The sequence below is a fragment of the Nonomuraea rosea genome, assembly GCF_039539705.1.
GTDB lineage: Bacteria > Actinomycetota > Actinomycetes > Streptosporangiales > Streptosporangiaceae > Nonomuraea > Nonomuraea rosea.
Map to the genome: position 1 here is coordinate 114,218 of NZ_BAABDQ010000028.1, position 56,746 is coordinate 170,963.

The following is a 56,746-nucleotide window of genomic DNA, read 5'->3' on the forward strand; positions in this document are numbered from 1 at the left end:
CATGTGCCTGCTCTGGGGGGTCTCAGCGGCTTCGTCGCGCGGACGAGTGGTCGCAGGCAAGTTCGAGGCCCAATTTGAGCACAAACCTCATACTTCAGCCAACGTCTCACCAGTTTTCAACCGTTCCAAGTCACACATTGTTCACGTCGCAAGCCTCCGAACACAGAGCGCAACCAAGATATCAATACGGACATTGGACCACTAACTACCAGATATCACTATATTTACATCTATGGAGGTGGACAGTCATATTTAGCAGATAAACTGCATATACGAGGCATAGTGCTGCCGATCCGATCTCCCCTCCGGTACGCTTCACGCCCGGCATCTCGTGCCGATCTCCAGAAGCTTCCCCCTGGTAGGAGAACCCCCCCATGACACGCAAACTGCGCTGTCACGCCATTGTTCTCGGCGTCACAGTCGCCCTCGCCCTTGCCGGCTGCGGCGGAGGCTCTGAGTCTCCGACGTCCTCAGCCAACAGCAACGGCTTGGAGAAAACCACCATCAAGGTAGGGGCTCTCCCCATTCCCGACCCTGTATCGGTCTATATCGCCAACGCCAAGGGCTTCTTCAAGGAGGAGGGCCTGACGGTGGTACCGACCACCATCACCGGTGGCGCGGTGGCCGTGCCCATGGTCGAGAGCGGTCAGCTCGACATCTCGCAGACCAACTACGTCTCGACCTTCGCCGCCGTCAGCGCCGGCAAGAAGATCAAGCTGGTCGCGGACATGTATCAGGCGGGTCCGAACACCTTCAACATCATGGTCCCCGGGAACTCCCCGATTAAGACGGTGGCCGAGCTGAAGGGCAAGACCGTTCTGGTCAACAACCTCAACAACGTCGCCACCCTGGCGGTGACCACCCAGCTCAAGGTGGCCGGTCTGACGGCCGACGACGTCAAGTTCATCGAGAAGCCGTTCCCGGAAATGGGCAACGCCGTCAAGAGCGGCCAGGCCGACGCCGCCTGGATCACCGAGCCGTTCATCACCGCCAACCAGAGTGCGAACGGCTTCCGCAAGCTGGCCGACACGATGACCGGCCAGATGGAGGACTTCCCGATCGCCGGCTGGATGGCCAGCGAGGAGTGGGTCCAGAAGTACCCGAAGACGCTGGCCGCCTTCCAGCGCGCGATCGCCAAGGCGCAGCAGCTCGCCTCGACCGACCGCAAGGAGATCGAGGCCATGCTGCCGACGTACACGAAGATCGACGCCAAGACGGCGTCGGTGATCACCCTGGGCACCTACCCGAGCGCCCTGAACGAGAACCGCCTCCAGAAGGTCGCCGACCTCATGCTCGAGTACGGCTACCTCAAGAGCCCGATCGACGTGAAGTCCGTCCTCGCGGTGCCCGCAAGCGGATGACCGGTGCACGACTGCTCCGCGGCGCCATCGGCGCCGCGGGGTTCCTCATAGCCGGAGAGCTGGTCATCCGGTTCGTCATCAGCGACGACCTGGACTTCCCAGCACCCTCGACCATCCTGTACGAAGCCGTGGGCCTGCTGGGCGATGCCGAGTTCCTGACCGGGGTCGGCACCACGCTCACCAACTGGGCGTTCGGCCTGCTGATCGCGATCGCGGTGGCGGTGCCCGCCGGGGTGCTGCTCGGCGCGCTGACCCCGGTGGAGCGCGCCATCAGGCCCGTGCTGGAGTTCATGCGCCCCATCCCCTCCGTGGCCATCATCCCGCTGGCGATCCTGCTGATCCCGGTGGATGAGCTGATGAAGGTCTCGGTCATCGTGTACGCCTCGATCTGGCCGATTCTCATCAACACCCTGTACGGCATGCGGGACGTGGACCCGCTGGCCAAGGAGTCCCTGCGCAGCTTCGGCTTCGGCGGACTGGCCGTACTGACCAGGGTGAGCCTGCCCAGCGCGGCCCCGTTCGTCGCGACGGGGATCAGGATCGCGGCCGGCATCGCGCTCGTCCTGGCCGTCAGCGCCGAGCTGCTGGCCGGCGGGGTCGCCGGCATCGGCGTCTACGTGACCATGGCGGGCAGCGGCAACAGGACGGACCTCATCATGGCGGCGACGTTCTGGGCCGGCATCATCGGCGTGCTCGCGAACCTCCTCCTGATGGCCGGTGAGCGCCGGCTGTTCCACTGGCACCGCATGCGGACGGGAGCCAACGAGTCATGAAAGCCCTCTCCAGGCTCTGGGTGATCCCGGCCGTGCTGGTCGTCTGGGAGATCGCCGGCCGGTTCCTCGAGGACACCGACTTCCCGCCGCCCACGACGATCGTCGCCCGTATGTGGGAGCTGTGGTTCTCCGGGCCGATCAGCCGCGTGTTCCTCACCGACGACGCCATCGAGAACCTCCTGCCCAGCCTGGGCCGCATGTTCTCCGGCTGGATCCTGGCCTCCGTGATCGGCGTCCTGCTCGGCGTGCTGCTGGGCCGCTCGCGCTCCGCGGCCGACTACGTGAACCCGCTGATCGAGTTCGGCCGGGCCGTCCCGCCGCCGCTGCTGGTGCCGCTGTTCGTGGTGTTGTTCCAGGTGGAGCTGACGACGCAGCTCGCCACGATCGTGTTCGGCGTGATCTGGCCGGTGCTGCTCAACTCGATCGACGGCGCCAGGGCGGTGGACCGCACCTACACCGAGACCGCCACGGTCTTCAACCTGAGCAGGATGCAGCGCCTGCGGGTGGTCGTCCTGCCCGCCGCCTCACCCAAGATCTTCGCCGGGCTGCGGCTGAGCCTGTCGCTGGCGCTGATCCTCATGGTGATCACCGAGCTCATCGGCGGCTCCAACGGCATCGGCTACCAGTTGCTGCAGGCCCAGCGCAGCTTCGACGGCGCGGGCGTCTGGGCGGCGATCGCGCTGCTCGGCGTGCTCGGCTACGTCGTCAACTCCCTCTTCGTGCTGGCAGAACGCCGCGTGCTCGTCTGGCACCGGCAGGCCACCCGCAACACGTAGACCTCCGGAAGGACATATGCCGCACTCCGATGACCTCCTCTGGGGGGCCGTAGGCGACATCTCCCGTTTCGCCGCGCTGCTGACCATGGCGGAGCTCGGCCTGGCCGACCACCTCACCCAGGGACCGCTCGGCTCGGCCGAACTGGCCGGGCGCTGCGGGGCGCACGCCCCTTCGCTGCGCCGGGTCCTGCGCGAACTCGCCGGTCTCGGGGTGATCCGCTCGGCCGGGCCCGACGCGTACGAGCTGACCGAGCGCGGCGCCCCGCTGCGCTCGGACGTCACCGACTCCGTCCGCTCCTCGATCCGCATGCTGGGCGAGGAGGGCTTCTGGTACGCCATGGGCATGCTGCCCGCCACCGTCCGCGACGGCAGCTCGGCGTTCGTGAAGCGCCACGGCCACGTGTACGACTACCTCGCGAACAAGCCGGCGTCGAGCAGGTTGTTCGACGACTACATGACCGCGAGGGCCATCCCCTTCACCGAAGGCCTGGCCAACCGCTACGACTTCCCCGAGAACGTGACCATGGTGGACGTGGGCGGCGGCAAGGGCCACATCCTCGCCACGGTCCTGCACGCCAACCCGACCATGCGCGGCATCCTGGTCGACCTGGAGCACGTGACCGGCCGGGCCGCGCAGACGCTGGCCGCCGAGGGCCTGGCCGACAGGTCCGAGGTGGTCACCGGCGACTTCTTCGACGCCGTCCCCTCGGGCGGGGACGTCTATCTGCTGGCCAGCGTGCTGCACAACTGGGACGACGAGGAAGCGCTCAGGATCCTGCGCAACATCCGCCAGGCCATGAACCCCGGCGGGCGCGTCCTGCTGCTGGAGGTGGCGCTGCCCGACGACGAGGCACCGCACCTCGGCAAGGACATCGACATGCGCATGCTGGCCATCTTCAACGGCGGCACCGAGCGCACCCGCAAGGAGTTCGCGACGCTGTTCGCCCAGGCGGAGCTGGCTCTCAGCGATATCGTCGAGCTCGGCTCCGGCGCGAGTCTCATCGAGGCGCGGCCCCGCTGAGCACTCCCCCGGCCGCCACCTGATCGACGGGGACCGAGACCGAAAGGCAGCGACATGAAGCCGGCCAGGATCGTAGTCGCGGGTATGGCGATCGCCCTCACGTTGAGCGCGTGCGGCAGCGGAGGAGACACGGGGACGGGCGGCGGCCCGACGTCCTCCGGCGGCCTGGAGAAGACGCATCTCCTGGTCGGCGTGGTGCCGGTGCCGTCGTCGGCGCCGCTGTTCATCGCGGAGAAGCGCGGCTTCTTCAAGGAGGAGGGCCTGACGGTCAAGACGGAGATCATCCAGGCTCCGCAGGCCGTCATGCCGAAGATCCTCAACGGCAGCATGGACGCGTTCCTGACGAGCTACGTGTCGCTGATGGCGATCAACGACTCGGGCGCGGCCAAGCTCAAGCTCTTCCAGCACAGTCAAGAGGCCGCCCCCGGCGTCGCCGGCGTCGTGGTGGCCAAGGGCTCGCCGGTCAAGGCCCCGGCCGACCTCAAGGGCAAGACGATCGCGGTCAACGTGCTGAAGGCGCTCGGCCAGACGCTGACCAACGCTCACCTCCAGGAGGCCGGGCTCAAGCCGGAGGACGTCAAATACGTCCCCGTGCAGTTCGCCGACCAGCTCACCGCCCTGTCCTCGGGCAAGGTGGACGCGGCCTGGCTGGTCGAGCCGTTCCTCACCGCGGCCAAGAAGAGCGGTGCCACCCAGATCATCGACACCACGGACGGCGTGACGGCCGGGGTGCCGATCGACGGGTGGGGCGTCTCCGAGCAGTGGCTGACCGCGAACCCGAAGACGGCCGCCGCGCTCCACCGGGCGCTGGCCAAGGCCCAGCAGATAGCCAGCGCCGATCGCACCGCGATCGACGAGGTGGTGCCGACGTACACGCAGATCCCCGCGGACGCGGCGGCGGCGATGACGCTCGGCACGTTCTCGATGCGGCCGGACCAGGCCGGCGTGCAGAAACTGGCCGACCTGCTGCAGGGCTACGGCTACATCAAGACGAAGGTGGACGTGGCCCAGCTCTTCGCCCCGCTGAGCGGATGATCGCTCGCGGTCTGCTCGGCGCGCTGGGGGTCGCGGGATTCCTCGTCGCCGCCGAGCTGGCGGGGCGGGGCGGGCTGGTGCCGGACGTGCTGCCGTACATGTCGGATGTGCTGGTCGCGGCGGCGGGGCTGCCGCTGGAGGCCCAGTTCAGGGCCGACGTGCTGGCCACGCTGGCGGCCTGCCTGAGCGGGCTGGCGATCGCGATCGCGGTCGCCGTGCCCACCGGGCTGGTGTTCGGGACGGTGCCCTTCATGGAACGCTCGGCGCGGCCGCTGGTGGAGTTCCTGCGGCCGATCCCGTCCGTGGCGCTGATCCCGCTGGCCATGTTCCTGTTCCCGGCAGGTCAGGACGCCAAGACGGCGCTGATCGTCTACACCTGCTCCTGGCCGCTGCTGATCAACACGATGTACGGCCTGAGCGACGTCGATCCGCTGGCCAAGGACACGCTGCGGAGCTTCGGCTTCGGCCCGCTGGCCGTGGTGCTGCGGGTCAGCCTGCCGAGTGCGGCGCCGTTCATCGCGACCGGCGTGCGGATCGCCGTCTCCGTCACCCTGATCGTGGCCGTGAGCGTGGAGCTGCTGGCGCCCGGCGGCGGCGGGATCGGCGCGTTCCTGTCGCTGGCCGGCAACGCGAACCGGATCGATCGGATGCTGGCGGCGACCGTGTGGGCCGGGGTGATAGGTCTGGCCGCCAACCTGCTGTTCACGGCCGGGGAGCGGCGGCTGTTCCGCTGGCACCTGGCGCGTGCCGGTGAGACGACGTGAGCACGAGCGCGACGCACGCTCAGGAGGCGGCATGACCACGGAGGCGGTGAGCGCGGGCGCGACGGCCGCCGTGAGGGTGCGGCGCTCGTTCGGGCGGCGGCTGGTGTGGTACTGGCTGCTGCCCGTGGCCGTGCTGGCCTGGGAGCTGGCCACGCGCTCGGCGCAGGCCGCGTACTTCCCGCCGCCGTCGCGGATCGCGGTCCGGCTGCACGAGATGTGGTTCTCGGGGCCGCCGTCGCGGGCGTTCCTGACCGACGAGGCGGTGGCCGACCTGCTGCCCAGCCTGGCCAGGCTGTTCGCCGGGTGGGCGATGGCCAGCGCCGCCGGGGTGCTGGCCGGGGTCGCGCTCGGCCGCTCGCGCGGGCTGTCGGCGCTGGTCGAGCCGCTGCTGCACTTCGGCCGCTCGGTGCCGCCCTCGACGCTGCTGCCGGTGTTCCTGGTGCTGTTCGAGATCGGCACCCCGATGGAGCTGGCCTCGATCGTGTACGGCGTCATCTGGCCCGTACTGATCAACTCCATGGACGGCGCCCGCCACGTCGACCGGCAGTACATCGAGACCGGCACCGTCTACCGGCTCAGCGGGTGGCAGCGGCTCACCAGGATCATCCTGCCCGCCGCCGCCCCGAAGATCTTCGCCGGGCTGCGGCTGAGCGTGTCGCTGGCACTGATCATGATGGTCATCTCGGAGCTGGTCGGCAGCAGCGAAGGCATCGGGCACCGCATGCTGGAGGCGCAGAGCCAGTTCGACATCCCGGCCATGTGGGCGGCGATCGTGCTGCTCGGGCTGCTCGGCATCGCGCTCAACGCCGCCTTCCTCGGCGTCGAGCGCGCCGTGCTGTCCTGGCACCGAGGCGCCAGGAACGACGGCTGACTCAGCCCACCCGCCGCTCGTCGATCAGCGTCCGGCGTACGCACTCGCCGCCCTTGACCCACTGCCAGACCCTGCTGCGCGACGTGCCGTCCTGGCTCAGCACGATCATCTCGAACAGCCGCAGGTCCGCTCCCTCATCCTTGTACCGCCAGGACAGGTAGATGGTGCTGTCGTCCAGCTCCCAGAACTCGCCCTGGATCCGCTCGGTGTCGAACCCGCACCGCCCGCCGCCGAGATACTCCCCGGGGAACTCGTGCACCTCGGTGCGCCCGTCGTCCCAGGTGTAGCGGTTGGTCTGGTGGTAGACGGCGTCGCCGGCGATCGCGCACGTCATGCTGACGCGGTGCCGGTCGAGCAGGGTCCCGTCGCGATCGAGGTGCAGGTATTCGCCCTCCCACTCGCCCTCGTGGCGAGCCAGCAACGGCATGTCCGCGCGAAGTCCCATCCCCGCTACTCCTTCGTCGTGTGCCACCAGGGATCGGCGGCCTCGGATCGGTTGACCAGGAAGGCCCGGCGGCGCAGGAACCTGGCGATGGACGCGTCCCCCATGCGCGAGCCGCCGAGCCCGGACAGGCGGAAGGAGTGCTTCTCGCCTTCGTGCACGAGCGCGGTCAGCGCGGCGTCGTTGACGCTGATCGCCCCGGCCCGCAGCCGGCCCGCCACGGCCATGGCCCGCTCCTCGGAGTCGGCGAAGACCGCGGCGGACAGGCCGTAACGCGAGTCGTTCGCCAGGGCGACCGCCTCATCAGGTCCGTCCACGGCCATGACGGGCAGCACCGGGCCGAACGTCTCCTCCGTCATGACCAGCATGGAGTGATCGACGCCGGACAGCACCGTCGGACGGCACCAGTGGCCGCCGCCGTGCCGCTCGATCCTGCCTCCCGTGTGCACGGTCGCGCCCCTGGCCACGGCGTCGGCGAGGTGCGCGGCGATCACCTCCGCCCCGCCCGGCCGGATGATGGGCCCGATCGGGCCGCCCTCGCAGGTCAGGCCCACCTGCTCGGCCTTGCCCGCGAGCAGCGCCAGGAACTCGTCCTGCGCCGCGCGGGCCACGTAGACGCGTTCGATGGACTGGCACGACTGCCCGGCGTTCGCGGTGCCGCCCCACAGGATCGCCGCGGCGGCCCGGTCGAGGTCGGCTCCCGCCAGCACGATCGCCGGATCCTTGCCGCCCAGCTCCAGGAACGCCGGCACGAACGCGCGCGCCGCCGCCCGCGCCACCACCTGGCCCGTCGCCACGCTGCCGGTGAAGACCACGGCGTCCACCAGGTCGACCAGCGCCGCGCCGGTACGCCCGTCGCCCTCCACGACCTGGAGCGGCAGCCCGTCGGGGACCAGCCGCATGAGCGGCTCGACGAACCTCGGCGTCACCTCGCTCGGCTTGACCAGCACCGCGCATCCGGCGGCCAGCGCCGGCACCGCGTCGATGAGGCCGAGCAGCAGCGGGAAGTTGTACGGGCTGATCACCCCCACCAGCTCGTACGGCACCGCGTCGCCGCCCACGAAGACGCCGGGCAGGGAGGCGGGGTGCTCGGCAGGGGGTGCGAGGAGTGCGGGGGCGCGGCGTACCCATCGGTCGATGAGGCCGGCCACGATGCGCCGCTCCAGCACCGACTCCCCCACCCTGCCGGTGTCGGCCACCAGCGCGGCGAGCAGGTCGTCGTCATCGGCCAGCGCGGCGCCGAACCGGGAGAGCACCGGGCCGCGCTCGGCGCCCGCCCAGGCGGGAGCGGCCGCCCGCAGCCCGGCCGCGGCGGCGGCCAGCCGTTCGGGCGGGATGGGAGAGAGCGGCCTGTCGGTCTGCCCGGTGATCGGGTTCCGCACGTTCATGGGACACGGCCACGGGACATGGTGCTCCTGTGATGCTCGGCGGGACCGTGGCCATTGTGATCAGGTGAGTGGCGGCGCTGTCAACGCACTCGGGGTCACGGGCTAGCCGCCCCAGCCGGGCACGGCCATCCGGGTCGTGAGCGCGTGTTCGACCAGGTTGATCAGGGCGCTCTTGACGGAGTCCTTGGAGCGCGCGTCCAGACGTACGAGCGGGATGTGCGGTGCCAGGGTGAGCGCGTCGCGCACCTCGGAGTCACTGTGCGGGTATTCGCCGTCCCATCCGTTGACGCCCACCACGAACGGGAGCTGCGCCTCCTCGAAATAGTCGATCGCCGGAAAGCTGTCGGCAAGACGGCGCGTGTCCACCAGCACGACCGCGCCGATGGCGCCACGCACCAGGTCGTCCCACATGAACCAGAACCGGTGCTGCCCGGGGGTGCCGAACAGGTACAGGATCAGGTCACGGTCGAGGGACACCCGGCCGAAGTCCATGGCGACGGTCGTGGTCGACTTCAACGGCGTCATGCCCAGATCGTCGATCCCCGCGGAGGCGTCGGTCATCACTGCCTCCGTGGTCAACGGCATGATCTCCGACACCGCGCCGACGAACGTCGTCTTGCCCACCCCGAAACCTCCAGCCACCACGATCTTCGTCGAGGTGAGGCCGGGGCTAGAGCCTGCGAAGTCCACTGAGCACCCTTTCGAGCAGATTTACGTCCGGCCTTCCGGCGTCCAGTTGTGGTTGGTGCACGCGAACCAGACCTTCGGCGGCCATGTCAGCGATCAGCACCCGTACGACGCCGAGCGGGATCCGCAGCAGAGCCGACACCTCTGCGACGGACCGGACCTGCCGGCACAGTTGACTGATCGCCTGGTACTCCGGCGTGATATGCGAGAACTCCCGCTGCTCGGCCGTAGCCGAGGACACCAGGGCCTCCATCGCCAGCTTGACCCGCGGCGCCGTCCGTCCACCTGTCACCGCGTACGGGCGGACGGGGGAAGCGGGGTCGGGATTCAGCTGCGACTGGGACTGGGGCTGAGACGGAGGTGCCCAACCGCCGCTGTTCCATCTAGGGTCTGTCACCTACATCACCTGGTCTGGCTGGCGCGCAGCTCCGCGCGCACAGCCGGGGTCAGCACCTGTCCGGCGCGATCGACCATCAGCGTCATCTGGTACGCCACCAGCCCCATGTCACAGTCGGGGGCCGCCAGCACCGCCAGACACGAGCCGTCGCTGATCGACATGATCAGCATCAGCCCACGCTGCATCTCCACGATCGTCTGATTGACCGCGCCGCCCTCGAACACCCTGGCCGCGCCCTGCGTCAAACTCACCAGACCCGACGCGATCGCAGCCAGCTGATCAGCCCGATCAAGCGGAAAACCCGACGAAGCCGCCAGCGGCAGACCGTCGGACGAGACGACCACCGCGTGCGCGACCCCTGGGACCGTGCCGACGAAGTCAGTGATCAGCCAGTCGACGCCGCGTGCCGTGTGGCTCAGGTCTTTCATGCGCCCTCCTCCCTGTCGTTGTTCCTCGGGCTGGAGGGAAACGCCTTGCCCTCGGTGATGTCATCACGGGCTGCCCGGAAGCCCTGCTGGAAGCTCGATAGCCGATTGCGGATCCGGTCCGGTGACACCGCCGGCATCGGGGTCACGCCCTTCGGCGAGGACGACGTGTCCGCGGAACCGGGCACCAGGTTGGCCTTGGGCACCCGCTTGGGCAGGCCGGCCGCCGTCGAACCGCCGCGGGCCGGCTCCACCACGGCCTCTGCCGCGCTCCAGCCTTCGTCCGCCTTGGAGGAGCCCCAGCTCGCGCCGTTCTCGTCGCGCCCGAACCAGGCGGACTCGACCGCGGCGAAGATCGGCAGGTACTCGTCTCCCGCCGAGGCGGGCGCGGCGGACGGAAGAGCTCCCGGAGCTCCATGGTCGGTCTCGGGGAAGCCGAGGCCCGGCCGCTGCTGCGGCGGCATCGCGTCGTGACCCCAGTTGCCCGGTTGCTCGGGCGTGGGGCGCTTGGGCAGGCCGCGGTCGCCGTTCCAGGCGGGTCCGCGTGGCGGGACCCAGACGTCGGCGCTGTCCGGGCTGCCGCCGGTGCGCGGCTCCGCCGGCCTGCCGTTGCCGTCGCGCGGGTCTGCGGGCCAGCCGTTGTTGTCGCGTGGATCGGCGGGCCAGCCGTTGTTGTCGGAGGGACCCCACTGGGGCAGGGACGGCCAGTTGCCGCCGCCCTCCGGATTGGAGGGGAAGGACGGGTGGGACGGGCCCATCTGATAGGTGGGCTGCGGCCAGTCGCCGGCCGGTGACCCCTGCTGGGGCCAGTCCGCGGACTGTTGCGCCGGCATGGACTGCGGCATGGACTGTGGCGGGGGCTGTGGCGGGGCCGTCGGCGGAGCAGGCCAGTCGGTGGCCGGCGGCGCGCCGTGCGGTCCCGAGTACGGCTCGTCCCTGGGACCGGCGCCGGCCCCCGCGAAGGCGGGCGGCTGCGTGCCGGACTGGGGCGAGGATCCCGAGGAAGGTCCGGAGAAGGCGGGAGTGCCGGAGAAGGACGGCTGGCCGGGGAAGGTCGGGGCCTGCGAGCCGAGCATGTTCTCCGGGATGAGCACCATGGCGGTCAGGCCGCCGGAGGCGTGCGGGCGTAACTGCACCCGGATGCCGTGCCGGTGGGCCAGCCTGGCGACCACGAACAGGCCCATGCGGCGCGACACCGACACGTCCACGGAGGGCGCGTCCGTCAGCCGCTCGTTGGCCTGCACCAGCTCTTCCTGGGTCATGCCGATGCCGGAGTCGGTGATCGACAGCATCACGCCGCCGCCGTCGATCCGGCTGCCCGACACCGTCACCCTGGTCTCGCGCGGCGAGAACGACAGCGCGTTCTCCACCACTTCCGCGAGCAGGTGGATGACGTCGTTGACGGCCTGGCCGGCCACCGAGACTCCGTCGGGCACCTGGAGCACCACGCGCTCGTAGTTCTCGACCTCCGACAGCGAGGCCCGCGCGACGTCCACCAGCTTGACCGGCTGGCTCCACCGCCGCGGCGGATCCTGACCCGCCAGCACCAGCAGGTTCTCACTGTTACGCCGCATACGCGTCGCCAGATGGTCCAGCTTGAACAGGTTCCCGAGCCGCTGCTCGTCCTGCTCACCCTGCTCCAACCCATCGATCAACGTGATCTGCCGCTCCACCAGCGTCTGACTACGCCGCGACAGGTTCACGAACATCGCATTCACATTGCTCCGCAGCCGCGACTCCTCACCCGCCAGCCGCACAGCCTCAAGGTGCACCTCGTCGAACGCGCGCGCGACCTCGCCGATCTCGTCGTGCGTGTCCACGCCGATCGGGATCACCGGGCCGACCGTTCCGTCTCCGCTCTCGCGGAGCTGCCGCACGGTCTCCGGCAGGCGGTTGCCCGCGATGTCGAGCGCCTCGCCGCGCAGCTTGCGCAGCGGCCTGATGAGCGAGCGGGCGATGAGCGAGATGACCGCGAGCACCACCAGCAGCAGGAGCAGGATGAGGCCGCCGGAGATCAGCGCCGAGCGGTTGGCGCCCTCCTCCAGGGCCCTGGCGCGCAGGATGACGGAGGAGGACAGGTCCTTCTCCACGCTCCTGAGCGCGTCGATCTTGCCGGTGCTGACGTCGAACCACGTGGCCACGTCCCTGTCGGGCCGCAGTCCGATGCTCAGCTCCTTGGCCTCGGCGGCCTGCGCCATGGCCCGCAGCCGGAACAGGTCGGTCTGGTCGACGTCCCTGCCCACGACGGTGTTGCGATAGAGCTCGAGCTGGTCGAGGTTGGCCAGAGTGCCGAACAGCGTCTCCTCGCTCTCCTCACGCGACTTGGCGTCCGTGAGCGCGTCGAGCTCGCCGCTGTCGAAGCCCTTCTTGTCCAGCGCGCTGGCCAGGATGCCGCGCTGCTTGGACGCCTGTTCCTTGGCGCGCGCGATCGCGGCCATGGAGCTGGCACTGTGCGAGACCTGGTCGTCCACCGCGACCTGGCCGACCTGGTCATGGAACTGCAGCAGGGTCGCGATGATCTGCGAGTACTTCTGGATCATGGGCAGGGGCTGGATCTTCCCGTTGACCGCCGTCTCACGCAGCGTCGGGATCTCCTCCAGGCGCCGCAGCACCGGTCGTATGGCTTCTGGATGCGTGTCGGTGAGTGCCAGCGCCCGTTGCTTGGACTCGTCGATGAGGCCGTTCACCCCGCTGTAGGTGGTGCGGAGCTGGGCCTCGCGGCTGTCGGGCCGGCCCTGGGCGATGTAGAGGGCGGTTTCGTCGCGTTCGAAGGACAGCTCGTGCGTGACCGCCCCGAGCTGTTCGCTCAGCTCGGCGACCTCACGAAGGGTCTGGTACGTGTTGGCGTCGCTGAGCGAGGTGACCACGTTCAGCCCGCCCAGCCCCACGGCAACGGCCGTGGGAACCACGATCAGCGCGACAAGACGCGATCGCACGTGCCAGTTGCCGAGCCCGAACCTGTTGGAGGTAGGTTTCGACAGCCGACGCTTCTGATGCCCGTGCGGCTCGCGGTCAGCGGAAGCTTCAGCGCTCTGCGTTCTCACTTGCCTTCGCAACCTCTCGCCCCGGAGGGGAATTCTCGGTGACCATGCAGGTAAATGCACGTGGGGCAATATGTACATCGAGATAAGCGCCATTTGAGCACAGGGGTCGGCGAGGGCCAACCACTACTAGTGCCCCGATGAGGTGTTTATCCCGGATTGTCCAAAAAATTCGACAGAATCGGTAGATGGCGTCCTATCAGGTGAAACAGGAATAGCGGATCGTTCCACGAGCCGCTTCCGGACTCGCAGAAAAGATCGAATGGCCAGTATCATCAGTAACTGAAGTCTCGCCGCTACCTCCTTTCCCAAAACGGACAAACATCGGGATTCTTGCAGGTCCTTAAATTTTCACGATATAGCGGCACCTAGACATTGCAACCACAAGTGTGAGCTTCGCGATAAAGACCGGCCATTTGGTGCTACGGTCAAGCCCTGTTGTGCGTCAGGCACACAGCCCCCGGGAGCAGAAGCCACCCGGTTCCCCCCTGGCTCCATCTGAAGGGAGTCCCTGACATGAGGCTTGGCCGTCCCGCCAGGGCCGCCATCATCGGGTTCGCTCTCACACTCGGCGCCGTGGCGTGCAGCAGCGGCGGAACTACGACCGCCAGCGCCCCGCCGTCCGCATCCGCGAGCGGTGGCCTGGAGAAGACAAAGCTCAAGATCGCAACCCTGCCGGCCATCGACAGTGCCGCCCTCTACGTGGCCATCGATCAGAAGCTCTTCGAGCAGGAGGGCCTGGAGGTCACGCCACAGGTCGTCCAGGCCGCTCCCGAGGCCATCCCCATGCTGCTGAACGGCGAGATCGACGCCATGTTCGGCAACTACGTGTCCATGTTCGCGGCGCACGACAAGCAGGCACTGAAGCTGCGCATCCTGGCCGAGGGCTCTCGCGCGGCCCCCGACTCGCTCAGCATCATGGCTCTGCCCGGCTCCCCCATCAAGACGGCCAAGGACCTCGAAGGCAAGACGATCAACGTGAACGTCCTGCACAACTTCCAGGAGCTGGCACTGACCCAGGTGCTCAAGGCCAACAACGTCGATCCGGGCACGATCAAATACGTCCCGGTGACGTTCCAGAACATCATGTCCTCCTGGAAGGGCGGCCAGATCGACGCCGCCTACCTGGGCGAGCCGATGGTCACGGCGGCCACCTCGGCGATGGGCGCGCGCAAGATCCTCGACCCGGCGTCGGGACCCGCGGCGGAGTTCCCGATCTCCGGCTACGTCAGCACACAAGAGTGGTACGACAAGAACCCGAAGGTCTCCGCGGCCTTCCAGCGGGCCATCCACAACGCGGCCAAGCTGATGGAGAACAACCGTGAAGTGGTGGCCAAGGTGCTGCCGACCTTCACGCAGATCGACGCGGCGACGGCGGCGACCGTCACGTTCCCGTTCTTCTCCAGCAACGACAATCCGGTCCGCCTCCAGCGGGTGGCCGACTGGATGCTGGAGGCCAAGTGGCTCATGAAGGCGATCGACGTCAAGTCGCTGATGTCGCCCACCACCTCCGGGTGAGCGCTCAGAGCCTGGCGCCCGTCCGCCCGGCGACCAGCGCCACGCGCTGGTCACGCCGGGCGGCGGGGGCCCTCGCCTTCGCCTCGCTGATCGAGCTGCTCAGCCGCACCGGCCTGGTCGATCCCGAGATCCTGCCGCCCGCCACGGAGATCGTGGGGCGCGCGATCACCCTGATGTCCGACCCCCTCTTCCACGCGCACGCCCTGACGAGCCTGCTGGCCTGGGCCATCGGGCTCGGGCTCGCGACCGTGCTCGCGGTGCCGCTCGGGCTGCTGCTCGGCAGCGTGCCGATCATCGACGCCGCCACCCGCTCGGTGGTGGAGTTCCTGCGGCCGATCCCGTCGGTGGCGCTCATCCCCCTGGTGGCGCTGGTGATCGGGACGGGCCTGCAACTGCGGGTCACGCTGGTGGTCTACGCCTCGCTGTGGCCCATCCTCTACAACACGATGTACGGTCTGCGCGGCGTCGACCCCGTGGCCAAGGAGACCCTGCGGTCCTACGGCTTCGGCCGGCTCTCCGTGCTGCTGCGCGTGTCCCTGCCGTCGTCGGCGCCGTTCATCACGACCGGGTTCCGGCTGGCCGCCGGGGTCGCGCTCATCCTGACCGTCAGCACCGAGATCGTGGCCGGGCGGGGCGAGGGCATCGGCGTGTTCATCTTCTTCGCCGGCATCGCCGTGCCCGCGCGGATGACCGACATTCTGGCCGGGGTGTTCTGGGTGGGCCTGTTCGGGGTCCTGGTGAACGCGCTCCTGGTCGCCGGCGAGCGCCGGGCGTTCCGCTGGCACCACGCGCGGTTGGGAGAGCAGGGATGAAGACCTCGGCTCGCATCACCACGAGAGATGCCACAAGGGCTGCCACGGGGACACCGGGCAAGCACCGTCCGGCCCCCGTCCGGCGCCGGAGGGGCCGCCTGCGCGCGGCGGCGTTCCGGTGGCTGGTGCTGGTCGTGCTCGTCGCCGTCTGGGAGGCGGCGACGAGGGTGGCGGGCAGCACGTTCTTCCCGCCGCCCAGCACGATCGTGACGCGGATGCACGCGATGTGGTTCTCCGGCCCGCCCGGCAGGCTGTTCCTGACCGACCTGGCCGTGGACAACATCCTGCCGAGCCTGGGCAGGATGGCCGCCGGGTTCGCCGGTGGCGCGCTGGCCGGGGTGGCGCTCGGGCTGGCGCTGGGGCTGTCGTCCAGGACGTACGACTATCTCGACGGGGTGCTGCAGTTCCTGCGGGCGATCCCGCCGCCCGCGCTGGTGACGGTCTTCCTGGTGGTGTTCGGGTTCGGGCTGCGGATGCAGCTGGCGTTCATCATGTTCAGCATCGTGTGGCCGGTGCTGCTCAACACCGCCGACGGCGCCCGTTCCGTCGAGCCGCTGCACCTGCAGACGTGCCAGGTGTTCCGGCTGTCGAGAGCCGAGCGGCTGATCCGGGTGGTCCTCCCGTCGGCGCTGCCCAAGATGTTCGCGGGGCTGCGGCTGGCGCTGTCGCTCTCCCTGATCGTCATGGTGTTCGCCGAGCTCCTGCCCGGCACCACGAACGGCATCGGGTTCCAGCTCACCGACGCCTACTCGACGTTCGACCTGCCCGCCATGTGGGCCGCGATCGTGCTGCTCGGGGTGCTGGGCTACCTGCTCAACGAGGTGTTCCTGATCGTCGAGCGCCGCGTGCTGGCCTGGCACCACGCCGCCACGCAGACGGCCGGCTAGCGTCCCCGTCGACCTCGCGGGGCCGATGATCTTCTCATCCGATGGGGGCGTCGTGCGGACGATGATCGTGGGTGGCGGCATCGGCGGGCTCACCACGGCGTTGAGCCTGCACGCGGCCGGGCTGGAGTGCGTCGTGGTGGAGGCGGCCGGCCCGCTGCGGCCGCTCGGCGTGGGCATCAACCTGCAGCCGCACGCCGTGCGCGAGCTGAGCGAGCTGGGGCTGGACGACGTGCTCGCGGAGCTCGGGGTGGAGACGAGCTTCATGACGATCGCCGACCGGCACGGCAACGTCATCCTGGCGTTGCCCCGCGGGCGCGCGGCCGGCTACCGGTGGCCGCAGTACAGCATCCACCGGGGCGAGCTGCAGATGGCGCTGCTCGCGGCGGTCGAGGAGCGGGCCGGGCCGGTGCGCACAGGGGTCAGGTTCGAGGGGTTCGAGCAGGACGGCGACGGGGTGAGCGTCACCCTGCGGCAGGGCGGGCGGGTGCTGCGGGAGCGGGTGGACGTGCTGGTCGGCGCGGACGGGCTGCAGTCCGCCGTACGCGCCCGGCTGCACGATCCGGCCGGCGATCCGCTGTTGTGGGACGGGATCAGGATGTGGCGCGGGGTCGCGCGGGGCGAGCCGATCCTGGACGGGGCGACGGTGCTGGCCGGCGGGTCGAACGCGACCAGCAAATTCGTGACTTATCACATTTCGGTCCGTGAACCCCGGCTGATCAATTGGGTGGCCGAAGTGAAGGTGGCCGAGCCGGGAGCCGTTCCGGAGGCCGATTGGTCCCGCGCGGGCAGCCTGGACGACGTGGCCGTGCATTTCGCGGACTGGAAATACCCGCTCGCCGACATCCCGGCGCTGCTGACCGCCACCGAACGAATCCTGGAATATCCGATGGTGGATCGGAATCCGCTGCCGCACTGGGGCGAGGGGCGGGTGACCCTGCTCGGGGACGCGGCGCACCCCATGTATCCCGTCGGGTCCAACGGCGGCTCCCAGGCCGTCCTCGATGCCCGGGTACTGGCCAGATGCCTGGCCACGGACGGGGATCCGGCTCGGGCGCTGGCGGCGTACGAGGAGGAGCGGCGGCCACCCACGTCGGCGCTGGTGCTGGCGCACCGGGCGCTGCCGATCGAGCAGACGATCAGGCTGGTGACCGAGCGGGCGCCCGGCGGGTTCTGCGACATCGCGGACGTGCTGACCGAGCAGGAGCTGGCCGGCATGGCGGCCGCGCAGCGCCGCATCTCGGACGCGGACGTGCGCGCACTGAACACGCGGGAGTCGTGGAGTGTCCGCTGAGCGCGGGTATACCCGTCAGAGCAATGACAGTGGCGAAGTCCCGAGAGTAAGATCGCGCCCTGAAGAGGTTTACCTGACTGACATGTCCCGCTTTTCCCACTCCGATAGAGTGATTTCCGGCTTTGACCTTGTCGCCGTGTTGTCCGCGGTCTCGCCCCCTAGGAATTCCATGCTCGAGATAGACAACCTCTCCCACGTTTACGGTGGCGGCAGCCCGAACGCGCACCACGCCATCGAAGGCCTCAACCTGAGCGTCGCCGAGGGCGAGCTGCTGTGCATCGTCGGGCCCTCGGGCTGCGGGAAGTCGACCCTGCTCCGGTCGATCGCCGGTCTCATCACGCCGACGGGCGGGCAGGTCAGGGTCGAGGGCGAGCTCGTCCGCCAGACGCCGGACAACCTGGCCGTGGTGTTCCAGGACTACAGCCGTTCGCTGTTCCCGTGGATGTCGGTGGCCGACAACGTGGCGCTGCCGCTGCGCCGCAAGAGCATGGACAAGCGCCAGCGCCGCGAGGCCGCCCAGGAGGCGCTGGATTCGGTGGGCCTGTCGGGGGCGGGGCGCAAATACCCGTTCCAGCTCTCGGGCGGCATGCAGCAGCGGGTGGCGATCGCGCGGGCGCTGGCCTACCGGCCGACGCTGATGCTGATGGACGAGCCGTTCGGCTCGGTGGACGCGCAGACCCGGGAGGACCTGGAGGACCTGGTGCTCAAGGTCCGCGGACACCACCAGATGACGATCGTGCTCATCACGCACGACATCGACGAGAGCGTCTACGTGGGCGACCGCGTGGTGGTGCTGTCGAAGGCGCCCGCGCACGTGGTGGGCGACCTCAAGGTGAGTCTGCCCGGCCCGCGTGACCAGATCACGACCCGCGAGCACCCCGACTTCGTCCACCTCCGCGCCGAGGTGGGCCGCCTGGTCCGCGGTCACGCGACCGTATAGGTCGTTCCCGGCTTTCCGCTGGACGCCGCCGGCATTCTCGGCGGCGTCCAGTCGCGTTATGGGGTCAGGCGTTCGCGTAGCGGGTGGCCAGGCTGTGCAGGAGGTCGCGTAGCTCCGGCGGGTCCAGGACGGTGAAGGGCACGCCGAGAGTGCCCAGGAACGCGGCCACGTTGTGCAGCGTCTCGCCGCCCGTCTCCAGCACCCCGTCGTCGTGCAGAAGGCCCACGGTCGGCGGCAGGATCTCGGAAAGCCGCTCCATCGGGGCGTGCAGGTGCACGCGCGCCTGATACGGCCAGGCCGTCGAGCCGACGCCGCGCACGACGTGGGTGGCCGCGTCGCTCGGAGGCTCACGCGGGGTGAAGCGGGGGCCGTTCGGGATGCGGAGGCGGATGCGGTCGGCGCGGAACGTACGCCAGTCGGCCCGGCCGGTGTCCCAGGCCAGCAGGTACCAGCGGCGGCCGGTGTAGACCAGCCGATGCGGCTCGGCGGCCCGCGTGGCCTCGGTGCCGTCGTGCCCCCGGTAGTCGAAACGCAGCTGCTCGTGGTCCCTGATGGCGGCCGAGATGGCGGTGAGCGTCTCGGCCGCGACCGTGGGGCCGCGCCCCGCGACCGACACGGTGGCCGCGTCCATGGCGTCGATGCGGTGCCGCAGCCGTGACGGCAGCATTTGCTGGAGCTTGGTGAGGGCGCGCAGCGAGGTCTCCTCGATGCCGGACACCGTGCCGGCCGCGGCCGCGTGCAGGCTGACCGCCACGGCCACCGCCTCCTCGTCGTCCAGGATCAGCGGGGGCAGCGCCGCGCCCGCGCCGAGCCGGTAGCCGCCGGCCGTGCCGGTGGTGGAGTGGATCTGGTAGCCGAGGATGCGCAGCCGCTCGACGTCGTTGCGGACGGTCCTGGTGGTCACGTCGAGCCGCCGGGCCAGCTCGCCGCCCGGCCAGTCGGGACGCGACTGCAGGAGGGACAGCAGGCGCAGGAGCCGGACCGAGGTTTCTAACATATTCCGCATTCTGCCCGACGTTGAGGAACCGTACGTTCCTCAACAGCTCATAACGTACGGGAAAGAACGCAAACGAAGGAGCAGACATGCTGCGAGGACCCGCCACCATCAACATCTGGGCCGACGACGTGGCCGCGGCCGGGAAATGGTACGCCGAGCTGCTCGGCGTCGAGCCGTACTTCGAGCGTCCCGGTGACGGGCAGCCGGCCGCCTACCTGGAGTTCAGGATCGGGGACCACCAGGCCGAGCTGGGCCTGATCGACCGGAGCTACGCCCCGCCCGGCACGGCCACGACTCCGGGGGGCGCGGTGGTCCACTGGCACGTCGACGACGTCCAGGCCGCTCTCGACCGGCTGCTGTCGCTGGGCGCCACGCCGCACATGCCGCTCACCGAGCGCGGGCCTGGGTTCGTCACCGCCTCGGTGATCGACCCGTTCGGCAACGTGCTGGGCGTCATGTACAACGTGCACTACCTGGAGATGCTGGACCGATGATGCACTTCGCGGACGCCGCCGCATGGGAGTCGTGGCTGGCCGGGCACCACGAGGACGAGGACGACGCGTGGCTGATGATCGCCAAGAAGGGCTCCCCCGTCACCACGCTCACCATCGTCGAGGCGCTGGAGGTGGCGCTGTGCCACGGCTGGATCGACAGCCGGCGCAGGTCCCTGGACGAGCACTGCTACCTGCAGCGGTACTCGCGCCGGCGCAAGGGCAGCCCGTGGTCGCGGAAGAACGTCGAGCGGGTGGAGGCGCTGACCGCCGCCGGGCGGATGCGGCCGTCCGGCCTGGCGGAGGTCGCCGCGGCCCAGGGCGACGGACGGTGGGCGGCGGCCTACGCGGCCCAGCGTGACGCGACCGTCCCGCCCGACCTGGCCGCCGCCCTGGCGGCCAGGCCGCCGGCGGCGGCCCGCTTCGCGTCGCTCGACAAGACGGGGCGCTACCTGCTGATCCTGCCGCTGCTGAAGGCGCGGACCCCGGCCGGGCGCGCGGCCCGCCTGGAGAAAACGGTCTCCGGCCTCCTGAGCCCGTCGTCCTAGCCGCGCACAGACCTCATCGCTCAATGGCGGGCGGGCTTCCCGTCGCGGGCCTGGGTAAAGGGGTTGCGGAGGCCGGGAGGATGGACGGATGGACAGACAACGGCTCAGCGCCATCGCCCACGGCGACCACCCGATCGCGGCGCCCATCACGCCGGCCAACCTTGACCGGCTGCTGCTCAGGGCAGCCCTGCCCGAAGGCGCGCGGATCCTCGATCTGGGCTGTGGCGAGGGCGAGTGGTCGCTGCGTGCGCTGGAGCTCGTCCCGTCCTCCGTGGCGGACGGCGTGGACTACTCCGAGCACGCCGTGTCGTCGGCGGAGCGCGCCGCCGCCGCGCGCGGCCTGTCCGACCGGCTGTCGCCGCACCTCATGCCGGCCGCGGACTTCGCCGCCGCCGAGCCGTACGACCTGGTCCTCTGCGTGGGCTCGACGCACGCGTTCGGCGGGTTGAAGGAGACGATGGAGACCGTCGCCAGGTTCGTCAAACCCGGCGGGCTGGCCTTGATCGGGGAGGGCTTCTGGGCCCGGCCGCCGAGCCCCGAGCTGGCCGAGGCGATCGGGACCTACCCCGACCTGGCCGGTACGGTGGCCCAGGCGGAGTCCGGCGGCTGGCTGACCGTCTACGCCCACGTGAGCGATCTGGCCGAGTGGGACGAGTACGAATGGTCCTGGACCGGCACCCTGGCCCGCTGGGCCGCCGCGAACCCGGGCCCCGACGGCGAGCAGGCCCTGGCCGCCATGCGGGAGCATCGGGACATCTGGCTCAACGGTTACCGCGACGTGCTCGGCTTCGTCACCCTGCTGCTCCGGCGCATGTGACGGGCCACGTCAGAAGCGTCGGTCCGCGGCACGTGTAACGGGCCACGTCAGAAGCCGCCGGTCAGCGGCACGCGTGACGGGGCCGCGTCAGAAGAAGCCACCGGTCAGCGGCATGGCATGCCGCTGACCGACGTCACGAAATCCCGTTGATCAGCTTCACGATCGGACGCTGGTCAACGTCGTGAAGCTGATCAACGTCACGGGCTGCCGTTGATCAGGGCCAGGGCCAGGGTGGGGCTGAAGGTACCGGCCGGGGTCGTGCCGCCGATGCCGCAGGCGCCGTCGGAGTCGCCCGGCACCTTGACCCAGAGCAGGAACTCGGCGCCACTCGCCGGCCGCGTGGGGGCGGTCCCGAGCTTGCGTTTCGGCGGGTTGCACCAGTTGTCCTCAGGCGTCGAGTCGACGTAGGGGCCGTTGCCGTTCCTGCTGGTGTCGATCACGTACTTCTTGGCGCCCACCGTGCCGGACAGGTGAGAGTTGACCGCGACCGCGTACGTCTCGCTGTCGGCCGTGGTGATGTAGTTGGAGACGTTCAGCGAGAACCCGCGCGTGGTGGCGATGCCCGACTTGACCAGCAGCGGCGCCATGTCGGCCGCCTTGATCCAGGTGGCGTTGCCGGCGTCGAGGTAGACCCAGGCGTTCGGGGCCTGGTCGCGCAGCACCTGCGTGGCGTCCGCCAGGATCCGGTACTGCTCCTCCGGGTCCTTGCCGATCTTGACCAGGCACCCGGCCGCGGCGACCGCGTCGGGCTCCAGCACGACGATCGCGTGCCGGCTGCCGATCGCCTTGGCGAACTCGGTGATCCAGTTGTGGTACGCGGCGGCGTCCGCCGCCCCGCCGTTCGACTGGGTGGCGCAGGCGTCCCGGTTCGGGATGTTGTAGGCCACCAGCATCGGCAGCCGGTCCGCGGCCTGCGCGGCTCCGACGTAGCGGTCCACGGCCAGCGTGAGGTCGCCGAACCAGCCGCCGAACCACTCGAAGATCGGCTTGTTCGCGATGCCGGCCCTGATGGCGTCCGCGGTCGTGCCGGAGTTCTGGTCGGCCCACCTGGCCGGGTTCGACTGGTTGTAGACGAACAGCGCCGTCGGGCGGGTCGTCTGCGTCTCCATCAGCGAGACGTTGTCGAAGCGCACCACCGGGGTGCCGCCGGACCCGCCGAGCTGGAAGGTGACCTCGGCGGCCGTGCTCGTGGTGGCCGTGGCCGCCACGAACGGGATGCTGTACCGCCTGCTTCCCGTGGTCAGCTGCACGTCGGCGGACAGCGACTGGTTGCTGCTCGGCGTGGCGGTGTACTGGACGGTGGTGCGGGCCCGGTAGGCGAGCGTGGAGTAGGCGTCGAACGAGAGCGTGTAGCTCTTGCCGGGGTTCAGGGCGGCCGTGGTGGGGGCGGCCACCATGGCGTCCCACGGGTTGGCCACGACGGCCTTGACGTCCACCCGCATGCGCTCGGCCTCGGCCGTGACCGTGGTCTGGCCGATGGCGGCCCATGGGCTGGTGGAGGTGGTGAAAGCGCCGTTCTGGATGAGCTGGGCGGCAGCCGATGCGGGCTGCGGAAGGACGAGGACGGCCGTGAGGACGGCGGATAAAGCTGCGGTTCTGCGGAATCGCACGTGATCACCTTTCGGCGGGGTCGCCGTTGATCATTACTGACGGTGATTCCCGCGGTCAAGGGATCCGGCACAGGTCGTCCATGCGAGTTCGCCCGGCGTTCACGCCGGCGGCTCACCACCCCCCAGGCCGGGCGAGGGTGGGAGCCGCCGTCGGCCCGGTTACACGGGCGTATGCATGTGGCGGGTCAAAGCGTGTTCCACCAGCGTGATCAGGGTGGATTTGACCGAGTCGCGCGCCCGGGCGTCCAGCCGCACGATCGGGGTGTGCCCGCCGATCGACAGCGCCTCGCGGAGCTCGTCCTCCGCGTGGGCGAACTGGCCGTCCCAGCCGTTGATGCCGATCACGAACGGCAGCTTCGCCTCTTCGAAATAGTCGATGGCGGGGAAGCTGTCGGCCAGCCGGCGGGTGTCCACCAGCACGACCGCGCCGATGGCCCCGCGTACGAGGTCGTCCCACATGAACCAGAACCGGTGCTGCCCGGGCGTCCCGAACAGGTACAGGATCAGGTCACGGTCGAGCGAGACGCGGCCGAAGTCCATGGCGACGGTCGTGGTCGTCTTGTTGGGAGTGAGGGAGACGTCGTCGACGTGCGCGGAGGCGTCCGTCATCACCGCTTCCGTGGTGAGCGGCAGGATCTCCGAGACCGCTCCTACGAATGTCGTCTTCCCCACGCCGAAGCCTCCGGCCACGACGATCTTCGTCGAGGTTAGGCCGGGGCTAGAGCCTGCGAAGTCCACTGAGCACCCTTTCGAGCAAGTTGAGGTCCGGCTTTCCCGCGTCCAGCGCAGGCTGGTGCACGCGGATCAGGCCCTCCGACGCCATGTCGGCGATCAGCACCCGGACCACACCAAGAGGCTGGCGTAAAAGGGCGGAGATCTCAGCAACCGACCTGACGTTCCGGGTCAGCTGGATGATCGCCTGATACTCCGGACTTAGTAGGGAAATGTCTTGGTATTCCGACGTCACGGAGGACACCAAAGCCTCCATGGCGAACTTCATCCGAGGCGCGGTACGCCCCCCGGTCACGGCATAGGGCCGTACCAGGGAGCTCGGCTTCTGCGGACGGGGAGCCGCCGGATGCGGCGGAGTGCTATCACCAGCCCAACCCTGACCTGACACCATGTTCTCCTGTCACCCCCCGGGCTAGCGAGGGCGGGTCGCTTGCAGCTCAGCGCGTACGGCCGGAGTCAACACCTGACCTGCCCGCTCGACCAGCAGGGTCATCTGGTAGGCCACCAGACCCATGTCGCAGTCGGGGGCCGCCAGGACCGCCAAACAGGACCCGTCGCTGATCGACATGATCATCAGGAGCCCACGCTGCATCTCGATAACGGTCTGCGAAACCATACCGCCTTCGAAAACCCGCGCGGCGCCCTGGGTCAAGCTGATCACACCCGAGGCCACCGCGGCGAGCTGGTCGGCCCTGTCCTTGGGAAAACCCTCGGAGAAGGCCAGTGGCAACCCGTCAGACGACACCACTACCGTGTGAGCGACGCCTGGCACGTTGTTCACGAAGTCCGTGATCAGCCAGCTGATACCGCGCGCTCCCTGGCTCATCTCTCTCATTTGTCCTCCTCATTTTCGTCTCCGCGGGTGAACGCCCGGCCTTGCCTGACACCCTGCTGGAAGCTGGAGAGCCGGCTGCGCAACCGCTCAGGTGAGATCTGCGGCGCCGGTGACGATAGGGCCTGGGGCTCGGCGAGGCTCGCCGTGCCAGGGACCAGGTTGGCCTTGGGAACGCGACGCGGCAAGCCCGATTGCGTCGTGCCGCCCTGGGCCGGCTGCGCGGCGGCCTGCGCGGCCTGGAAGCCGGAGTCCGCGGGCGAGGACCAGGTCGCCCCGGCGCCCGACGCGCCCGGCCTGCGCTGCGGCAGGCCCGAGCTGCTGGTCGTCCCCGCGGCGGGCGTCCCGTGTGCGGCGGCCGGAGGCAGCCCGGCTGGGGGCTGCTCGGCGGGCACGGCCGGGTGCACGGCGGTGATCTCCGGTGCGGCCTCGGGCTCGTACGGCTCGTAAGCCGGCCTGATCTGCTCGGGGTCCGGCCGCCGGAACCAGTCGGAGCCGACCGACGAGAAGATCGGCAGGAACTCCTCGCCCGGCTCCTCCATGGGCGAGCTGCGCACCACGGGCAGCGGGCCGGTCATGTCCTGCGAGGAGTAGTCGCCCGGGCCGAACGGGCCGTAGGTGGTCTGCCCGTTCTGCTCGAACTGGTCGGCGGGCTTGAGCTCCTCGTTGAACGGCGACTGGTACTGCTCGCCGAACTGGGCCCTGGGCCGCTCCTCCGCGTCGAACAGCGACCTGCGCGGCGCCGGGTCCGCGAAGGACGTCCACCGCGGCTCCTCCTCCTGCTGCTGCGGCGGTGGCGGCTCCGTCGCGAACGACGGCCAGCGCGGCTCGCCCTCCTGGAGCGGCGGCGGCTGCTCGGCGAACGACGGCCACCGGTTGTCCGCGAACGGCGACGGCGCGGGCTCGGCCGGCTGCTCCTCGGCGAACGAGGGCCACCGGTTCTCGGCGAAGGGCTGCTGCGGCACGGCCGGCGGCTCGCCCGCGAAGGACGGCCAGCGCGAATCGTCCTGCGCGCCCTGCGGCTGCTGCTCGGCGTACGGCCGCTCGCCATAGGGCTGCTCGTTGTACGGCTGCTCACCGAACGGCCGCTCGCCATGGGGCTGCTCGTTGTACGGCTGCTCACCGAACGGCTGCTGGGCCGCGGGCTGCTCGCCGAACGCGGGCGCCTGCTCGCCGAAGGCCGGCCAGTTGCCGGTCCCCGGCGCGGGCAGCGACCCCGGCCACTGCGTGTCCACCACCCGGTCGGGCGTGTCCATGGGAGGCACCGACGGGTAGGTGCCCGAGCCGTTCTGCGACGGCTGCGTGAACATGCTCGGGTCGAACGTGGTGAACGCCTCGTACTGGCCGCCCTGCTGGGTGCCGGGACCGCCGCTGATCAGCATGTCGGGCATCATGACCAGCGCGCTCAGCCCGCCGGTCTCCCGCATGCTGAGCTGCACCCGGATGCCGTGCCGCAGCGCCAGCCGGCCGACCACGAACAGGCCCATGCGCCGCGAGACCGACACGTCGACCACGGGCGGGTTGGCCAGGCGCCAGTTGGCCTCCGACAGCTCCTCCTGGCTCATCCCGATGCCCAGGTCGTTGATCGACACGAGCACGCCGCCCTCGACGGGGGTGCTGGCGACCTGGACCTTGCTCTCCCTGGGCGAGAAGGAGATGGAGTTCTCGATCAGCTCGGCGAGCAGGTGGACGGCGTCGGTGACGGCCGGGCCGACGATCAGCGTGCCCGACGGGATCTGGATCTGGACCCGCTCGTAGTTCTCGACCTCGGACAGCGAGGCGCGGGCGACGTCGACCAGCGGCACCGGCTCGCTCCACTTGCGCGCGGCCTCCTGGCCGGCGAGGACGAGGAGGTTCTCGCTGTTGCGGCGCATGCGGGTGGCGAGGTGGTCGAGCCTGAACAGGTTCGAGAGCCGCTGCTCGTCCTCTTCACCCTGCTCCAGGCCCTCGATGAGCTGCAGCTGCCGCTCGACCAGGGTCTGGCTGCGACGGGAGAGGTTGACGAACATCGAGTTGACGTTCGCGCGCAGCTTGGCCTCGTCGCCGGCCAGGCGGATCGCCTCGCGGTGGACCTCGTCGAACGCCCGCGCCACTTCACCGATCTCGTCGCGGGTGTTGACGCCGACCGACGGCACCTCGGGCACCTGAGCGCCTTCGCCGGACTCGCGCAGCACGCGGACGGTCTCGGGCAGCCGGCTCGTGGCCACCTGGAGCGCTTCGGCGCGCAGCCGGCGCAGCGGGCGGACCAGCGATCCGGCCACGCGGGTGGTGATGATCAGGACGAGCAGCAGCAGGACGAGGATCAGCGCGCCGGAGATGATGGCGGTGCGCTGCTCGGTGTCGCTCAGGTCCCGGGTGGTGGCCACGATCTTGGTGGCCAGGCTGTCCTCGACCTTGCGCATCGCGCTGCCGGTCGCGGTGGTGCTGTCGAACCAGAGGCTGAGGTCCCGGTGGGTGGTGACGTCGAGGTCCTTGATCCGGTTGAACTCGCGGACCTGGGCGAGCGCGCGCTGCCGCATGGCGTCGGCGCGGTCGACCTGCAGGCCCTTGACCCCGTCCTGGTACGCCTTCAGGTCCTTGGCGTCGGCCTCCAGCTCGAAGGAGGCCAGCTCGGCCTGCTGCTTGTCCCAGGAGCCCAGGAAGTTGGCCCAGTCGTCGCTGTCGAGCTTGCGCTGCACCAGCACCATGATGAGGATGATCTGCTGACGCGAGACCTCCTCCTTCATCCGCTGGAGCGATCCGAGCGCGGCCACGTCACCCTGGAGCGCGTCGTCGCTGACGCCGTCGCCCAGGTCGCCCTGGATGGCGGAGAAGACGTCGATCATCGTGGTGTACGTGCTGATGGCCGCGCGCGGCGGCACGCTCCCGACCATGGAGTCGCGCAGGCTGTCGAGGCCGTCGAGCCAGCGGCGCATGTTCTCGACGCCCTCGCGGACTCGGGTGGAGTACGCGGCGTCGATGCTCGCGGCGGAGGTGAGCACCTGCTTCTTGGCCGAGTCGGTCGCCTGGCGCTGCGTCTTGAGCTGGACGAAGCGCTGGCTCTTGGTGCGGTCGGCGACGTACCACGCGGTGAGCGTGCGTTCCTTGCCGAGCTCGTGGTCGAGGGCGCCGATGCGCTGGACCAGCTCGGCGACCTGGGTCAACCGGCGGTACTCGGCGCTGGTGCCGATGGCGTTGGCCAGCTGCACGCCGGCGAGCAGCACACCCACGACGGTGGGGATGAGGATCAGCGCGACCAGCCTGGAGCGCACACGCCAGTTGCCCAGCCGGAACCGTCCGCCTGTGTACTCCCCTGACCTCGTGTGCCGGGGGTCTTTCGTCCTCACTGAGTCTCGCAACCTCTCGCCGGTACGTGCTCGAAAGAAATCAGACACGCGTGTGGCGCATGGGATTCTGTCCGGCTGGGTAATTGGAACACAACCCGTACCAGATCGGCCAACCGAACATATCCCATCACATGCACCCAAAGGGTCACTTCACGGTGCATTTCGCCGTACACGTTTTCAGGCGGGCCGGAACGAATCCCGTTCGGCCGGTGCCGCGTGCTTCACCATCAGGTGCCGCGTCACCGAGTACTCCTGCACCGCCTCCTGGCTCATGTCCTTGCCGAAGCCGCTGCCCTTCACCCCGCCGTGCGGCGCCTCACTGGCGATGGGCAGATGGTCGTTGACCCAGGTCACGCCCACATCGAGCCGATGTGAGACGCGCATGGCCCTGGAGACGTCACGCGACCACACAGACGAGGCGAGACCGTAGCGGGTGTCGTTGGCGAGCCTGACCGCCTCGTCCTCGCCGTCGAACGGCAGGACCACGAGGACGGGCCCGAAAAGTTCACCTTGGACGATCTCACTCTCCTGTGCGACGTCGCTCACAAGGGTAGGCGGATAGAAGTAGCCAGGTCCGTCAATCGGCACACCTCCGTGCAGAACCCGCCCATTCGCCCTGGAGACGAACCCGTGCACCCGGTCCCGGTGCGCGGCGGAGATCAGCGGGCCGATGTCCGTCGCGGGGTCCCAGGGATCGCCGACGGTGATGTTGGCAAGAGTTGCCCGGATCGCCTCGACCGCTTCCGCGTACACCTCGCGGGCGACGTACACGCGGGTGGCGGCGGTGCAGTCCTGGCCGGTGTTGTACGTGGCGCCCATCGCCACCCCGTGGGCCATCTCCGCCAGGTCGGCGTCCTCGAAGACCAGCGCCGGCGCCTTGCCGCCGAGCTCCAGATGGACGCGCTTGAGCGTGGCGGCGGCGCCGGTCATCACGGCCCGGCCGGTCTCGGTCGAGCCCGTGACGCTGACCATGTCCACGCCGGGGTCGGTGACCAGGGCCTGGCCGACGGCCGCGTCGCCCGTGACGGCCTGTACGAGCCCTTCGGGCGCGCCCGCCTTGGCGAACAGCTCGGCCAGCCGCAGCGTCGTGCGCGGCGTCTGCGGCGCCGGCTTGATCACCACCGCGTTGCCCGCCGCCACCGCCGGTCCGACCTTCCAGACGGCCATGACGAACGGGAAGTTCCACGGCGCGATCGACCCCACCACCCCGACGGGACGGCGCAGCATGACCGAGGTGTAGCCGGGGCTGAACACCCCGGCGCCCGACCCTTCGAGCGAGCGGGCGGCGCCGGCGAAGAAGCGCAGGTTGTCCGCGGCGAACGGCAGCTCGCCGTCCCTGAACACCGCCGCCGGCTTGCCCGTCTCCTCGACCTCGAGCCTGGTCAGCTCGTCGGCGTCGGCCTCCACCAGGTCGGCCAGCCGCAGCAGCAGCCGGGCCCGCTCGGCCGGAGTGGTCTGCGACCACTCCTGGAACGCGCCACGGGCCGCCTGTACGGCCGACGCCACACCCTCCACCGGCGTATCCGGAATTTCGGCACACGGGAGCCCGGTGGCGGGGTTGATCAGTTCACGCATCGGATTACTTCATCTCTCAGGGGGTTGTGCTACTTGCCGAGCTGCTCGATCAGGTCGGCGGCCTTGCGCAGGCCGTCGCGACGCCGGATCTCCTCGCCCGCGGCGGCGAGCCTCGCGCGCATCTCGTGGTCACCGAGCAGCCGCGTGACCGCTCCCGTCAGTTCCTCGTCCGTGAAGGTATAGGTCGAAAGCCTGACACCATAACCCAATTCGCTGACCCTCTGGGCGTTGTCGTACTGGTCCCAGAAGAGCGGCAGCAGGATCATCGGCTTGCCGAAGTGCAGCGCCTCGGTGGTCGTGTTGTTGCCGCCATGGGTGATGACCACGTCACACAGAGGAATGATCTTAGTCTGCGGAAGGAACTCCGCGCCCCACATGTTGTCCGCCAGCTTGATCTCCTCGTGCAGCGGGCCCTTGGAGACGATGTACTGGTGCGGCGTCGTGGCCAGCACGTCGATCACCCGCTGCATCAGCTCCACGTCGGAGGAGCCGAGCGAGCCGAGCGAGAAGTAGATCAGCGCGCCCTCGTTGCCCTTGAAGGGCAGCGTGAAGTCCTCGTCCGTCTCACGGACCGAGGAGTCGAGCCGGTGCCAGTTCGCGCCGAGCGGGCGGGCGCCGGTGTAGTCGAGGAGCTCGGGGAAGACGTAGAGGTTCAGGTCGCCCTCGTGGATGAAGTCGAGGTCGGGCAGCGGCTCGGTGCCCTGCTCGACGCTCCACTCGTTGAAGGCGGTCCAGAGCTCGCGGTGGGTGCGGTCGTACTCGGCGCGGAAGGCCTCCCACTCGGAGCGGTCGTCGGCGGGCAGGCCGGAGAAGACCGGCGCGACGCCCTCGCCGCGCACCTCAAGCGGGTTGCAGGAGACGATCCGGACGAACTTCTTGCCCGCCGTCAGCAGCGCCGGGAACGTGATCACGTTGTCCTCGACGATCACGTCCGGGTTCACCCGCTCGATGATGGCCTTGAGCTGGGGCTCGCAGTATTTCGCGCCGTCGATCAGCTCGGCCCAGATCGGCTTGGTGACGGTCTCGAGCTGCTCACGGGTGCTCTTGCGGTATTCAGGCGCGGTCTCGCGGATGAAGTCCTTCCAGAACTGGCCCGGGTCCTGCTCCTCGGCCTCGGCGTTCTCGGGCGGAGGCGCCAGGTCGACCAGGTCCTCCTCGAAGCCGAGTGCTTCGAGCTTGCCCTTCCACGAGGCCTCGGCGGCGAAGACGACGCGGTGGCCGCGCTGACGCAGGATGTCGCCGACGCCGATGCAGTTGTTGGTCGGGCCGTAGGCGCTTTCAGGCATGAACAGGATGGTGAGAGACATCGAGACTCCGGGGAAGCTCATCAAATTGAAGAGGAATTCAAAAAGTTGTCTAGCGGGATGGTCAAGTTACGGGCACTATGGTCACGGCTAACTGAATGGCATGCCAATGAGTGAAGGTCGTGAGGGTGGCGCAGCGTAAAAGCCGTAGTGACCGGCGCATCGATTTGATCGAGGCCGCACGCAGGGCCATCATCCGCTACGGCATAGACGGTGTACAGCTCTCGCACGTCGCGGAGGAGGCCGGGCTGACCTCCGGCGCCGTCCTCTACCACTACCCCGACCTCGCCGAGCTGCTGGTCGAAGCCCAGCACGCGGGCATGGAGCGCTTCTACGAGCAGCGGATGCGCCGGCTCGCCACGATCACCGGCCCGGCCGAGAAGCTGGTCGTCACGATCAGGTCGGGCCTGCCCACCGGGCCGCTCGATCCCGACGTGCGCCTGCTCAACGAGCTGGGCGGGGCCGCCGGCCGCAACAGGGTCTATGGCGTGTTGCTCACCTCGCTCTATGACCGTCAGGTGTCGATGTACCAGTCGATCCTGGACACGGGGGCCGCGCTGGGGGTGTTCGCGCTGACGGCCGACTCGGTGACGGTCGCGCGCAACCTGGTGGCCCTGGAGGACGCGTACGGCTACCGCATCACGGCCAGGCACCCGCTGATCGGCCCCGAGGAGGCGGCCGAGCTGATCCTGTCCTACGCCCGCACGGTCACGGGCAACGACCTGGACTTCTGACCGGCCGCGGCCGGCCCTCACCGGTCGACCGCCATGATGACCGCGTCCTCGGCGTTCCAGCGCACCTTGACCTTGGCGCCGGGCTGCACGGCGCTCGCTCCCTGCACGGCGGCGAGCACCGGCTTGACGTGTCCCGGCACCTCCACGGAGATGTGTGACACACCACCGTAAAAGCTGACGTCCAGGACGCTGCCCTTCAGCCCTCTGGTGGCGCTCTCGTCGGCCAGCTCGATCCGTTCGGGCCGAACCGCCAGCAGCGCCTCCGCGCCCGCCTCCAGCTCCGTGAGGGGCCTGCCGGGCAGCATGCCGAAGTCGCCGCTCTTGAGCGCCTCCATGCCGCTGGCCGTGCCCCCGAAGAGGTTGTTGGCGCCGACGAAGTCGGCCACGAACGGCGACTTCGGCCGCTCGTAGAGCGCGACGGGCTCGTCCACCTGGCGCACCTCGCCGCTGTCGAAGACCGCGATGCGATCGGCCAGCGACATGGCCTCCTCCTGGTCGTGGGTGACGACCACGAACGTGATGCCGACGTCGTGCTGCAGCCGCTTGAGCTCCAGCTGCATGTCCGCGCGGACCTTCTTGTCCAGCGCCGACAGCGGCTCGTCGAGCAGCAGCAGGCGCGGCCGCTTGACGATGGAGCGAGCCAGCGCCACCCGCTGCCGCTGCCCGCCGGACAGCTGCGCGGGCTTGCGCGAGGCGTGCGCCGACAGGCCCACGGTCTCCAGCACCTCGCCGACGCGCTGCTTGATCTCCTGGCGGGGCAGCCGCTCCCGCTCCAGCCCGTAGGCCACGTTCTTGGCCACGGTCATGTGCGGGAACAGCGCGTACGACTGGAACATGAGGCTGATCGGCCGCCGGTTCGGCGACATGGCCAGCAGGTCGTCCCCGTCGAGGGTCACCCGGCCCGCGTCCGGCCGCTCGAACCCGGCGATGATGCGCAGCAGCGTGGTCTTGCCGCAGCCGGAGGGCCCCAGCAGGGCGAAGAACTCGCCCTGCCGGATCTCCAGCGAGACGCTGTCGAGCGCGGTGACGTCCCCGAACCTGCGGGTGATCCCGTCAATCTTGAGCACGCGATTCCCCGATCTTGGTCAGGCGCTGCCCGGCGATCACCGCCGTGAAGCTCACGAGGAGCAGGATCGCGGCCAGTGCGTTGATCTCCGGGGTCACCCCGAAACGAATCATTGAATAGATGACGATCGGCAGCGTCTGGTCGGAGTTGCCGATCGTGAAGAAGGCGATCACGAACTCGTCCAGCGAGAGCGTGAAGGCCAGCAGCGCGCCCGCGACGATGCCGGGCGCGAGCTGCGGCAGCGTGATCTTCATGAACGTCGTCACCGGCCCGGCGCCCAGGTCGCGGGAGGCCTCCTCCAGCGAGGTGTCGGCGTTGGCCAGCCGGGTGCGCACCACGGCCGCGACGAACGCCATCGCGAACACCCCGTGCGCGAGCACCGCCGAGTACAGCCCGAGCGTGAGCTGGATCATGCCGTAGAAGACCAGCAGCCCGATCCCGAGCACCAGGTCGGGCAGCACGGCGGGCATCAGCGCGAGGGCGTCGAGCGTCTTGGACCTGCTGTGCCTGGCCAGCCCGACGGCCAGCAGCGTGCCGAGCACGGTGGCGATCACCGTGGCGCCGGTGGCCACGATCAGCGTGTTGACCAGGCCGTCCCTGACCCGCTCGTTGGCGGCCAGCTCGCCGTACCACTTGAGGCTGAAGCCCTCGTAGGTGTACGCCGAGTCGCCGGAGTTGAACGACATGACGACGAGCACCACGATGGGCAGATAGAGGAAGACGTACGTGGCCCAGAAGGGGACGTACAGCAGCTTGGACCTACGCACGGCGGGCCGCCCATGCCTGCGCGATCAGCAGCACGATCAGCACCGCGACCAGGGCCAGCGTCAGCGTGGAGCCGAACGGCCAGTCGCGCGCCGCCAGGAACTGGTTGCGGATCAGGTTGCCCACCATGAGTGACTTGCTGCCGCCCAGCAGCTCGGGGATCACGAAGTTGCCGAAGCTCGGCACGAACACGAACAGGCATCCGGTCAGCACGCCCGGCACGGTGAGCGGCAGCGTCACCTTGCGGAAGGTGGTCAGCGCCGCGGCCCCCAGGTTGGCCGAAGCCTCCCTGAGCTGCGGATCGAGCTTCTCGATCGTCGCGTAGAGCGGCAGCACCATCAGCGGCAGGTACGAGTACAGCAGCCCCGTGACGATCGCGCCCTCGTTGTAGAGCAGCTCGAACGGCCCCAGCCCGAACACCTTCAGCCCGCTGTTGATCAGCCCTGGCCCGCTGAGCAGGATGATCCACGCGTAGACCCGGATGATGAAGTTCGTCCAGAACGGCAGCACGATCGCCACCAGCGCCATCGTCTTCCACTTACGCGGGAGCTGGGCGATCAGGTAGGCGGTCGGATAGCCGATCAGCAGCGCGATCAGCGTGGTCAGCGCCGCGATCTTCAGCGAGTTGCCGACCACGCCCAGGTAGAGCGGGTCGAACAAGCGCGCGAAGTTGCTCGTGGTGAACTCGTAGACGATCCCGCCGAAGCGCCCGCGCTGGAAGACGGTGTAGCTCAGCACCAGCGCCAGCGGCACCAGCATGAGCACGACCAGGTACGTCAGCCCGGGTGACAGGAAAACGAACGCGCCCAGCCGGCGTCCCCGAGAACGGGACACCGGCCGGGCCTTGACCTCAGACTTCACTACAACGACAACTACTTCGCCTGGATGTCTTGCGACAGGGTGGTGTACTTGGTGGACGCCTGGCCCAGGTCGATGATCGACTCACCGTTGAGCAGCTCGGCGGGCTTGATGCCCAGCAGCGAGCCCTTGGGGATCTCCACCTTCTCCATGGCGGCCTTGTTGGGCACCTTGTAGTTGATGTTCGCGGCGGCCCAGCTGTGGATCTCGGGGTCGAGGATGTAGTTGATCAGGGCGTGCGCGGCCTCCTTGTTCTTGGAGGACTTCATGATCACCATGGTGTCCACCCAGAGGTCGCTGCCCTCCTTCGGCACCACGAACGCGATGTTGCCCTTGGGGTCGGTGGTCGGGCACCAGCCGTCCCACGCCTCGACCATCACGGCCTCGCCGGAGGTCAGCTTCTCGCCGAACGTCGTGTCGTCGTAGGTGAGCAGGTGGGGCTTCTGCGCGACCAGGAGCTCCTTGACCTTCGCGATCTCCTCGTCCTTGTCGGTGTTGACCGAGTAGCCGAGCGCCTTGATCGCGGGCAGGGCCAGCCAGCGCTCGGTGGTCATCATGGTGACCTTCTTCTCGGCCCACGCCGGGGGCTTCAAGAGATCGTTCCAACTCGTCGGCTTGGCCTTCACCAGATCGGTGCGGTAGCAGATGCCGGTGGTGCCCCACGTGTAGGGCACGGAGTACTTGTTGCCCTTGTCGTAGGAAAGCTGGGTGGCCTCGGGGTAGAGGTTGGCCAGGTTGGGGATCAGCTCAGGGTGGATCGGCTCCAGCAGACCCTGCTCGTTGAGCGCCTGGGCGTACTGGCCCGACACGAACGCCACGTCGATGCCGCTGTCACCCGAGGCGGTGAGCTTGGCCATCGCCACTTCGTTCGTCTCGTGCAGCGCGATCTTCAGGTCCTTGACCTTGAGCTTCGCCTTGACCTTCTCAGGAAGCTCTTTGGGCGTATAGCCGTCCCACACCGTCACCTGGAGCGTCTGCTGGGAGAGGTCCGCGTTGGGCTTGAGCTGGTCGGCCGACGCCGCGGTCGTGCCTTGTGAGCTGGACGACGACTCACCGCCGCACGCCGCGACGGCAAGCGCGAGACCGACCACCGCCGCGGCGGCCGGAAGACGACGGGTGAACCGGGTACGGGACACGGCCGCTACTCCTTCTGAAATTTGGTGTAAGAGGGGTCGCGCGACCTTACCGGACACAGCAGACCAGAGCAGGAGTGTTGCAGCAGAAATCAACATGAGCAAGACTTTTGCGGACATTGCTACCAGGAAGTTTGGTCCAGCTGTTGAATTGGGATTCAATAAGTCGTCGGCTGATCTCTCTCGGTGAGAAGCCCCTCACGGCGCGAGACCGGGGGCTCAGCGCCGCGCTGCTAAGGCTCTTGGGGGGTGAGGTGCCGCCGCCGTTCGCCGTGCGCCGCTTCCTTCCGCTGCCCACCCTCTCGTACGCCCCCGAAGATCTCCACACTGGGGCCCCAGGTGAGCGGGATTTCGGACCGCACGTGGACCAGACCAACTACTCCGTGGTCGTGGCCGAAAAGGTCGTCGTCAAGTGGCTGACCCCGCCGGTGCCCCTTCCGCACCCCACTCCGGAGATCTTCGGCCACCTCGTTGAGGCGGGCTTCAACGACACAGCTCCCCCTTACGCGGCCCTGACTCGCACGGTGGACGGCGGGGAAGAGCTCCTGGCTCTGGTGACGGGCTACCTGCCCGAGGCCAGGGACGGCTGGGAATGGTGCGTGGACCAGGCCGAGGCCGGCCGGACGGACTTCGCGCGCGAGCTCGGCCGCCTGACCGCCGACCTCCACCTCGCCCTCGCGACCTGGCCGGCGCCGCAGGCGGTCACAAGGGACGGCGGGACGGGCGGCCCGATGGCGCGGGCGGGCGCCGCGCTGCGGGAGGCCCTCGACGCGACGGACGGCGAGGACGGGGCCTGGCTGGCCACGCGGGCCCCGGCGCTCCTGCGGGAGCTGTCCCCCCTGGCCGAGCCCATCACGAGCCCGCTGATCAGGATCCACGGCGACCTGCACGTGGGCCAGATACTCCAATGGCGGGACGGCTACGCCGTGATCGACTTCGACGGCAACCCCACGGTCACCGACGCCGAGCCGTACCAGCCGGCCGCCCGGGACGTCGCCCAGCTCACCACCAGCCTGGAACATGTCGCCCAGGTGGCCATCAGGCGAAGAGACGTCCCGCCCGCGAAGGCGGCGTCCTGGGCGGCCGAAGCGCGCGCCGCCGTGCTCGCCGCGTACAGTGCCCGGCTGGCGGCCAAGGACCGGGCGGACCTCCTGGACGTCCGGCTGATCCGCCCGTTCGAGGTGGAGCAGGAGTGCCGGGAGCTCATCTACGCCGCCCGCCACCTGCCCCGCTGGCGCTACGCCCCCATGGGCGTCCTGCGCACCTGGTATCCCGAGGAGAACATTTCGTGAATTCCGAGCTCTACCTGTCCGACCTGGAGTCCAAGCCCGAGTCCCTGGCGGCCCTGGCCGCCGCCCTGGAGGCGGACGACCCCTTCGAGAGGCTCCCCCGGCATGCCGGCCGGGTGCTCTTCCTCGGCATGGGCAGCTCCCGCTACGCCGCGGGGGTGGCCGCCCTGCGCCTGCGGGCCGCCGGCGTCGACGCGTACGCCGAGTACGCCTCGGCCGCGGCCACCTACCCGGCCGGCGAGGACACCCTGGTCATCCCCATCTCGGCCACCGGCTCCAGCAGGGAGACGCTGGACGCCGCGGCCCGCTACGCCGGCGGCCCCGCCCGGCTGGTCACGCTCACGAACCAGCCGGGCTCGCCCCTCGCACAGGCGGCCGACCTGGTGATCCCCATGCACGCGGGCGAGGAGCGCGGCGGGGTCGCCTGCCGCACGTTCCAGCACACGCTGGCCCTGCTCCTGGCCCTGGAGTCGCGGCTCACCGGGACGGATCGCGACGTCCCCGCCCTGCTCAGGCGGGCCGCCCAGGCCACGGCCGACCTCCTGGAGCGCAGGGACGAGTGGCTGCCGCTGGCCCTGGAGCTGCTCGACGGCCCGCACGGCGTCTACACGATCGCCCCCGCCGAGCGGCTGTCGTCGGCCGAGCAGTCGGCCCTGATGTTCCGCGAAGGGCCGCGCCGACCGGCCGACGCCTGCGAGACGGGCGACTGGGCGCACGTGGACGTGTACCTGACCAAGACCCTCGACTACCGGGCCCTGCTCTACCCCGGCTCCGCCTACGACGCCCAGGCCATGGACTGGGTGCGTCAGCGCGAGTCCACGGTCGTCACCGTGGGCGCGGAGGTGAAGGACGCCACGGCCGCCATCCGTTATCGGCACGACGACGATCCGGACGTGGCCTTGCTCACCGAGACGCTGGTGGCGGAGCTGGTGGCGGCGTACTGGTGGCAGGCCTGAGACGGGTCACTGGGCGCGCACGGTCAGGGCGTGCTCGACGAGGGTGATCAGGGCGTTCTTGACCGCCTGACGGTCCCGCGCGTCCGTGCGCACGATCGGCACGTGCGGCGAGAGCGTGAGCGCCTCCCGCACCTCGCTCTCGATGTGCGGGAACTCCCCGTCCCAGCCGTTCAGGCCGATCACGAACGGCATCCCCGAATCCTCGAAGTAGTCCACGGCGGGGAAGCTGTCGGACAGCCGCCGCGAGTCCACCAGCACCACGGCCCCGATCGCGCCGCGCACGAGGTCGTCCCACATGAACCAGAACCGGTGCTGCCCCGGCGTGCCGAACAGGTAGAGGATCAGGTCGTGCTCCAGCGAGAGCCGGCCGAAGTCCATGGCCACGGTGGTGGTGGTCTTGCCCGGCGTGTGCGCGAGGTCGTCGATGCCCGCCGACGCGTCCGTCATCACCGCTTCCGTGGTCAGCGGCATGATCTCGGACACCGAGCCGACGAACGTGGTCTTGCCCACGCCGAACCCGCCGGCGATGACGATCTTCGTGGAGGTGAGGCGGCTAGAGCCTGCGAAGTCCACTGAGCACCCTTTCGAGCAGGCCCCTGTCGGGAAGACCCGCCTCAAGCTGTGGCTGGTACACCTTGACCAGTCCGTCCGCTTCCATGTCGGCCACCAGCACCCGCGCCACTCCGAGAGGGACGCTGAGCAGCGCGGAGATCTCCGCCACAGAGCGCACCTGCCGGCAGAGCTCGCTGATCGCGCGGTATTCACGGGTGTAGGTGGCGCCCAGCTGTGCCGAGGTCGCCGACGATACCAGCGCCTCCATGGCCAGCCCGGTGCGTGGAGCGGTCCTGCCGCCGGTGACGGCGTACATCCGGACGAGCGAGCTCCGCTCGGGCTCCGGCTCACCGTTATGCCACGATGCCAACGTCCACTCCCATCACCACGGACGCGAGGCGGAAAGCTCCGCCCGTACGGCAGGTGTGAGCACCTGTCCGGCACGCTCGACCAGGACCGTCATCTGATAGGCGACCAACCCCATGTCACAGTCCGGTGCCGCCAGCACCGCCAGGCAGGATCCGTCGCTGATCGACATCACCAGGAGCAGGCCATGGTCCATCTCCACGAGCGTCTGAGTGACCCCGCCGCCCTCGAACACCCGCGCGGAGCCCTGAGTGAGGCTCACCAGGCCGGCCGCGATGGCGGCGAGCTGGTCCGCGCGATCTGGGGGAAAGCCCCGGGAGAACGCCATGGGCAGGCCGTCGGCGGAGACCACCACGGCGTGCGCCACGCCGGGCACCTCTTCGACGAAGCCGCTGACCAGCCAGTTGACGTCCCTGGCCGCCTGGCTCAGCTCCTTCATCAGTCCTCCTCAAGCTCGGCCCGGCCCTTGCGCACGCCCTGCTGGTAGCTGGCCAGCCTGTTACGCAGCCGATCGGGCGACACCGGAGGAGCGGGGACGGGCGGCGGCTGCGGATTCGCCGTACCCGGTACCAGGTTCGCGCGCGGCGTCCGCTTGGGCAAGCCGGAGTTCGTGGTGCCGTTCCGCGCGGGCTCGACGGCGGCGCCCGCGGCCTGCCAGCCCTCGTCGGTGGGCGAGGACCAGTCGGCGGAGTCCCGGCGGTCGGCCGTCGGCGCCGACTTGCTGAACCAGCTGCTCTCCTCCAGGGAGGCGTAGATGGGCAGGAACTCGTCCTTGGACGGCGCCGGGGCCGAGGCGCCGGACATGGGATAGGTCGGCAAAGGGTGGGTGAGCGGGTCCGGCGCCGGCAGCTCGACCGAGTGGGTGTGCTGGGAGCTGAACCACGACGACGGCTCGGGCGCGGGGGGCGCCGCGTCCAGCGACGGATGACCGAAGGGGGGCGCCGGCGCCGTCCCCTGCTGCCTGGGCACCTGGACGCGCGGCTGCGGCTGGCGCGTGGGCAGCCCGTTCGCGTGGGACTGTCCCGCCGACAACCCGCTCGCCTGCGGCTGTCGGGTGGGCAGCCCGTTCGCCTGGGGCTGGCGGATGGGCAACCCGTTCGCCTGGGGCGGACGGTTGGGCAGCTCGTTCGGCTGGGGCTGGCGCACCTGCGGCGGGCCTGGCTGCACGCGGGCCGGCATCGAGCCCGGCACGGCGGTGAGCAGCATGGGCGGCACCAGCACCATGGCGGTCAGCCCGCCGATGTCCTGGCGCCGCAGCTGGACCCTGATGCTGTGCCGCAGGGCGAGCCGGCCGACCACGAACAGGCCCATCCGCCGCGAGACCGACACGTCCACCACGGGCGGGTTGGCCAGCCGCCAGTTCGCCTCCGACAGCTCCTCCGGGGTCATGCCGATCCCGTGGTCGGTGACGGACAGCATGAGGCTGCCGCCGTCGATGCGGCTGTCGGAGATGATGACCTTGGTGTCCCGTGAGGAGAACGAGACCGCGTTCTCGATCAGCTCGGCCAGCAGGTGCACCACGTCGGTGACGGCCTGGCCGGCGACGGCGACGTCCGAGTGGACCTGGATGCTGACCCGGTCGTAGCTCTCGACCTCGCCGAGCGCGGCGCGCACGATGTCCATCAGCTCGACCGGCTCGCTCCACTTGCGCGCCGCCTCCTGGCCGGCCAGGACGAGCAGGTTCTCGCTGTTGCGCCGCATGCGGGTGGCCAGGTGGTCGAGCTTGAACAGGTCGCCGAGCCTGGTGTCGTCGCGCTCGCCGACCTCCAGCTTCTCGATCAGCGTGAGCTGCCGCTCGACCAGCGTCTGGCTGCGCCTGGACAGGTTGACGAACATGGCGTTGACGTTCGAGCGCAGCCGCGCCTCGTCGCCCGCCAGCCGTACCGCCTCGCGGTGCACCTCGTCGAAGGCGCGCGCGACCTCGCCGACCTCGTCCTTGGAGAAGATGCCGATGGGCGGCACCTCGGCGTTGATCGCGCCGTCCCGCGACTCGCGAAGGTGCTGGACGAAGTCGGGGAGCCGTCGTCCGGCGATCTCCAGTGCCTCGCCGCGCAGGCGGCGCAGGGGCCGCACCATCGACCTGGCCACGCCGGTGGTGATCAACAGGACGGCCACGAGCAGCGCGAGCACGGCGGCGGCGGTCACGAACGCGCGCTGCCGCTCCTCGGCGCTGAGCGCCTCGCTGCGCGCCACGATGCCCTGGGCCTGGCGCTCCTCGACCTGGCGCATGGAGTCGACGACCACGGTGGCCGCCTCGAACCACTCCTTGGCGTCGTCGGGCCTGGCCAGGTCGAGGCGGCGCAGCGACAGCCCGTTCGTGGCCCTGATCAGCACGAGCTCGCGCAGGAACAGCATGCGGTCGGCGGATCTGCCGTTGACGGTCTCGTCGAAGAAGCGGCGCTCATCGGCGGTGGCCTCGGCGGCGAAGCCCCTGCGCTCGGTGGCCTCCCGCGACTGCTCGCCGAGGAAGCGCTTGAGCTGGTCCTGGTCGAACGCGCCCTCGACGAGCACCGTGGTGACCAGCGCCTGCTGGTAGGAGACGCTCTCCTTCGCGCGGGCCAGCCCGTCGAGCATGCGGGTCTGCCTGAACAGCTCGTCGTCCGAGCTGCCCTTGATCAGCTCGTTGTGCATGGAGAGCAGGTCGCCGATCACCGTCGTGTAGAGCTCGACCGCGGGTCCTGGCAGCAGGTTGGCGTCGAGCGCCTGCTTGCGCAGGCCGGTCAGGTCGTCCAGGCGGCTGAGCATGTTCTCGATCTGGTCGGCGGTACGGCCGCTCGACTCGGAGAGCAACTGCTGCGCGATGCCGCGTACCTCTTTGACCGACAGGTCCACCTGGGCCATGTGTGCCTGCACCTCGGCCAGCCCGTCGGCGGGCCGGTTGCGCGCGATGTACCAGGAGGCCCTGGCCCGTTCGCCGGACACCAGGTGCGTGAGCTCGCCCAGCTCGGCGGACAGCCGCGCGAACTGGTTGGTACGCGCGTAGTCGCCCGCCGCGGAGGTGGAGGCGAGCACCTGGATGCCGCCGAGCAGCACCGCGGCGGCCGTCGGGATCAGGATGAGGGCGACGAGGCGCGCGCGGACACGCCAATTGCGCAGCCGCCAGCCGCTCTCGCTGGCCTGCCTCTCACCCAGCTCTGTACTCACCGAACGCACCTCGCCCGAATCGGCGTATATGAGGGGGGCTGTGGCCCCTTGGGAGAAATCAGTAAGTGCGGGTAATTGGAACACATCCCATGGCTGGTGGCCAACCGAACATAACGCGACAATTTTGAAGTTGTGTGACTCCTGGGAAGAGAACCTGGGGCTCCATGCCACTCTGCGCTAGGGCGTGAAATAAACCATCATCACGCGGCATGTCCGCCTATGGGCGATTAGTGCGTTCCAAACGCATAACGCAAGAGGCGCACCCCGATCTCTGGACGGTCACAGCGTTGAGATTCCCGTTATTCACGACATATGTTGAGCCACGGCAAACGAGGAGGCGAGTGGTGGGGGATTCTCCCGACAGTGCGGCTATCACCGTTCAGGGCCTTTGGAAGATCTTCGGGTCCAGAGCACAAAAGGTGCTGGGCAGCGAGGACCAGCATCTCGAACAGGCCGCGCTGAGAGAGAAGACCGGCTGCACCGCCGCCGTCAGGGACGTGAGCTTCGAGGTGCGCCCCGGCGAGGTCTTCGTCGTCATGGGTCTGTCCGGCAGCGGCAAGTCCACTCTCGTACGCTGCCTGACCCGGCTCATCGAGCCCAGCTCCGGCGAGATCAGGATCGGCGGCGAGGACATCGGCCGCGCCTCCCCCGCCCAGCTGCGCGAGATCCGCAGGCACCGGGTCAGCATGGTCTTCCAGCACTTCGGCCTGCTCCCGCATCGCAAAGTGATCGACAACGTCGCGTACGGCCTGGAGATCCAGGGCACCGCCAAGGGCCCCAGGCACGCGCGGGCGGCCGAGATCCTCTCGCTCGTCGGCCTCGACGGGTACGCCGACTCCTACCCCGACCAGCTCTCCGGCGGCATGCAGCAGCGGGTCGGGCTGGCCCGCGCGCTGGCCGTGGAGCCGCAGGTGATGCTGTTCGACGAGCCGTTCAGCGCGCTCGACCCGCTGATCAGGCGGGACATGCAGGCCGAGGTGATCCGCCTGCACCGGGAAGTCGGCAAGACGATGGTGTTCATCACCCACGACCTGTCCGAGGCGCTCAAGCTGGGCGAGCGGATCGCGATCATGCGGGCGGGCTCGATCGTGCAGCTCGGCACGGCCGAGCAGCTGGTGGGCGCGCCGGCCGACGACTATGTGGCCGACTTCGTCCGCGACGTGCCCAGAAGCCACGTGCTGACCCTGCGCTGGATCTGCCGCGACCCCGAGCCGGGCGAGCCGCTGGACGGCCCCATGCTGCCGGCCACGACCATCATCAAGGACGCCATCGCCGCCTCCTCCGCCTCCTCCCGCCCCATCAGGGTCGTGGACGGTGACCAGCTGGTGGGCGTCGTGGACCGCGTGGACCTGCTCTCCTTCCTGTCCGGTCAGGACGTCTCCGCCCGGGCCGGCGTATGAGCGCCACCGCCGTCAGCGCGCCGTCCGGGCTCCGGTTGCCGAGGTGGGCGGCTCCCGCCGGGATGGCGGCCCTGTTCGTGGCGGCGTACCTGGTCTTCCGCGGCACCGGCACGCTGCCGCACGACAAGGAGGCGCCGCAGTTCCTGGCCGTCACGGACCTGCGCGAGTGGATCGACGACAACCGCAACGAGAGCCCGCTCTTCCTGTACTTCATCAACTACATCCGGCTCTTCGTGGGCGGCCTCTACGACCTGTTCGAAACCGTCCTGTACGCGCTCGGCTGGCCGGGGATCACCGGCGTCATGGGCGCGCTGGGCTGGCTGGCCGGCGGCTGGCGCATCGCGCTGCTGGCCGTGAGCGGGGTGAGCGCGTTCGGGGTGCTCGGGCTGTGGCAGTCGAGCGTGGACACCCTGGCCCTGGTCGGGGTCGCGGTGCTGCTGTCGCTGGCGATCGGCGTCCCGATCGGCGTCTGGGCCGGGCTGTCCCACCGGGTGCGCAGGACGGTCACGCCGGTGCTGGACGTCATGCAGATCATGCCGACGTTCGCGTACCTGGCGCCGCTCGCGCTGTTCTTCCACATCGGCGCGCCGGCCGGGGCGATCGCCACGATGATCTACTCGATCCCGCCCGCCATCCGCATCACCGCGCTGGCCATCTCGGGGGTCTCGCCCACGGCGGTCGAGGCGTCCGCCTCGCTGGGCGCGACGCGCCGGCAGACGCTGTTCAAGGTGTACCTGCCGCTGGCCAGGTCCACGATGGCGCTGGCGGTGAACCAGACCATCATGATGGCCCTGTCGATGGTCGTCATCGCGAACCTGATCTCGGCGCCCGGCCTGGGCGGCGACATCATCCGCGGCCTGTCGCGGGCGCAGGTCGGCATCATGCTCCCGGCGGGTGTGGCCATCGTGATCATGGCCGTCGTGCTCGACCGCATGATGACCTCGCTCGCCCGCCAGGACGCGCACGCCAAGCGCGGCCGGGCCCAGCTCGCCGCCGCCGGCGGGCTGGCACTCGCCGGGCTCGCGCTCATCCCCGTGCTGCCCGCCACCTGGCCGGAGAACCTCACGATCAACCTCGTGTCCGAGGTGAACGACATCGTCCACTGGGCCGAGAGCAACTGGTTCGCGGTCACCTCGTTCATCAAGGACGTCACGTCCCATGCCCTGCTCAACCCGCTGGAATCGCTGCTGACCTCGGCCCCCTGGTGGCTGGTCGCGCTCGGGGTGCTGGCCCTCGCCTGGCGGCTCAGCGGTCTGCGCCCGGCGCTGACGGCGCTGGGCTGCCTTTTGGCGATCGCGGCGCTCGGCGTCTGGGAGCACGCCATGCAGACGATGACCACGGTCACCGTCGCCGTACTGGTCACCCTGGTCATCGGCCTGGCGCTGGGCGTGGCCGCGGCCCGCTCGCCGCGGTTCTCGGCCGTCCAGCGGCCGATACTCGACGCCGCCCAGACCATGCCCGCCTTCGTCTACCTGCTGCCGGCGCTGGCGCTGTTCGAGACCACCAGGTTCACCGCGATCTTCGCCTCGATCATCTACGCGGTGCCGCCCGTCGTGCGCCTGGTGGAGGACGGCATCAAGGCCGTGCCCGCCACGGTCGTGGAGGCGGCCGCCTCGGCCGGCTCGACCTCGGGCCAGCTCCTGTGGAAGGTGCAGCTGCCGATGGCCAGGCGGGCCATCCTGCTCGCCGCCAACCAGGGCATCGTGATGACCCTGGCCATGGTCGTCGTCGGCGGCCTGGTCGGGGCGGGCGCGCTGGGCTACGACGTGGTCGTCGGGTTCTCCCAGCGGACCGACTTCGGCATGGGCTTCGTGGCCGGCATCGCGACCGTGCTGCTCGGAGTCATGCTCGACCGCATCACGCAGGGCGCCGACAGGCGCCCTTCCCCCCGAAAGAGGATGTTCACATGAAGATTCGCCTGCTCGCAGGCCTGCTTGCGCTTGGACTGGCCGCCGCCGGCTGCGGCGGGGCCAAGGTAGAGACCGCTCCCAGCTCCGCCGCCCCGCAGGCCGGCGCCAGCAGTGCCGCCGCGGGGACCGTGAAGATCGCGATCAACCCATGGGTGGGTTACGAGGCCAGCGCCAACGTCGTCGCGTTCCTGCTCAAGAGCGAGCTCGGGTACACCGTCGAGCTGCCCGAGATCAAGGAGCAGCTGGCCTGGGACGGCTTCGAGACCGGCGACGTCGACGTCATCATCGAGAACTGGGGCCACCCGGATCTGAAGAAGAAGTACATCGACGAGAAGAAGACCGCGCTGTCGGCGGGCTCCACCGGCAACAAGGGCGTCATCGGCTGGTACGTGCCGAAGTGGATGGCCGACAAGTACCCGGACATCACCGACTACAAGAACCTCAACAAGTACGCCGACCTGTTCAAGACGTCGGAGTCCGGCGGCAAGGGCCAGCTCCTCGACGGTGACCCCAGCTACGTCACCAACGACGAGGCCCTGGTCAAGAACCTCAAGCTGAACTTCAAGGTCGTCACGGGCGGCAGTGAGGCGGCCCTGCTCAAGTCCGCCACGCAGGCCCAGGAGCAGCAGAAGGCCCTGCTGTTCTACTTCTGGACGCCGCACTGGATCTTCGACAAGGTCGACCTGGTCCGCGTCAACCTGCCGGCCTGGACCGAGGGCTGCGACGCCGACACGAAGAAGGTCGCCTGCGACTACCCGGAGATGGACCTCGACAAGATCGTGAGCAAGAAGTTCGCCGACTCCGGCGGCAAGGCCTACGACCTGGTCAAGAACTTCAGCTGGACGAACGAGGACCAGAACGCCGTCGCCAACGACATGACCAACAACGGCATGACGGGCGAACAGGCCGCCAAGAAGTGGGTCGAGGCCAACACCGCCAAGTGGCAGGCCTGGATTCCCAAGTGACCCCTGCCTGACCGCGGTCCCCCGGCAGGGGGCCGCGGTCGCGGAGACCTCTCATGATCCGACTGAAGACACTCGCGGGGCCGCTGGTCGCGGCCCTGCTGCTGGCCGCCTGCTCCAGCGAGGAGCCCAGCCCGGCCGCCGGCTCCAAGGGAACCGTCAAGATCGACGTGCACGCCTGGGTCGGGTACGAGGCCCAGGCCGCCGTGCTGGCCTACCTGCTCGAACACGAGCTCGGGTACAAGGTGAACATGAGGTCCGAGAAGGAGGATCAATCCTGGAAGGACTTCGAAACCGGCAAGGTCGATGTGATCGTCGAAAGCTGGGGTCACAACGATTGGAAGAAGGAGTTCATCGAGCAGAAGAAAGTGGCGCTGTCGGCGGGTCTCACGGGCAACAAGGGGATCATCGGCTGGTACGTCCCCGAGTGGATGGCCAAGAAATACCCCGACATTACGGACTACCGAAACCTGAATAAGTACGCGCCCCTCTTCCGCACCGAGAAAACCGGAAATGCCGGGCAGATCCTCGACGGCGATCCGACGTTCGTCACCAATGACGAGGCCCTCGTCAAGAATCTCGGGCTGAATTTCAAGGTCGTCTACTCCGGCAGCGAGGCCGCGCTGATCAAAGCGGCCCAGTTCGCGACGAAGAACCGGACGCCGCTGCTGATGTATTTCTACGAACCGCAATGGCTGTTCACCAAGGTCAAACTCGTCAAGATCGCGCTGCCCCCGTACGCCGTGGGCTGCGACGACGACCCGGCCAAGGTCGCCTGCGACTATCCTCCGTACCTGATCGACAAGATCGTCAGCAAGCGGTTCGCGGAGACCGGCGGGCGAGCCTACGAGCTGGTCCGCAACTTCACCTGGACCAACGACGACCAGAACGCCGTGGCCAGCGCCATGATCAACGAGAAGATGAAAGCCGAACAGGCCGCCAAGCAGTGGGTCGAAGAGAACAAGATCGTGTGGAAGGACTGGATCCCCCGTTGAGGTTCGACTACGTCATCGTGGGCGGCGGCTCGGCCGGCTGCGCCCTGGCCAACCGGCTGAGCGCCGACCCCGCGGTGTCGGTCCTGGTGCTGGAGGCGGGCAGGCCCGACTCCCTGTGGGACGTGTTCATCCACATGCCGGCCGCGCTGATGTTCCCGATCGGCAGCCGCTTCTACGACTGGAAGTACGAGTCGGAGCCGGAGCCGTTCATGGACGGCCGCCGGATCTACCACGCCCGCGGCAAGGTGCTCGGCGGCTCCAGCAGCATCAACGGCATGATCTTCCAGCGCGGCAACCCGCTCGACTACGAGCGCTGGGCGGCCGGCCCCGGCATGAAGAGCTGGGACTACGCGCACTGCCTGCCCTACTTCAAGCGGATGGAGACGTGCCTGGCCGAGCCCGGCACGGACTTCCGCGGCGGCGACGGCCCGCTCCTGCTGGAGCGCGGCCCGGCCCGCGGCCCGCTCTTCGAGGCGTTCTTCGCGGCGGTCCAGCAGGCCGGCCACCCCCTGACCGACGACGTGAACGGCTTCCGCCAGGAGGGCTTCGCCGCCTTCGACCGCAACATCCACCGCGGCCGCCGCCTCAGCGCGGCCCGCGCCTACCTGCACCCGGTACGCCACCGCCGCAACCTCACGGTCAGGACCCGCGCCTTCGTCGAGCGGATCCTCTTCGACGGCACCAGGGCGACGGGCGTGCTCTGCGACGGCGAGCGCATCGAGGCGGGCGAGACCATCGTGTGCGGCGGCGCCATCAACTCCCCGCAGCTCCTCCAGCTGTCCGGCGTCGGCCCCCGCGAGCTGCTCGAACCGCTGGGCGTGGAGATGGTCCACGACCTGCCGGGCGTGGGCGAGAACCTGCAGGACCACCTGGAGGTCTACGTCCAGCACGCCTGCACGAAGCCGGTCTCGCAGCAGCCGTCGCTCGCCAAGTGGCGCAGGCCCTTCATCGGCGCCGACTGGCTGTTCCTCAGGCGCGGCCCCGGCGCCACGAACCACTTCGAGGCGGGCGGCTTCATCCGCTCCAACGACGAGGTGGCCTACCCGAACCTGATGTTCCACTTCCTGCCGATCGCGGTGCGCTACGACGGCTCGGCCCCGGCCGGCGGGCACGGCTACCAGGTCCACATCGGCCCGATGTACTCCGACGCCCGCGGCTCGGTCCGCATCACCTCGCTCGACCCCCGGCAGAAGCCGGCCCTGCGCTTCAACTACCTGTCCACGGACCAGGACCGCCGCGAGTGGGTGGAGGCCATCAGGCACGCCAGGGCCATCCTGGCCCAGCCCGCCTGGGCGGACCTGGACGGCGGCGAGCTGTCACCCGGTCCCGGCGTGCGTACGGACGAGGAGATCCTGGCCTGGGTGGCCCGCGACGGCGAGACCGCGCTGCACCCGTCGTGCACCTGCAGGATGGGCACCGACGGCATGTCCGTGGTCGATCCGGAGAGCCTGCGCGTGCACGGCCTCGACGGGCTGCGCGTGGTGGACGCCTCGGCCATGCCGTACGTCACGAACGGCAACATCTACGCGCCGGTCATGATGCTCGCCGAGAAGGCCGCCGACCTCGTGCTCGGCAACACCCCGCTGCCTCCTGAGCCCGTGGAGTTCCACCGCCACGGGTGAGGCCGCTCAGCGGTCGAGGCGCTGGTAGCGGCGCACCGACAGGACGAAGAACACGACGGTGATCGCAACCGGCCAGGCCACGGCCATCGGCACCGCGTGCTGCGCCACCCACGAGTCCCCGCCCCACCCGGGATTGCCGAACAGCTCCCTGGTGGCGGCGACCGTGGACGACAGCGGGTTCCACTCCGAGATCGCGCCCAGCCAGCCGGGCATGGTGTCAGGGGCGACGAAGGCGTTCGACAGGAACCCGATGGGGAACTCCAGCGTCTGCACCGCCACCACCCCGCCCGGGTCCTTGGTGAGCAGGCCCAGGTACATGCCCATCCAGAGCAGGGAGAAGCGCAGGAGCAGCAGCAGGCCGACCGCACCCAGCGCGCCCGTCAGCGTGGCGGGCCGCCAGCCGACCGCCAGGCCGCAGACCAGCAGCCCGGCCAGCACGAGCACCGAGTTGAGCAGGTCGGCGATCGCCCGGCCGATCAGGACGGCCGAGGGGGCCATGGGCATCGAGCGGAAGCGGTCGGTGACGCCCTTGGCGGCGTCGGTGGTGACGGCGATCATGGTGGCGCTCAGCCCGAAGAGCATCGTCATGCCGTACATGCCGGGCATGAGGAACGCGAAGTAGTCCGCCCCTGCGGGCACCTCCACCGCGCCGCCGAACAGGTAGCCGAACGCCAGGGTGATCACGATCGGGAAGACCACCCCGAACACCACCGTCATGGGCTGGTTGGCCCAGTGCACGAGGTCGCGGCGGGCGACCGTCCATCCATCGGCCAGCGCCCATCTCAGCCGCGTCGCCGGGTCGTCCCGCAAGGTCATGGCGGTCATCGGGGGTCGCCTCCCGCACTCGTGAGATTGAGGAACACTTCGTCCAGCGTCGGGCGGCGCAGCGCCACGTCCTCGGCCTCGATCCCGGCGGCCGACAGCGCCGCCAGCACGTCCGTCAGCGCCTGCACCCGGCCGCCGCCCTTCTCGCCGGCCCGCCCGTTCACCGGGGCGCTGACGTGCCGCGTGTCCCGATCGACCTCGACCGGCCCGGCCGCGACCGCGACCGCGCCACTCACCGGGCCTTCTATCGGGCCGATCACTGCGCCGATCACTGTGGCGGCCTCCGCGAGCCGGGACGGGTCGTGGATCACCACGTCGAGCCGGTCGCCGCCGAGCTTGGCCTTCAGCTCGTCCGGCGTGCCCTCGGCCACCACCCGCCCGGCGTCGATCACCGAGATCCGGTCGGCGAGCTGGTCGGCCTCCTCCAGGTATTGGGTGGTCAGCAGCACCGTGGTGCCGCCGGCCACCAGGTCGCGCACCGAGCGCCAGATCTCCGCCCGGCTGCGCGGGTCGAGCCCGGTCGTCGGCTCGTCGAGGAACAGCACGGGCGGCGCCAGGATCATCCCGGCCGCCAGGTCGAGCCGGCGCCGCATGCCGCCCGAATACTCCTTCGCCGGACCCTTGTGCTCCAGCCCGAACCGGTCGAGCAGCTCCGTCGCCCTGGCTCTCGCCGCGGCCGGGCCGAGGTGGTAGAGGCGGCCGAACAACTCCAGGTTCTGCCGCCCGGTCAGCAGCTCGTCCACCGCGGCGTGCTGGCCGACCAGGCCGATGCTGCGGCGTACCTGGCGGGGCTGGGCCGCCACGTCGAAGCCCGCCACCTCCGCGCGCCCGCCCGAGGCGCGCAGGAGCGTGGTCAGGATGCGGACCGCCGTGGTCTTGCCGGCGCCGTTGGGACCGAGCAGGCCGTAGACCGTACCCTGGCCCACGTCCAGATCGATCCCGTCCAGCGCCGCCTTGTCGCCGTACGTCTTGCGCAGCCCTTGCGCGAGCACCGCTGACATGCCGCCTCCTTGTGTCGTACGCTGTACCGTACAGCATACGCTTCAACTCGGCAACCGTACGGTGTACCGTACGCATGTGACAGTTGAGTATTCGGGGAAGGGCGACCCCGCGCGGAGCCTGGCGCTGCTCTGGCGGACCAGCGAGCGCACCAGCCGCAAGGGCAAGCCCGAGCTGAGCGTCGACCGCATCGTCCGCGCGGCCATCGAGGTGGCCGACGCCGAGGGCTTGTCCGCGCTGTCCATGCGCCGGGTGGCCGAGCGGCTGGGCGTGGGGACGATGTCGCTCTACACGTACGTGCCGGGCAAGCCGGAGCTGTTCGACGTCATGCTGGACACCGTCTACGGCGAGAGCGCCAGGCCGGGCGACGTGCCGGGCGGCTGGCGGGTCAGGCTGGAGCAGATCGCGAGAGAGAACTGGGCGCTCTACCTGCGCCACCCGTGGCTGCTCCAGGTGGCCGCGAGCCGTCCGGTGCTCGGCCCGAACGTCACGGCCAAGTACGACTACGAGCTGCGGGCCGTGGACGGCATCGGGCTGTCCGACCTGGAGATGGACTCGGTGATCACGCTGGTCACCGGCTTCGTGCACGGCGCGGCCCGTGGCGCGGTGGAGGCCGCGCAGGCGGAGAGCCAGACGGGGATGAGCGACGAGCAGTGGTGGGCCGCGCACGCGCCCTTCTTCAGCAGGATCGCCGACTACGGCCGCTACCCCGTCGCCGCCCGGGTCGGCCAGGCGGCCGGCGAGGCGCTCAACGCGGCCTACAGCCCGGAGCACGCCTTCGAGTTCGGCCTCCAGCGCGTCCTCGACGGCGTCGAAGCCCTGGTGAACGGCCGGCCCCAACCCGGCGACACCCAGCCGGACAGCGCACGGCCGGACGGCGCTCAGCCCGACAGCCCGCAGCCGGACGGCGCTCAGCCTGACAGCGCCCTTTCGTAAGCGAGGAGCGTGTCCACGAACATCCGCCGCTGCGCGGGCGTGAGCGGCTCCAGCGCCTGCCGCCACGCCTTGGCGCCGTAGCCCAGCCACTCGTTGATCGCCGTCTGATGCGCGGCGGCGATGCTCACGATCGTCCTGCGCCGGTCGGCGTCGTCCTCGCGCCGCTCCAGCACGCCCTTACGGCTCAGCTCCCCCACCATCAGGCTCACCGTCGCGGGCGCCACCTCCAGCCGCGCCGCCAGCTCGTTCACCGTCATCGCGCCGTCGAACAGCAGGTAGGCCAGCAGCGACAGGTGCCGCGGGGCCAGCGACAGCGACTGCAGGTCGGCGGGCACCCCCAGCTTCTTGGCCCGCCCCACCATGCGCGGCATCAGCAGCAATAGCGTCCTGATCCCGTCGTCCACGCTCAAGCCGTCTGTTGACATGCCGAACACCTTGCTGTCTAAATTAGCTTTGCATCTAAAGCTAATTTGCTCCATCGCCTGATCAAAGGATAGTGACGTGAGCGACTTCAACCAGCAGGTCATCGAGGAGTTCAGGGCCAGGGGCGGCAAGGTGAGCGGGATGTTCGAGGGCGCGCCCCTGGTGCTGCTGACCACGGTCGGTGCCAGGACGGGACGGCGGCGGACGAACCCGGCGGTGTACCTGAAGGACGGCGGCCGGATCCTCGTGTTCGCCTCCAACGCGGGCGGCCCCGCCGACCCGGCCTGGTACCACAACGTGGTCGCCAACCCGAGGATCACCGTCGAGCTGGGCGCGGAGCGCTTCGAGGCCACGGCGGTGCCGCTGGAGGGCGAGGAGCGCGACCGCATGTACGCCCGCCAGGCCGCGCTCGACCCGGCCTTCGCCGCGTACCAGGAGGGGACGGACCGCGTCATCCCGGTCGTCGCGCTCTACCCGCAGGAGAGCGAGCGGCTCCAGGCGTTCGGGGACGAGCTGGTCAGGATCCACGGCTACCTGAGGGGCGAGCTGGCCAAGGTGCGCGCGAGCGAGGCGGCGGCCACCGACCTGCGCGCCCACTGCCTGGCGTTCTGCGACGCGGCGACCTTCCACCACTCGGGCGAGGACCGTGTCGCGTTCCCGTATCTCGAAAAGCTGTTCCCCGAGCTGAAGCAGTCCCTCGACCGGCTGCGCGACGAGCACGTGAAGATCGCCGGGCTGATCGAGGAGCTGCGCGTGGCCACCGTGCCGGAGACGCTCGACCGCATCGCCGACGAGCTGGAGGCCCACTTCGCTTACGAGGAGGAGCACCTCGTCCCGGTGCTCAACTCGCTCACCAGCGTCCCGTGGGCCACCGGGCGGGGCTGAGGCGCTGTTACGCGCCTCCATCCATCTAGTGCACGGGAGCCGCGCGAAGACGTACGACGTGCTCGACGAGCGAGATCAGCGTCCCCTTGACCGAGTCGCGGTTGCGCGCGTCGGTCCGCACGATCGGCACCTGCGGCGAAAGCGCGAGCGCCTCCCGGACTTCACCGTCGGTGTGCGGGAACTGCCCCTCCCAGCCGTTGATGCCCACCACGAACGGCAGCTTGGCCTCTTCGAAGTAGTCGATGGCGGGGAAGCTGTCGGCCAGGCGGCGGGTGTCGAGCAGCACGACCGCGCCGATCGCACCTCGTACCAGGTCGTCCCACATGAACCAGAACCGGTGCTGCCCGGGCGTCCCGAACAGGTACAGGATCAGGTCACGGTCGAGCGAGAGCCGGCCGAAGTCCATGGCCACGGTGGTGGTCTGCTTGTTCGGGGTCATCCCGAGGTCGTCGATGCCCGCGGACGCGTCGGTCATCACCGCTTCCGTGGTGAGCGGGAGGATCTCCGACACCGCCCCCACGAACGTCGTCTTCCCGACGCCGAAGCCCCCGGCCACGACTATCTTCGTCGAGGTGAGGCCAGGGCTAGAGCCTGCGTAGTCCACTGAGCACCCTTTCGAGCATGTTGAGGTCTGGTTGTCCCTGGCTGAGGCGTGGCTGGTGCAGGCGGACAAGCCCTTCGTCGGACATGTCCGCCACAAGCACCCTGGCCACGCCCAGCGGGACGCGGAGCAGGGCCGAGATCTCGGCGACCGACCGGAACGACCTGCAGAGCTGCATGATGGCCTCTTGCTCGGGGGTGAGCATGGCCATCTCGTCGTCCGGGATCGACATGGACGAGATCAACGTCTCCATCGCGAGGTGATAGCGCGGCTCGGATCGGCCGCCCGTCACCGCGTAAGGACGGAACAGGGGCTCGTCGTCCCCGGCCCCGTCAGTGCCGTACACGGCCCTCTCCCATCAGGTCCATCACATCACCGGGTCCTCGCGGCCTGCAGTTCGGCGCGCAGGGCCGGCGTGAGCGCCTGTCCCGCCCTGTCCACCAGCAACGTCATCTGGTAGGCCACCAGACCCATGTCGCAGTCCGGGCCGGCCAGCACGGTCAGCACGGACCCGTCGCTGATCGCCATGACGATGAGCAGGCCACGTTGCATCTCGACGACGGTCTGCGTCACCGCGCCGCCCTCGAACACCCTTGACGCGCCCACGGTCAGGCTCAGCAGGCCCGCGGAGACCGCGGCGAGCTGGTCGGCCCGATCGGGCGGGAAGCCTTCTGAGGCGGCCAGGCACAGGCCGTCCGCTGAGACGACGACGGCATGCGCGACTCCGGGCGTGTTACGGACGAAGTCGGTGATCAGCCAGTCGAACTTGTGCGCCTCATGGCTAAGGGTTGTCACGCATCCTCCCCGGCGGGACGCTCACTCACTCTTGTTCCTCCTGTCCACGTACTTCCTGGCGGCCCCGTCGCACACCCTGCTGGTAGCTGGCCATCCGGCTGCGGATCCGATCCGCTGAGACCGGCGGCGCCGGAGCCTGCCGTTGCGGCTGTTGCTGCTGCGCGGGCTGGCTTGCGGTGCCGGGCACCAGATTCGCCTTGGGGGTACGCTTCGGGAGCCCGGCGGCGGTGATGCCGCCGAGACTCGGATCGCTGGCGGCGGCCGCCGCTTGCCAACCGGCGTCAGCGGCCGTTCGCCACGCTTCCTCCCCAGAGGGTACGGCTTGTGCGGGCTTGGACTCACCCTCGACCGGCGCGGGCGTCTGCTCCTCCGGCGGCCTGCGGAACCAGGCGGACTCCACCGACGCGAAGATCGGCAGGTATTCCTCCTGCTCAGGCTCCATCGCGGACACTTCGACCGACGGCGCGGGATCCGGCCTGCGCACTTCATTCGTCGGATACGAAGGCAGCGGCGGCGGCGTCTGGAACGCGCCATTACCGGATGGCAAAGAACCCGAGCCCGGATACGAGGGATAGACCCCGGAGTCGAAGGAGGGTGGCTGACGGCGGTAGGAGCCGCCGTCGGTGTCGGCCGTGAAGCCGCTCACCCCCCGCCTGCCCGGGTCGGAGTTGAACACGCCGAGCCCCGGCCTGGGCGTCCCAGGCGTGCTGTCGAACGTGCCCGGCCCCTGCCGGCCCGGTGCCTGCGGCCCTGGTCCCTGCTGTCCTGGTCCCTGCTGGCCCGGCCCCTGCTGGCCCGGCCCCTGCTGGCTCGGTCCCTGCTGGCCTGGTCCTTGCTGGCCCGGGTTGCTGTTGAAGGCCCCGCTGTTGAACGCGCCGCTGTTGAAGGTCCCGGGCGGCCGCTGCGGCAGCGAGCCGCCGTCGTACGGGCCGGGACCGCCATGCCGTCCCGGCCCCTGGCGCGCGGGACCCCGCGTCGGGCCGCCGTCGAAGGAGTCGAAGCTGTTGAACGACCTGAACGACCCGTTCTGCGCGGGCGGCCCGGTAGGAGTCTGGGCCGGCGGCCCGGCGGGAGTCCCGGTGGGGACGGTCCCGCCGCCGAACGCCGGACGCTGCGGCAGCGGCTGCTGCGTGCCGTCGGTGACCAGCGTGGCCGGCAGCAGCACCATGGCGATCAGGCCCGCGCCCTCGCCCTTCCTGAGCTGCACCCTGATCCCGTGGCGCAGCGCCAGGCGGCCGACCACGAACAGGCCCATGCGCCGCGACACCGACACGTCCACGACGGGCGGCTCCGCGAGGCGGCGGTTCGCCTCGGCCAGCTCGTCCTCGGTCATGCTGATGCCGATGTCGGTCACCGAGAGCAGCGCGCCGCCGCCCTCGATGAGGCTGCTGGTCACCGTGACCTGGGAGTGGTTCGGGGAGAACTGGATGGCGTTCTCGAGCAGCTCGGCGACGAGGTGGACGAGGTCGTTCGCGGCGCTGCCGAGCACGGAGGTGGCCCGGTGGACCTTGACCTGGACGCGCTCGTAGCCCTCGACCTCCGACAGCGCGGCGCGGACGACGTCGACCAGCTTGGCCGGCTGACTGCGCCGGCGGGTGGCCTCGTGCCCGGCCAGGACCAGGAGGTTCTCGGAGTTGCGGCGCATGCGGGTGGCCAGGTGGTCGAGCTTGAACAGGTCGGCCAGCCGGCCGCCGTCCTGCTCGCCCTTCTCCAGGCCGTCGATCAGCGAGATCTGCCGCTCGACCAGCGTCTGGGTGCGGCGCGAGAGGTTCACGAACATCGAGCTGATGTTGCTGCGCAGGTCGGCTTCCTCGCCGGCCAGGCGGACGGCCTGGCGGTGGACCTGGTCGAAGGCCCTGGCCACTTCACCGATCTCGTCGTTGCCCTCGACCTCGATCGGGTGCACCTCGCCGACGGACGCGTCGCCGCTGGCCCGGAGCTGGTGGACCACGTCGGGGAGGCGGAAGCCGGCGATCTCCAGCGCCTCGGTGCGCAGCCGGCGCAGCGGGCTGACCATGGAGCGGGCGATGGCCACGGTGAGCAGCAGGACGAGCAGCAGCAGGGCCAGGACCAGGGAGCCGGCGATGATCGCGTTACGGATCTCGGACTCGCGCAGCTCCTGGCTGCGCAGGTTCACCTGGGCCGCCAGGTCCTTCTCGATCCCGTGCATGACGTCGATGCTGATCGTGTTGTCGCTGAACCACTGGTCGCGGCTGGCCCTGGCGGAGATCAGGTTGTCGCTGATCCGCGCGCCGGGCTCCCTGCCGCTGGCCAGGGTGATCGCACGGGACTTGGTGAGCTGGACGTTGACGTACTCGTTCTTGGAGGTGAGCTGCTGCGACAGGTCCAGGCCGATCTCGACGCCGGCCTCCGCGCCCACGGTGGCGATGTCGCTCTGCTGGCGGGCGTTGGAGGCGATGAACTGCTCGACCTCCTTGGCGTCCACGTTCTCGGCGTCGTAGGAGGCCTGGAGGAGCTGGATCCGCTGCCGGGACATCTCCTCCTTGGCGGAGGCGAGCGCGCTCAGGGCGCGGAACTGGCCGACGATCTGGGAGTCGTCGGACAGCAGGCTCAGCTCGTCGTGCAGCTTGAGCAGGGAGTCGGTGAGGAATCCGTAGCGGCTGGTGTCGGTCTGGCCCTCGGCCCTGATCCTGGGCAGCCGGCTGAGGTCGGACCGCGCCTGCCCGGCGGCCTTCACCACGCGGGGGCCGTAGGAGTCGTCCATCGTGTCGATGTCGGAACGGACGGTCTTGATCAGCGCGTCGACGGCCGCCTTGCGCTCCTCCAGCGGGGCGGCGAGCTTCTTGCGCATCGAGCGCGCAGCGCCGATCCAGCCGCCGGTGTCACGCTCCAGTCCGATGGCCTGCAC

The 56,746-nt window shown here is 69.5% G+C and carries 53 protein-coding genes and 1 pseudogene (1 of these 54 only partly in view); 25 read left to right on the forward strand and 29 right to left on the reverse strand.

What is annotated here, in order from left to right; genetic code table 11:
- Positions 1 to 488: 488 nt before the first annotated feature.
- The 7 genes and pseudogenes from ABEA43_RS44920 (at position 489) to ABEA43_RS44950 (ending at position 6,601) form a co-directional block, all read left to right on the forward strand.
- Positions 489 to 1,361: an ABC transporter substrate-binding protein gene (locus tag ABEA43_RS44920; protein ID WP_345572133.1), complete on the forward strand. Its 873-nt coding sequence runs from the start codon at positions 489 to 491 to the stop codon at positions 1,359 to 1,361.
- Positions 1,358 to 2,065: pseudogene (locus ABEA43_RS44925) on the forward strand (ABC transporter permease); the annotation flags it as partial. The gene ABEA43_RS44920 and the pseudogene ABEA43_RS44925, both read left to right, overlap by 4 nt.
- A gap of 65 nt (positions 2,066 to 2,130) precedes the next feature.
- Positions 2,131 to 2,910: an ABC transporter permease gene (locus ABEA43_RS44930; RefSeq protein WP_345572135.1), complete on the forward strand. Its 780-nt coding sequence runs from the start codon at positions 2,131 to 2,133 to the stop codon at positions 2,908 to 2,910.
- A gap of 16 nt (positions 2,911 to 2,926) precedes the next feature.
- The gene (locus ABEA43_RS44935; protein ID WP_345572136.1) at positions 2,927 to 3,931 is read left to right on the forward strand and encodes a methyltransferase; all 1,005 of its coding nucleotides are present in this window, start codon (positions 2,927 to 2,929) and stop codon (positions 3,929 to 3,931) included.
- A gap of 84 nt (positions 3,932 to 4,015) precedes the next feature.
- Entirely contained in the window at positions 4,016 to 4,966 is a 951-nt protein-coding gene (locus ABEA43_RS44940) for an ABC transporter substrate-binding protein (RefSeq protein ID WP_345572137.1), read from the forward strand.
- On the forward strand, positions 4,963 to 5,730 hold the full coding sequence (locus ABEA43_RS44945; protein WP_345572138.1) for an ABC transporter permease: 768 nt from the start codon (positions 4,963 to 4,965) through the stop codon (positions 5,728 to 5,730). Before ABEA43_RS44940 ends, ABEA43_RS44945 begins: the two co-directional genes overlap by 4 nt.
- Before the next feature lie 31 nt (positions 5,731 to 5,761).
- Complete coding sequence (locus ABEA43_RS44950; protein WP_345572139.1) at positions 5,762 to 6,601, forward strand: ABC transporter permease; 840 nt, start codon at positions 5,762 to 5,764, stop codon at positions 6,599 to 6,601.
- Position 6,602: 1 nt separating this feature from the next.
- On the opposite strand, the gene ABEA43_RS44955 is transcribed toward ABEA43_RS44950, so the two are convergent.
- The 6 genes from ABEA43_RS44955 to ABEA43_RS44980 form a co-directional block, all read right to left on the reverse strand.
- A complete protein-coding gene (locus ABEA43_RS44955; protein ID WP_345572142.1) occupies positions 6,603 to 7,046 on the reverse strand; it encodes a hypothetical protein in 444 nt (147 codons plus the stop codon).
- Between the two features lie 5 nt (positions 7,047 to 7,051).
- Positions 7,052 to 8,431, reverse strand: a complete 1,380-nt coding sequence (locus ABEA43_RS44960; protein ID WP_345572144.1) for an aldehyde dehydrogenase family protein — start codon at positions 8,429 to 8,431, stop codon at positions 7,052 to 7,054.
- A gap of 102 nt (positions 8,432 to 8,533) precedes the next feature.
- Positions 8,534 to 9,121 (reverse strand): GTP-binding protein, encoded by a 588-nt coding sequence (locus ABEA43_RS44965; RefSeq protein ID WP_345572146.1) that lies wholly within the window; start codon positions 9,119 to 9,121, stop codon positions 8,534 to 8,536.
- Positions 9,102 to 9,449: a DUF742 domain-containing protein gene (locus ABEA43_RS44970; RefSeq protein WP_111179488.1), complete on the reverse strand. Its 348-nt coding sequence runs from the start codon at positions 9,447 to 9,449 to the stop codon at positions 9,102 to 9,104. Before ABEA43_RS44970 ends, ABEA43_RS44965 begins: the two co-directional genes overlap by 20 nt.
- Before the next feature lie 71 nt (positions 9,450 to 9,520).
- Positions 9,521 to 9,943, reverse strand: a complete 423-nt coding sequence (locus ABEA43_RS44975) for a roadblock/LC7 domain-containing protein (protein WP_345572148.1) — start codon at positions 9,941 to 9,943, stop codon at positions 9,521 to 9,523.
- Positions 9,940 to 12,876 (reverse strand): sensor histidine kinase, encoded by a 2,937-nt coding sequence (locus ABEA43_RS44980; RefSeq protein WP_345572150.1) that lies wholly within the window; start codon positions 12,874 to 12,876, stop codon positions 9,940 to 9,942. The genes ABEA43_RS44975 and ABEA43_RS44980 overlap by 4 nt, the downstream gene beginning before the upstream one ends.
- A 621-nt stretch (positions 12,877 to 13,497) precedes the next feature.
- Here ABEA43_RS44980 and ABEA43_RS44985 point away from each other — a divergent pair.
- The 5 genes from ABEA43_RS44985 to ABEA43_RS45005 all read left to right on the forward strand — a co-directional run bounded on the left by ABEA43_RS44985 (position 13,498) and on the right by ABEA43_RS45005 (position 18,429).
- The gene (locus tag ABEA43_RS44985) at positions 13,498 to 14,499 is read left to right on the forward strand and encodes an ABC transporter substrate-binding protein (RefSeq protein WP_345572152.1); all 1,002 of its coding nucleotides are present in this window, start codon (positions 13,498 to 13,500) and stop codon (positions 14,497 to 14,499) included.
- Complete coding sequence (locus ABEA43_RS44990) at positions 14,496 to 15,311, forward strand: ABC transporter permease (RefSeq protein ID WP_345572155.1); 816 nt, start codon at positions 14,496 to 14,498, stop codon at positions 15,309 to 15,311. The genes ABEA43_RS44985 and ABEA43_RS44990 overlap by 4 nt, the downstream gene beginning before the upstream one ends.
- Positions 15,308 to 16,198, forward strand: a complete 891-nt coding sequence (locus ABEA43_RS44995) for an ABC transporter permease (protein ID WP_345572157.1) — start codon at positions 15,308 to 15,310, stop codon at positions 16,196 to 16,198. The genes ABEA43_RS44990 and ABEA43_RS44995 overlap by 4 nt, the downstream gene beginning before the upstream one ends.
- Before the next feature lie 61 nt (positions 16,199 to 16,259).
- Positions 16,260 to 17,489, forward strand: a complete 1,230-nt coding sequence (locus ABEA43_RS45000; protein ID WP_345572233.1) for a flavin-dependent oxidoreductase — start codon at positions 16,260 to 16,262, stop codon at positions 17,487 to 17,489.
- Between the two features lie 169 nt (positions 17,490 to 17,658).
- Positions 17,659 to 18,429 carry an ABC transporter ATP-binding protein gene (locus ABEA43_RS45005; RefSeq protein ID WP_345572159.1) on the forward strand — a complete coding sequence of 257 codons (771 nt, stop codon included), beginning with the start codon at positions 17,659 to 17,661 and terminating at the stop codon, positions 18,427 to 18,429.
- 64 nt (positions 18,430 to 18,493) lie between these two features.
- Here ABEA43_RS45005 and ABEA43_RS45010 read toward each other — a convergent pair whose 3' ends face one another.
- The gene (locus tag ABEA43_RS45010) at positions 18,494 to 19,426 is read right to left on the reverse strand and encodes a helix-turn-helix transcriptional regulator (RefSeq protein ID WP_345572161.1); all 933 of its coding nucleotides are present in this window, start codon (positions 19,424 to 19,426) and stop codon (positions 18,494 to 18,496) included.
- 86 nt (positions 19,427 to 19,512) lie between these two features.
- Here ABEA43_RS45010 and ABEA43_RS45015 point away from each other — a divergent pair, with 86 nt between their 5' ends.
- The 3 genes from ABEA43_RS45015 (at position 19,513) to ABEA43_RS45025 (ending at position 21,282) form a co-directional block, all read left to right on the forward strand.
- Positions 19,513 to 19,920: a VOC family protein gene (locus tag ABEA43_RS45015; protein ID WP_345572163.1), complete on the forward strand. Its 408-nt coding sequence runs from the start codon at positions 19,513 to 19,515 to the stop codon at positions 19,918 to 19,920.
- Positions 19,917 to 20,465 (forward strand): YdeI/OmpD-associated family protein, encoded by a 549-nt coding sequence (locus ABEA43_RS45020; protein WP_345572165.1) that lies wholly within the window; start codon positions 19,917 to 19,919, stop codon positions 20,463 to 20,465. The genes ABEA43_RS45015 and ABEA43_RS45020 overlap by 4 nt, the downstream gene beginning before the upstream one ends.
- An 88-nt stretch (positions 20,466 to 20,553) precedes the next feature.
- Positions 20,554 to 21,282, forward strand: coding sequence for an SAM-dependent methyltransferase (locus ABEA43_RS45025; RefSeq protein ID WP_345572167.1), 729 nt, complete (start codon positions 20,554 to 20,556; stop codon positions 21,280 to 21,282).
- A 197-nt stretch (positions 21,283 to 21,479) separates the two neighbouring features.
- On the opposite strand, the gene ABEA43_RS45030 is transcribed toward ABEA43_RS45025, so the two are convergent.
- The 7 genes from ABEA43_RS45030 to ABEA43_RS45060 all read right to left on the reverse strand — a co-directional run bounded on the left by ABEA43_RS45030 (position 21,480) and on the right by ABEA43_RS45060 (position 30,643).
- On the reverse strand, positions 21,480 to 22,892 hold the full coding sequence (locus ABEA43_RS45030; RefSeq protein WP_345572169.1) for a glycoside hydrolase family 6 protein: 1,413 nt from the start codon (positions 22,890 to 22,892) through the stop codon (positions 21,480 to 21,482).
- Positions 22,893 to 23,051: 159 nt separating this feature from the next.
- Positions 23,052 to 23,630 carry a GTP-binding protein gene (locus ABEA43_RS45035; protein WP_345572171.1) on the reverse strand — a complete coding sequence of 193 codons (579 nt, stop codon included), beginning with the start codon at positions 23,628 to 23,630 and terminating at the stop codon, positions 23,052 to 23,054.
- A complete protein-coding gene (locus ABEA43_RS45040) occupies positions 23,611 to 24,015 on the reverse strand; it encodes a DUF742 domain-containing protein (RefSeq protein WP_055507219.1) in 405 nt (134 codons plus the stop codon). Before ABEA43_RS45040 ends, ABEA43_RS45035 begins: the two co-directional genes overlap by 20 nt.
- A gap of 21 nt (positions 24,016 to 24,036) precedes the next feature.
- A complete protein-coding gene (locus ABEA43_RS45045; protein ID WP_425570490.1) occupies positions 24,037 to 24,459 on the reverse strand; it encodes a roadblock/LC7 domain-containing protein in 423 nt (140 codons plus the stop codon).
- A complete protein-coding gene (locus ABEA43_RS45050; RefSeq protein WP_345572174.1) occupies positions 24,456 to 27,782 on the reverse strand; it encodes a sensor histidine kinase in 3,327 nt (1,108 codons plus the stop codon). Before ABEA43_RS45050 ends, ABEA43_RS45045 begins: the two co-directional genes overlap by 4 nt.
- 177 nt (positions 27,783 to 27,959) lie before the next feature.
- Entirely contained in the window at positions 27,960 to 29,357 is a 1,398-nt protein-coding gene (locus ABEA43_RS45055) for an aminobutyraldehyde dehydrogenase (protein ID WP_345572176.1), read from the reverse strand.
- Positions 29,358 to 29,386: 29 nt separating this feature from the next.
- Entirely contained in the window at positions 29,387 to 30,643 is a 1,257-nt protein-coding gene (locus ABEA43_RS45060; RefSeq protein ID WP_345572178.1) for a glycosyltransferase, read from the reverse strand.
- Between the two features lie 146 nt (positions 30,644 to 30,789).
- On the opposite strand from ABEA43_RS45060, the gene ABEA43_RS45065 reads away from it, so the two are divergent.
- Entirely contained in the window at positions 30,790 to 31,395 is a 606-nt protein-coding gene (locus tag ABEA43_RS45065; RefSeq protein WP_345572180.1) for a TetR/AcrR family transcriptional regulator, read from the forward strand.
- A 17-nt stretch (positions 31,396 to 31,412) separates the two neighbouring features.
- Here ABEA43_RS45065 and ABEA43_RS45070 read toward each other — a convergent pair whose 3' ends face one another.
- From ABEA43_RS45070 to ABEA43_RS45085, 4 genes are read right to left on the reverse strand one after another with little or no spacing between them, the layout of a single operon-like run.
- Positions 31,413 to 32,462: an ABC transporter ATP-binding protein gene (locus ABEA43_RS45070; protein ID WP_345572182.1), complete on the reverse strand. Its 1,050-nt coding sequence runs from the start codon at positions 32,460 to 32,462 to the stop codon at positions 31,413 to 31,415.
- Positions 32,449 to 33,228, reverse strand: a complete 780-nt coding sequence (locus tag ABEA43_RS45075; protein WP_345572184.1) for an ABC transporter permease — start codon at positions 33,226 to 33,228, stop codon at positions 32,449 to 32,451. The genes ABEA43_RS45070 and ABEA43_RS45075 overlap by 14 nt, the downstream gene beginning before the upstream one ends.
- Positions 33,221 to 34,060: an ABC transporter permease gene (locus ABEA43_RS45080; RefSeq protein ID WP_345572186.1), complete on the reverse strand. Its 840-nt coding sequence runs from the start codon at positions 34,058 to 34,060 to the stop codon at positions 33,221 to 33,223. Before ABEA43_RS45080 ends, ABEA43_RS45075 begins: the two co-directional genes overlap by 8 nt.
- Before the next feature lie 38 nt (positions 34,061 to 34,098).
- A complete protein-coding gene (locus ABEA43_RS45085) occupies positions 34,099 to 35,220 on the reverse strand; it encodes a polyamine ABC transporter substrate-binding protein (RefSeq protein ID WP_345572188.1) in 1,122 nt (373 codons plus the stop codon).
- A gap of 359 nt (positions 35,221 to 35,579) precedes the next feature.
- Here ABEA43_RS45085 and ABEA43_RS45090 point away from each other — a divergent pair, with 359 nt between their 5' ends.
- Positions 35,580 to 36,509, forward strand: coding sequence for a hypothetical protein (locus ABEA43_RS45090; RefSeq protein WP_345572190.1), 930 nt, complete (start codon positions 35,580 to 35,582; stop codon positions 36,507 to 36,509).
- Positions 36,506 to 37,462, forward strand: coding sequence for an SIS domain-containing protein (locus ABEA43_RS45095; RefSeq protein ID WP_345572191.1), 957 nt, complete (start codon positions 36,506 to 36,508; stop codon positions 37,460 to 37,462). The genes ABEA43_RS45090 and ABEA43_RS45095 overlap by 4 nt, the downstream gene beginning before the upstream one ends.
- A 6-nt stretch (positions 37,463 to 37,468) precedes the next feature.
- Here ABEA43_RS45095 and ABEA43_RS45100 read toward each other — a convergent pair whose 3' ends face one another.
- The 4 genes from ABEA43_RS45100 to ABEA43_RS45115 form a co-directional block, all read right to left on the reverse strand.
- On the reverse strand, positions 37,469 to 38,035 hold the full coding sequence (locus tag ABEA43_RS45100; RefSeq protein ID WP_345572192.1) for a GTP-binding protein: 567 nt from the start codon (positions 38,033 to 38,035) through the stop codon (positions 37,469 to 37,471).
- Positions 38,016 to 38,330, reverse strand: a complete 315-nt coding sequence (locus ABEA43_RS45105) for a DUF742 domain-containing protein (RefSeq protein ID WP_345572235.1) — start codon at positions 38,328 to 38,330, stop codon at positions 38,016 to 38,018. Before ABEA43_RS45105 ends, ABEA43_RS45100 begins: the two co-directional genes overlap by 20 nt.
- A 66-nt stretch (positions 38,331 to 38,396) precedes the next feature.
- Complete coding sequence (locus tag ABEA43_RS45110; RefSeq protein WP_345572193.1) at positions 38,397 to 38,819, reverse strand: roadblock/LC7 domain-containing protein; 423 nt, start codon at positions 38,817 to 38,819, stop codon at positions 38,397 to 38,399.
- Positions 38,819 to 41,524 carry a sensor histidine kinase gene (locus tag ABEA43_RS45115; RefSeq protein WP_345572194.1) on the reverse strand — a complete coding sequence of 902 codons (2,706 nt, stop codon included), beginning with the start codon at positions 41,522 to 41,524 and terminating at the stop codon, positions 38,819 to 38,821. The genes ABEA43_RS45110 and ABEA43_RS45115 overlap by 1 nt, the downstream gene beginning before the upstream one ends.
- A 419-nt stretch (positions 41,525 to 41,943) precedes the next feature.
- Between ABEA43_RS45115 and ABEA43_RS45120 the strand changes: the two genes are divergently transcribed.
- The 5 genes from ABEA43_RS45120 to betA are packed head-to-tail and all read left to right on the forward strand — an operon-like array spanning position 41,944 to position 48,413.
- Positions 41,944 to 42,924, forward strand: a complete 981-nt coding sequence (locus tag ABEA43_RS45120) for a quaternary amine ABC transporter ATP-binding protein (RefSeq protein ID WP_345572196.1) — start codon at positions 41,944 to 41,946, stop codon at positions 42,922 to 42,924.
- Positions 42,921 to 44,834, forward strand: coding sequence for an ABC transporter permease (locus ABEA43_RS45125; RefSeq protein WP_345572198.1), 1,914 nt, complete (start codon positions 42,921 to 42,923; stop codon positions 44,832 to 44,834). The genes ABEA43_RS45120 and ABEA43_RS45125 overlap by 4 nt, the downstream gene beginning before the upstream one ends.
- Positions 44,831 to 45,799: an ABC transporter substrate-binding protein gene (locus ABEA43_RS45130; RefSeq protein ID WP_345572200.1), complete on the forward strand. Its 969-nt coding sequence runs from the start codon at positions 44,831 to 44,833 to the stop codon at positions 45,797 to 45,799. Before ABEA43_RS45125 ends, ABEA43_RS45130 begins: the two co-directional genes overlap by 4 nt.
- Positions 45,800 to 45,852: 53 nt before the next feature.
- Positions 45,853 to 46,791, forward strand: a complete 939-nt coding sequence (locus ABEA43_RS45135; protein WP_345572202.1) for an ABC transporter substrate-binding protein — start codon at positions 45,853 to 45,855, stop codon at positions 46,789 to 46,791.
- The gene (betA, locus tag ABEA43_RS45140) at positions 46,788 to 48,413 is read left to right on the forward strand and encodes a choline dehydrogenase (protein ID WP_345572204.1); all 1,626 of its coding nucleotides are present in this window, start codon (positions 46,788 to 46,790) and stop codon (positions 48,411 to 48,413) included. The genes ABEA43_RS45135 and betA overlap by 4 nt, the downstream gene beginning before the upstream one ends.
- Positions 48,414 to 48,419: 6 nt before the next feature.
- On the opposite strand, the gene ABEA43_RS45145 is transcribed toward betA, so the two are convergent.
- Positions 48,420 to 49,238: an ABC transporter permease gene (locus ABEA43_RS45145; RefSeq protein ID WP_345572206.1), complete on the reverse strand. Its 819-nt coding sequence runs from the start codon at positions 49,236 to 49,238 to the stop codon at positions 48,420 to 48,422.
- On the reverse strand, positions 49,235 to 50,239 hold the full coding sequence (locus tag ABEA43_RS45150) for an ATP-binding cassette domain-containing protein (protein WP_345572208.1): 1,005 nt from the start codon (positions 50,237 to 50,239) through the stop codon (positions 49,235 to 49,237). The genes ABEA43_RS45145 and ABEA43_RS45150 overlap by 4 nt, the downstream gene beginning before the upstream one ends.
- Before the next feature lie 76 nt (positions 50,240 to 50,315).
- Between ABEA43_RS45150 and ABEA43_RS45155 the strand changes: the two genes are divergently transcribed.
- Positions 50,316 to 51,173, forward strand: coding sequence for a TetR/AcrR family transcriptional regulator (locus ABEA43_RS45155; RefSeq protein ID WP_345572210.1), 858 nt, complete (start codon positions 50,316 to 50,318; stop codon positions 51,171 to 51,173).
- On the opposite strand, the gene ABEA43_RS45160 is transcribed toward ABEA43_RS45155, so the two are convergent.
- Positions 51,149 to 51,598 carry a MarR family transcriptional regulator gene (locus tag ABEA43_RS45160; RefSeq protein ID WP_345572212.1) on the reverse strand — a complete coding sequence of 150 codons (450 nt, stop codon included), beginning with the start codon at positions 51,596 to 51,598 and terminating at the stop codon, positions 51,149 to 51,151. The genes ABEA43_RS45155 and ABEA43_RS45160 overlap by 25 nt on opposite strands.
- A gap of 76 nt (positions 51,599 to 51,674) precedes the next feature.
- Here ABEA43_RS45160 and ABEA43_RS45165 point away from each other — a divergent pair, with 76 nt between their 5' ends.
- Positions 51,675 to 52,481: a nitroreductase/quinone reductase family protein gene (locus ABEA43_RS45165; protein ID WP_345572214.1), complete on the forward strand. Its 807-nt coding sequence runs from the start codon at positions 51,675 to 51,677 to the stop codon at positions 52,479 to 52,481.
- 25 nt (positions 52,482 to 52,506) lie between these two features.
- On the opposite strand, the gene ABEA43_RS45170 is transcribed toward ABEA43_RS45165, so the two are convergent.
- The 4 genes in view from ABEA43_RS45170 to ABEA43_RS45185 are tightly spaced (at most 26 nt apart) and all read right to left on the reverse strand, a layout consistent with a single transcriptional unit that may run on beyond the window.
- Entirely contained in the window at positions 52,507 to 53,085 is a 579-nt protein-coding gene (locus tag ABEA43_RS45170) for a GTP-binding protein (protein WP_345572216.1), read from the reverse strand.
- On the reverse strand, positions 53,066 to 53,428 hold the full coding sequence (locus tag ABEA43_RS45175; protein ID WP_345572218.1) for a DUF742 domain-containing protein: 363 nt from the start codon (positions 53,426 to 53,428) through the stop codon (positions 53,066 to 53,068). The genes ABEA43_RS45170 and ABEA43_RS45175 overlap by 20 nt, the downstream gene beginning before the upstream one ends.
- A 26-nt stretch (positions 53,429 to 53,454) precedes the next feature.
- On the reverse strand, positions 53,455 to 53,877 hold the full coding sequence (locus ABEA43_RS45180; protein ID WP_345572221.1) for a roadblock/LC7 domain-containing protein: 423 nt from the start codon (positions 53,875 to 53,877) through the stop codon (positions 53,455 to 53,457).
- A gap of 25 nt (positions 53,878 to 53,902) precedes the next feature.
- A protein-coding gene (locus ABEA43_RS45185; RefSeq protein ID WP_345572223.1) for a sensor histidine kinase crosses the window boundary here: on the reverse strand, positions 53,903 to 56,746 show its 3' portion. It continues 120 nt past the right edge of the window; the window shows 2,844 of its 2,964 coding nt (coding positions 121-2,964); its start codon lies off the right edge, out of view — the gene reads right to left on this strand; its stop codon occupies positions 53,903 to 53,905.

Bases quoted from the DNA above. Each gene is read 5' to 3' on its own strand.
- ABEA43_RS45025 (WP_345572167.1), top strand. From the start codon at position 20,554: ATGGACAGACAACGGCTCAGCGCCATCGCCCACGGCGACCACCCGATC.
- ABEA43_RS45105 (WP_345572235.1), bottom strand. From the start codon at position 38,330: ATGTACGCCGTCACCGGCGGCAGGACCGCTCCACGCACCGGGCTGGCC.
- ABEA43_RS45015 (WP_345572163.1), top strand. From the start codon at position 19,513: ATGCTGCGAGGACCCGCCACCATCAACATCTGGGCCGACGACGTGGCC.
- ABEA43_RS45040 (WP_055507219.1), bottom strand. From the start codon at position 24,015: ATGGTGTCAGGTCAGGGTTGGGCTGGTGATAGCACTCCGCCGCATCCG.
- ABEA43_RS45125 (WP_345572198.1), top strand. From the start codon at position 42,921: ATGAGCGCCACCGCCGTCAGCGCGCCGTCCGGGCTCCGGTTGCCGAGG.
- ABEA43_RS45010 (WP_345572161.1), bottom strand. From the start codon at position 19,426: ATGTTAGAAACCTCGGTCCGGCTCCTGCGCCTGCTGTCCCTCCTGCAG.
- ABEA43_RS44945 (WP_345572138.1), top strand. From the start codon at position 4,963: ATGATCGCTCGCGGTCTGCTCGGCGCGCTGGGGGTCGCGGGATTCCTC.
- ABEA43_RS45060 (WP_345572178.1), bottom strand. From the start codon at position 30,643: ATGCCTGAAAGCGCCTACGGCCCGACCAACAACTGCATCGGCGTCGGC.
- ABEA43_RS44940 (WP_345572137.1), top strand. From the start codon at position 4,016: ATGGCGATCGCCCTCACGTTGAGCGCGTGCGGCAGCGGAGGAGACACG.
- ABEA43_RS45145 (WP_345572206.1), bottom strand. From the start codon at position 49,238: ATGACCGCCATGACCTTGCGGGACGACCCGGCGACGCGGCTGAGATGG.
- ABEA43_RS45150 (WP_345572208.1), bottom strand. From the start codon at position 50,239: ATGTCAGCGGTGCTCGCGCAAGGGCTGCGCAAGACGTACGGCGACAAG.
- ABEA43_RS45000 (WP_345572233.1), top strand. From the start codon at position 16,260: ATGATCGTGGGTGGCGGCATCGGCGGGCTCACCACGGCGTTGAGCCTG.
- ABEA43_RS44935 (WP_345572136.1), top strand. From the start codon at position 2,927: ATGCCGCACTCCGATGACCTCCTCTGGGGGGCCGTAGGCGACATCTCC.
- ABEA43_RS45020 (WP_345572165.1), top strand. From the start codon at position 19,917: ATGATGCACTTCGCGGACGCCGCCGCATGGGAGTCGTGGCTGGCCGGG.
- ABEA43_RS44985 (WP_345572152.1), top strand. From the start codon at position 13,498: ATGAGGCTTGGCCGTCCCGCCAGGGCCGCCATCATCGGGTTCGCTCTC.
- ABEA43_RS44930 (WP_345572135.1), top strand. From the start codon at position 2,131: ATGAAAGCCCTCTCCAGGCTCTGGGTGATCCCGGCCGTGCTGGTCGTC.
- ABEA43_RS44995 (WP_345572157.1), top strand. From the start codon at position 15,308: ATGAAGACCTCGGCTCGCATCACCACGAGAGATGCCACAAGGGCTGCC.
- ABEA43_RS45005 (WP_345572159.1), top strand. From the start codon at position 17,659: ATGCTCGAGATAGACAACCTCTCCCACGTTTACGGTGGCGGCAGCCCG.
- ABEA43_RS45130 (WP_345572200.1), top strand. From the start codon at position 44,831: ATGAAGATTCGCCTGCTCGCAGGCCTGCTTGCGCTTGGACTGGCCGCC.
- ABEA43_RS44960 (WP_345572144.1), bottom strand. From the start codon at position 8,431: ATGAACGTGCGGAACCCGATCACCGGGCAGACCGACAGGCCGCTCTCT.
- ABEA43_RS45045 (WP_425570490.1), bottom strand. From the start codon at position 24,459: ATGAGAGAGATGAGCCAGGGAGCGCGCGGTATCAGCTGGCTGATCACG.
- ABEA43_RS45110 (WP_345572193.1), bottom strand. From the start codon at position 38,819: ATGAAGGAGCTGAGCCAGGCGGCCAGGGACGTCAACTGGCTGGTCAGC.
- ABEA43_RS45135 (WP_345572202.1), top strand. From the start codon at position 45,853: ATGATCCGACTGAAGACACTCGCGGGGCCGCTGGTCGCGGCCCTGCTG.
- ABEA43_RS44950 (WP_345572139.1), top strand. From the start codon at position 5,762: ATGACCACGGAGGCGGTGAGCGCGGGCGCGACGGCCGCCGTGAGGGTG.
- ABEA43_RS45160 (WP_345572212.1), bottom strand. From the start codon at position 51,598: ATGTCAACAGACGGCTTGAGCGTGGACGACGGGATCAGGACGCTATTG.
- ABEA43_RS45055 (WP_345572176.1), bottom strand. From the start codon at position 29,357: ATGCGTGAACTGATCAACCCCGCCACCGGGCTCCCGTGTGCCGAAATT.
- ABEA43_RS44955 (WP_345572142.1), bottom strand. From the start codon at position 7,046: ATGGGACTTCGCGCGGACATGCCGTTGCTGGCTCGCCACGAGGGCGAG.
- ABEA43_RS44975 (WP_345572148.1), bottom strand. From the start codon at position 9,943: ATGAAAGACCTGAGCCACACGGCACGCGGCGTCGACTGGCTGATCACT.